41 protein-coding genes (1 of these 41 cut by a window edge) are annotated in these 41,505 nt (G+C 52.2%); 14 read left to right on the top strand and 27 right to left on the bottom strand.

Annotated elements, in window-relative coordinates; genetic code table 11:
- The 3 genes from HUU59_05610 to HUU59_05620 form a co-directional block, all read right to left on the bottom strand.
- Positions 1-1,123, bottom strand: partial view of an endonuclease MutS2 gene (locus HUU59_05610; GenBank protein NUO18907.1) — the beginning only. 1,268 nt of this gene lie to the left of the window's left edge; the window shows 1,123 of its 2,391 coding nt (coding positions 1-1,123); it begins with the start codon at positions 1,121-1,123; the stop codon falls past the left edge of the window.
- Positions 1,120-1,617, bottom strand: coding sequence for a CvpA family protein (locus tag HUU59_05615; protein NUO18908.1), 498 nt, complete (start codon positions 1,615-1,617; stop codon positions 1,120-1,122). Before HUU59_05615 ends, HUU59_05610 begins: the two co-directional genes overlap by 4 nt.
- Positions 1,618-1,731: 114 nt before the next feature.
- Positions 1,732-1,932: a 30S ribosomal protein S21 gene (locus HUU59_05620; protein NUO18909.1), complete on the bottom strand. Its 201-nt coding sequence runs from the start codon at positions 1,930-1,932 to the stop codon at positions 1,732-1,734.
- Between the two features lie 317 nt (positions 1,933-2,249).
- On the opposite strand from HUU59_05620, the gene HUU59_05625 reads away from it, so the two are divergent.
- From HUU59_05625 to HUU59_05635, 3 genes are all read left to right on the top strand, one after another.
- The gene (locus HUU59_05625; GenBank protein ID NUO18910.1) at positions 2,250-3,557 is read left to right on the top strand and encodes an ammonia-forming cytochrome c nitrite reductase subunit c552; all 1,308 of its coding nucleotides are present in this window, start codon (positions 2,250-2,252) and stop codon (positions 3,555-3,557) included.
- Between the two features lie 14 nt (positions 3,558-3,571).
- A complete protein-coding gene (gene nrfH, locus HUU59_05630) occupies positions 3,572-4,030 on the top strand; it encodes a cytochrome c nitrite reductase small subunit (protein NUO18911.1) in 459 nt (152 codons plus the stop codon).
- A gap of 715 nt (positions 4,031-4,745) precedes the next feature.
- Positions 4,746-6,302 carry a T9SS type A sorting domain-containing protein gene (locus HUU59_05635; protein ID NUO18912.1) on the top strand — a complete coding sequence of 519 codons (1,557 nt, stop codon included), beginning with the start codon at positions 4,746-4,748 and terminating at the stop codon, positions 6,300-6,302.
- A gap of 79 nt (positions 6,303-6,381) precedes the next feature.
- Here HUU59_05635 and HUU59_05640 read toward each other — a convergent pair whose 3' ends face one another.
- The 4 genes from HUU59_05640 to HUU59_05655 form a co-directional block, all read right to left on the bottom strand.
- Positions 6,382-7,308 (bottom strand): hypothetical protein, encoded by a 927-nt coding sequence (locus tag HUU59_05640; GenBank protein ID NUO18913.1) that lies wholly within the window; start codon positions 7,306-7,308, stop codon positions 6,382-6,384.
- 8 nt (positions 7,309-7,316) lie between these two features.
- Positions 7,317-7,745 (bottom strand): large conductance mechanosensitive channel protein MscL, encoded by a 429-nt coding sequence (gene mscL, locus HUU59_05645; GenBank protein ID NUO18914.1) that lies wholly within the window; start codon positions 7,743-7,745, stop codon positions 7,317-7,319.
- 131 nt (positions 7,746-7,876) lie between these two features.
- Positions 7,877-8,971, bottom strand: a complete 1,095-nt coding sequence (locus tag HUU59_05650; protein NUO18915.1) for a hypothetical protein — start codon at positions 8,969-8,971, stop codon at positions 7,877-7,879.
- Positions 8,972-9,060: 89 nt separating this feature from the next.
- Positions 9,061-9,888, bottom strand: coding sequence for a hypothetical protein (locus HUU59_05655; GenBank protein ID NUO18916.1), 828 nt, complete (start codon positions 9,886-9,888; stop codon positions 9,061-9,063).
- A 387-nt stretch (positions 9,889-10,275) separates the two neighbouring features.
- On the opposite strand from HUU59_05655, the gene HUU59_05660 reads away from it, so the two are divergent.
- Both HUU59_05660 and HUU59_05665 read left to right on the top strand, forming a co-directional pair.
- Positions 10,276-11,916 carry a hypothetical protein gene (locus HUU59_05660; GenBank protein ID NUO18917.1) on the top strand — a complete coding sequence of 547 codons (1,641 nt, stop codon included), beginning with the start codon at positions 10,276-10,278 and terminating at the stop codon, positions 11,914-11,916.
- A 9-nt stretch (positions 11,917-11,925) separates the two neighbouring features.
- Positions 11,926-12,360 (top strand): response regulator, encoded by a 435-nt coding sequence (locus HUU59_05665; protein ID NUO18918.1) that lies wholly within the window; start codon positions 11,926-11,928, stop codon positions 12,358-12,360.
- 122 nt (positions 12,361-12,482) lie between these two features.
- Here the strand turns inward: HUU59_05665 and HUU59_05670 are convergent, their stop codons facing one another.
- From HUU59_05670 to HUU59_05735, 14 genes are all read right to left on the bottom strand, one after another.
- A complete protein-coding gene (locus HUU59_05670) occupies positions 12,483-13,121 on the bottom strand; it encodes a hypothetical protein (protein ID NUO18919.1) in 639 nt (212 codons plus the stop codon).
- Positions 13,122-13,312: 191 nt separating this feature from the next.
- Complete coding sequence (gene rfbB, locus HUU59_05675; protein ID NUO18920.1) at positions 13,313-14,329, bottom strand: dTDP-glucose 4,6-dehydratase; 1,017 nt, start codon at positions 14,327-14,329, stop codon at positions 13,313-13,315.
- Positions 14,330-14,341: 12 nt separating this feature from the next.
- A complete protein-coding gene (locus HUU59_05680) occupies positions 14,342-14,995 on the bottom strand; it encodes an HNH endonuclease (protein NUO18921.1) in 654 nt (217 codons plus the stop codon).
- Between the two features lie 44 nt (positions 14,996-15,039).
- Positions 15,040-15,693, bottom strand: a complete 654-nt coding sequence (locus HUU59_05685) for a class I SAM-dependent methyltransferase (GenBank protein NUO18922.1) — start codon at positions 15,691-15,693, stop codon at positions 15,040-15,042.
- A complete protein-coding gene (locus HUU59_05690) occupies positions 15,693-16,148 on the bottom strand; it encodes a dTDP-4-dehydrorhamnose 3,5-epimerase family protein (protein ID NUO18923.1) in 456 nt (151 codons plus the stop codon). Before HUU59_05690 ends, HUU59_05685 begins: the two co-directional genes overlap by 1 nt.
- On the bottom strand, positions 16,145-16,915 hold the full coding sequence (locus HUU59_05695; GenBank protein NUO18924.1) for a hypothetical protein: 771 nt from the start codon (positions 16,913-16,915) through the stop codon (positions 16,145-16,147). Before HUU59_05695 ends, HUU59_05690 begins: the two co-directional genes overlap by 4 nt.
- 12 nt (positions 16,916-16,927) lie before the next feature.
- Complete coding sequence (gene rfbD / locus HUU59_05700; GenBank protein NUO18925.1) at positions 16,928-17,764, bottom strand: dTDP-4-dehydrorhamnose reductase; 837 nt, start codon at positions 17,762-17,764, stop codon at positions 16,928-16,930.
- A gap of 3 nt (positions 17,765-17,767) precedes the next feature.
- Entirely contained in the window at positions 17,768-18,907 is a 1,140-nt protein-coding gene (locus HUU59_05705) for a hypothetical protein (protein NUO18926.1), read from the bottom strand.
- Positions 18,908-18,913: 6 nt separating this feature from the next.
- Positions 18,914-19,645 carry an SIMPL domain-containing protein gene (locus tag HUU59_05710; protein NUO18927.1) on the bottom strand — a complete coding sequence of 244 codons (732 nt, stop codon included), beginning with the start codon at positions 19,643-19,645 and terminating at the stop codon, positions 18,914-18,916.
- 2 nt (positions 19,646-19,647) lie between these two features.
- On the bottom strand, positions 19,648-19,962 hold the full coding sequence (locus HUU59_05715) for a type II toxin-antitoxin system HicB family antitoxin (protein ID NUO18928.1): 315 nt from the start codon (positions 19,960-19,962) through the stop codon (positions 19,648-19,650).
- Positions 19,959-20,156, bottom strand: a complete 198-nt coding sequence (locus HUU59_05720) for a type II toxin-antitoxin system HicA family toxin (GenBank protein NUO18929.1) — start codon at positions 20,154-20,156, stop codon at positions 19,959-19,961. Before HUU59_05720 ends, HUU59_05715 begins: the two co-directional genes overlap by 4 nt.
- A gap of 218 nt (positions 20,157-20,374) precedes the next feature.
- Positions 20,375-21,121, bottom strand: a complete 747-nt coding sequence (locus tag HUU59_05725; protein NUO18930.1) for an NTP transferase domain-containing protein — start codon at positions 21,119-21,121, stop codon at positions 20,375-20,377.
- A gap of 115 nt (positions 21,122-21,236) precedes the next feature.
- Positions 21,237-21,671, bottom strand: coding sequence for a hypothetical protein (locus tag HUU59_05730; protein NUO18931.1), 435 nt, complete (start codon positions 21,669-21,671; stop codon positions 21,237-21,239).
- Between the two features lie 67 nt (positions 21,672-21,738).
- The gene (locus HUU59_05735; GenBank protein ID NUO18932.1) at positions 21,739-22,110 is read right to left on the bottom strand and encodes a hypothetical protein; all 372 of its coding nucleotides are present in this window, start codon (positions 22,108-22,110) and stop codon (positions 21,739-21,741) included.
- A gap of 171 nt (positions 22,111-22,281) precedes the next feature.
- On the opposite strand from HUU59_05735, the gene HUU59_05740 reads away from it, so the two are divergent.
- The 7 genes from HUU59_05740 to HUU59_05770 all read left to right on the top strand — a co-directional run bounded on the left by HUU59_05740 (position 22,282) and on the right by HUU59_05770 (position 29,933).
- Positions 22,282-23,124, top strand: coding sequence for a DUF2520 domain-containing protein (locus HUU59_05740; GenBank protein NUO18933.1), 843 nt, complete (start codon positions 22,282-22,284; stop codon positions 23,122-23,124).
- Between the two features lie 19 nt (positions 23,125-23,143).
- The gene (locus HUU59_05745) at positions 23,144-24,043 is read left to right on the top strand and encodes a CPBP family intramembrane metalloprotease (GenBank protein ID NUO18934.1); all 900 of its coding nucleotides are present in this window, start codon (positions 23,144-23,146) and stop codon (positions 24,041-24,043) included.
- 87 nt (positions 24,044-24,130) lie between these two features.
- Entirely contained in the window at positions 24,131-24,607 is a 477-nt protein-coding gene (locus HUU59_05750) for a DUF2975 domain-containing protein (protein ID NUO18935.1), read from the top strand.
- 153 nt (positions 24,608-24,760) lie between these two features.
- Positions 24,761-25,651 carry a hypothetical protein gene (locus tag HUU59_05755; GenBank protein NUO18936.1) on the top strand — a complete coding sequence of 297 codons (891 nt, stop codon included), beginning with the start codon at positions 24,761-24,763 and terminating at the stop codon, positions 25,649-25,651.
- A gap of 369 nt (positions 25,652-26,020) precedes the next feature.
- Entirely contained in the window at positions 26,021-27,589 is a 1,569-nt protein-coding gene (locus tag HUU59_05760) for a response regulator (GenBank protein ID NUO18937.1), read from the top strand.
- Positions 27,590-27,606: 17 nt separating this feature from the next.
- The gene (locus HUU59_05765; protein ID NUO18938.1) at positions 27,607-28,779 is read left to right on the top strand and encodes a metallophosphoesterase; all 1,173 of its coding nucleotides are present in this window, start codon (positions 27,607-27,609) and stop codon (positions 28,777-28,779) included.
- Complete coding sequence (locus HUU59_05770; GenBank protein ID NUO18939.1) at positions 28,776-29,933, top strand: hypothetical protein; 1,158 nt, start codon at positions 28,776-28,778, stop codon at positions 29,931-29,933. Before HUU59_05765 ends, HUU59_05770 begins: the two co-directional genes overlap by 4 nt.
- Before the next feature lie 74 nt (positions 29,934-30,007).
- On the opposite strand, the gene HUU59_05775 is transcribed toward HUU59_05770, so the two are convergent.
- From HUU59_05775 to HUU59_05795, 5 genes are all read right to left on the bottom strand, one after another.
- Positions 30,008-32,410, bottom strand: a complete 2,403-nt coding sequence (locus HUU59_05775) for a S8 family serine peptidase (protein NUO18940.1) — start codon at positions 32,408-32,410, stop codon at positions 30,008-30,010.
- Positions 32,411-32,524: 114 nt separating this feature from the next.
- The gene (locus HUU59_05780) at positions 32,525-34,219 is read right to left on the bottom strand and encodes a GAF domain-containing protein (GenBank protein NUO18941.1); all 1,695 of its coding nucleotides are present in this window, start codon (positions 34,217-34,219) and stop codon (positions 32,525-32,527) included.
- A gap of 2 nt (positions 34,220-34,221) precedes the next feature.
- Complete coding sequence (locus HUU59_05785; protein ID NUO18942.1) at positions 34,222-37,740, bottom strand: tetratricopeptide repeat protein; 3,519 nt, start codon at positions 37,738-37,740, stop codon at positions 34,222-34,224.
- 88 nt (positions 37,741-37,828) lie between these two features.
- Positions 37,829-38,404 carry a hypothetical protein gene (locus tag HUU59_05790; protein ID NUO18943.1) on the bottom strand — a complete coding sequence of 192 codons (576 nt, stop codon included), beginning with the start codon at positions 38,402-38,404 and terminating at the stop codon, positions 37,829-37,831.
- A gap of 494 nt (positions 38,405-38,898) precedes the next feature.
- Complete coding sequence (locus HUU59_05795; protein NUO18944.1) at positions 38,899-39,549, bottom strand: hypothetical protein; 651 nt, start codon at positions 39,547-39,549, stop codon at positions 38,899-38,901.
- Between the two features lie 297 nt (positions 39,550-39,846).
- Between HUU59_05795 and HUU59_05800 the strand changes: the two genes are divergently transcribed.
- Together HUU59_05800 and HUU59_05805 are read left to right on the top strand one after the other, a co-directional pair.
- Entirely contained in the window at positions 39,847-40,617 is a 771-nt protein-coding gene (locus HUU59_05800) for a hypothetical protein (protein ID NUO18945.1), read from the top strand.
- A gap of 39 nt (positions 40,618-40,656) precedes the next feature.
- Entirely contained in the window at positions 40,657-40,944 is a 288-nt protein-coding gene (locus HUU59_05805) for a hypothetical protein (protein ID NUO18946.1), read from the top strand.
- 74 nt (positions 40,945-41,018) lie between these two features.
- On the opposite strand, the gene HUU59_05810 is transcribed toward HUU59_05805, so the two are convergent.
- Positions 41,019-41,492, bottom strand: coding sequence for a T9SS type A sorting domain-containing protein (locus HUU59_05810; GenBank protein NUO18947.1), 474 nt, complete (start codon positions 41,490-41,492; stop codon positions 41,019-41,021).
- Positions 41,493-41,505: the final 13 nt, after the last annotated feature.

Here is a 41,505-nt window from a genome sequence, read left to right on the forward strand (position 1 = left end):
GACTTCCGGAGGAAGCGGGAATAAAGAAGCCCGCGCCAGCCATCAGGCTCAAGAGACCGACGGTTTTCAGCGCCACCGTTTTGCCGCCGGCGTTGGGGCCGGAAACAACGACGGTGCGAATCGGGGGGATGATTTCTAAAGTGAGCGGAACAACGGACTGTAATTTTTTTTCGCGCATGCGCTCAATCAAGAGCGGATGCCTGGCGCGCCACAGCCGGATGACACCGATATCATTGAGTTCCGGCGCAGTGCCTTCCCAACGCAGCGCGAGTCTTGCGCGCGCATAAAGCTCATCGAACTCGGCCATGATTTCAAGCGAGAGAATAATCTCTTCGAGGTGCTCGTGGACAAGCGCTGTGAGTTTCAAAAGAATGCGATGAATTTCGCGCTTTTCTTCGAGTTCGAGTTGCCGAAGCTTGTTGGAAATAGGAAGTGTTTCGACGGGTTCAAGAAAGACGGTGGCGCCGGAGGCGCTGGTGTCCACCATCACTCCCTGCACTTTGTGCTTGGCATCATCGCGCACAGGGAGAACGAGTTTGCCGTCGCGGAAACTGACGACGCTGTCCTGCAGATAGCCTTGGTCCGCCCATTTCTGCATGATGGATCCGAGCCGGTCCTCGAGGTGCTTGTTTTCCTTGCGGCGTTCGTGACGGAGCCGTTTCAAGTCGGGAGACGCATCATCAAAGAGCTCGCCGTTGAGATCAATGGCGGATTCGATTTGTTTGGCGATACGGCCGTGGTCCCAGAGACGGCCGGCAAGTCCTGCCAGTTCGGGGAGTGATTCACCTCGCGTGTGAAGCTGCACGCGGACACGATTATAGCAGGCGATGGATTCGGCAATCTTGCGTAAGTCAAGCGGGTCGAGGCTTGCTCCCTCAATAGCGGCACGCGAGAGTGGTTCGCGAACGTCGGCAAGACCATCCATGGGTAATCCGCCGTCCGTCTCCGTGAGCACACGAACCATTTCCTGTGTGCGAATAAGCAGAAGTTCAGCGCGGTTCTTTGAGACGGGAACATCGAGTGCTAAAAGCCGCTCCGCCCCGAGGGGTGAAGCGGCCAAGCCGGCGGCAATAGAGATAACCCGCTCCCATTCGAGAGCGAGGAGGGTTTCTTCACCAATCATACCCACCTGCGCTTTTCCCAGCTCTCCCAGTGGGTGATGCTGAAGGCGACTTTCTTTCCTTCGCGAATAAGTTTTGACTTATTCATGAAGGTGCTCATATTTCCGCTTGCATCAGCCCATTGAATGACCATGACCAAAGCGGCAAGCAGGAAGATTCCTTTTGCCGTTCCGCCGAGCAGGCCGAGAATTCGGTCGGGCCATTTCAGTTTCGTGCCGTCTATCCACGTGTGCATACGGTGTCCGAAATAGGCAAAGACAAGGTAGATAAGCAGGAAGAAAAGCAGGAAGACCAGACCCGATGCCCAGCGCAATTCCCAACCGGGGTCGGCGAAGCGTCCGGCGATATCCTGTAATTGGTCCCGGAAGAGCAGCGTCAGGAGCAAGCTTGCCGCAAGACCGATGGTGATCATCAGTTCGAAGAGGAAGCCGCGCCGGATTCCGCCGATGCCGAAGCCGATGAGTAGGAAGATGATGAGGATATCAAGGATATGCATGAGTGACTTACAATTTATTCAAGCGGAAGCACAGGCGCAACGCGGATACATATAATGAAAGCGAAATCGCCCGGACAGAAAGCTGTTCGGGCGACTTGGAAAGGCAATCAGAGTTTAGCGGTTGCGGAGGATTCGGTTGATTTTGCGAATCTTACGCTCAGCTTGGCTGCGTTCCCGCTTGGCCGTTTCACAGGGTTTTTCGTAGAATTGACGGCGGCGGACTTCGGACAGGATTCCGGACTTTTCACAGGCCTTCTGAAAGCGGCGCACAAGGCGCTCCATAGGTTCACCCTCTCGGGCTTTGACAAATGGCATGGCTAAAAGTTCACCTCCTTCCGAACAGCGGTTAGTTTACGGATTTTATAGACACGTAAGATACGGCTGTTTGAGCAGAAAATCAACCGTTTGAGAAGATAGGTGCAATGGCGTATAATAAACAATATTTTAGTGCCTCTCGATTTTGGACAAATTTATCTTAAATATAGAGTTTACTGTAATTAGGACACCGGTGGTCAATATTATGGGGTGGTTGATTTAAGTTCCTGACCGCCGTACCTTAAGGGCATCCCGAACAAGGAGAACCTCTCATGAAAAAGTTATTATCTTCGCGCGGCGCAGCCGCACCCATACTTTTGTTTTTCATCAGCGCAGTGGCCGTTCTTTTTCTGGTGTGGCTGCTGACGGACATTTTTGAGAAGAAGCAGGAAGCCCGCTATTCCTATATCAAGACTCAGGAGATTTCGTGGGGCGAGCCGGATCCCGAGAAGTGGAAGGCGAATTTCCCGCGCGAATATGCGGCTTATATGAAGACGATGAAGACGTCGGAGCTTGCGAAGATCAGTCCGTATGCAAGATATGGCGGATCAGAATCGTTTTCGAAGCTTGAAAAGGACCCGCGAATGGTTCGGTTGTTCGCGGGCTACTCGTTCAGCGTTGACTATAACGAAGAGCGCGGGCATATGAATGCCCTTCCGGACATGCTCGAGATAAAACGACTTGGCGACAAGAAGCCGGGGTCGTGTATGACGTGCAAGAGTCCGCAAGTTCCGCTTTTTATCGAAGAGAACGGAGCTGAAGCATTTTACAAGACACCGGTTAAGGAACTTGTGGAAAAGCACGGATTCAAGCATTCGATATCGTGCGGCGACTGCCACAACTCGGAGACGATGGAGTTGCTCGTGCGGCGGCCTGCATACATAGAAGCGCAGACGCGGAGGGGGATAGACATCAAAGCGCACGATCAGAATTTGAAGCGGACGGACGCCTGCGCACAGTGTCATGTGGAGTATTACTGGCAGAAGGAGACAAATTATGTAACCTTCCCGTGGGACAAGGGGCTTTCGATTGACTCGATAGAAGCTTATTACGATTCCATCGGATTCTATGACTGGGTTCACGCGGAGACGGGCGCGAAGATGGTGAAGATGCAGCATCCGGAGTACGAAATGTGGAGCAGCGGTATTCACTCGCGGAGCGGCGTGGGCTGCGCGGATTGCCACATGCCTTACACGAGGGACGGATCCATCAAGATAACAGACCATTGGATACGCTCGCCGTATATGAATTTGACGAACGCGTGTTTGACATGCCATCGCGAGAGCGAGGACGAAATGGCGATGCGGATTCGGGAGATTCAAGACCGGACCTATAATTTGATGGACAGGTCGGAAGTTGCCATCATCGCGGCGATTGACGCAATCAAGGCAGCAATTGCGGCGGGAGCGACGGATGCGGAACTTGAAGAGTGCAGGAAGCTGCATCGCAAGGCACACATCCGTTGGGATTTTGTATCGGCGGAGAATTCGATGGGATTCCACAGTCCTCAGGAAGCGACACGCATGTTGGGTGACGCAATAGACTTTGCGCGGCAGGCGGAGCTTTCAGCGACGAAACTTCTGGCAAAACACGGCAAGCTTGATGTCGCATCGTTGACCAAATAGCCGGGGTTTAGAGCATGAAGAAACCCTCATTTCTGGTCTCGTTGACGGCGATATTGCTTGGCGCATTCGTGGCGCTTGGGCTGTACACGGCCTATTACAGTAAGGCGTATTCGTACCTTCAGGACGATCCGCTGGCATGCGTGAATTGCCATGTGATGAAGGACGCTTACGACGGCTGGAAGGTGTCGAGTCACCGTCACATCACGTGCAACGAGTGTCACACGCCGAATGATTTCGTCGGGAAGTATGCGACGAAAATGGAGCATGGTGCGCGGCACTCGTATGTGTTCACATTTGGCGATCCGCAACTGATGCGGCTGAAGGAATCCGGTGAAGACATCGTCACGAATAATTGCGTGGCATGTCATCAAACGCTCGTCAACTCAACCTTACCGGATCACATGAACGAGCGACGATGCTTAATCTGTCACGAAGGCGTTGCGCACGGGAAAATGGCGAATCGAAGAAGATAGTTGTACGGTTTCTAACAGGAATTTTCACAGCGGGCGGCAGCAATGTCGTCCGTTTTTATCGTGTTGAGAAGTTTTCACTTAAACGGCTTGAAATGACATATTAACGTGGAATTGGTGAACTCTCTTGACAAAGTCAGCTTTTTTTTGATATAATGACAGCAACCCCGCCTCGGCTGGGGGCGGGGCGCCAAACAATAGGAGGTTGCGATGAAGAGACATGTTTTGTGGGTCATATTGCAACTGCTGTACTGCACGACGGTATTTGGGCAGACGGATGATCCGGGGTGTAATAAACTTGTTATCGGATCGGATAGGGAGTGCTCAGCAGCGCCAAACTGTAACTCCTTAATTGGTTGTACATCTTACACTTTCCACGTGGACTGCGGGGGAACCTACAAGTTAAAGGCTATTGTGGATTGCGGTGAAAACAATTGCGGTCACTGCGCATCTTGTGTAAGTATCTATACTGATCCACCTGGAGTCGCACCTGTTGCAACTGTTAACACATTAAGCGTCTGCGGCAACAACTTATGCGCGGATAGCACAAATGTTACGAGCATGACGTCGGGCAACTATATTATGTATGTGTGCTTGATTCCATGTACTGATGAAGAAGAAGACATTGACGCATGTTGCGAAGAGTTCATTGACATTTGTAAAGCTTACGGGTGTCTGGAATGGGGAACATCTGGCGCGGGATGCCTGTAATTGATCCGTGGGAATTTGCCTACTCATCATATGTCTTTTCGAATCGCTGTTTGCCCGAATCGTCCATATTCCGGCCGAATTCGATAGCATTCAAGAAGGACTCGACTCTCTTTCTGAAAATGACACGCTCATGGTCGCGTTGGGGACATATGAAGAGGCGCTGATTGCTCCTGCAATTTCTTTTACGATGCTTGGAGAAGTTGATTCAATGTTAGGCGAGAGAGTCCAGCCTGTCATTGACATAGCGAATCTAGAGCTTCCAGATTCAACTCCGTTGCTTGTTCTACAACGCTCATCGTCAGCAATAATCAGAGATTTTTATTTCCGGAACGGAGGTCGTGACTGTATTCGAAGTTGGGCAGATGGAACAGTGATTAGCAACTGTATTATTGATTCTGCATATTACGGCTTTAATCAGAAACAGGACAGCATTGGCGCCATTGTTAGACTTGAAGCATGTGACTTCAGATCGGTTTTGTTTACAGGCGTCATCGTTAGATATGGCAACACACTTTTGGCAAGGCTTTGCAAATTTTCAAGCTTTGAGAGCGGAATGCGAAGCCTTGTAAACGTCAGTTCATCCATACTCGATTCATGCGAGTTTTCCTGTGACGGCGGGATGCGATTGCTCTCGGCTAGCCGTGGACCTCACACTGTAAAGAATTGCACGTTCGGCCCGGCTATCATGTCACCTTTTGAAAGCGCGGTATCAATAGGTGACACAATGCCAATATTCATTAACAATACAATCCTTGATTGTGTATATGGAAACCACGCCGTCAGGATCGGCGCGGTGCTGCCTGATTCGGCGAGAATAGCAGGCAATACCTTCATTCGCTGTACGGGACTAAATGTTGGACAAATGGCGGCGGGCGCGTTGGGGATACTTTACACGACTACACCAACTGGGCGAGGCGCGCTCATTTTTGGCAATAGCTTCGTTGAGTGCGCGGGCTATGTGACGGCTGACGACATTTGGCCGTACGTAGGATATCCGGCTTTGATCGAGAACAACCGCTTCGTTCACGACAGCCTGAACGGCCTGCCTTCAATTGGCGGAAGCGGGGGTCCGTGGCAGGGGATGCCGCACACAATGAGGAATAACGTTTTTGTTGATTGCGGTTATGCGCTTGACGGTTCAGCGCAAACTGACGCTCGTTTCAACTATTGGGGCGACGCAAGTGGACCGTATCACGAGACGGACAACCCGCTTGGCTTGGGAGACACGATCACCGGGCCTGTTCAATTTATTCCGTGGTTGACGGATACGATTACTTCCGTGGATAATGAAGTTGAACTCCCACAGAGCATAGAGTTGGTTGTTTTCCCGAATCCATTTAACGCATCCACGACGCTGTCGTTTGAGCTGAAGCACGGGGCACACAGCGTGATTACCATATTTGATGTTTTAGGACGGGAGGTTTGGAGGTCTGCCGAGGAGTTTCGAACGATCGGCGCGCACAGCGTGCAGTTTGACGCAAGCGGCTTCGCGAGCGGTATCTACTTTGCCAAGCTGGTCACACAATTCGAATCCGTTGCCGCGAAGATTGTCCTATTAAAATAGATAAATACTTTCAGTCTAAAGTTATAAAAAAGGCCCGCTCGAAATGAGCGGGCTTTTTACATTTGCAAATTTGCAGTTCTTATTTCTTTTCAGCTTCCTTGTCGTAATTGGCCCAGTTATAGACCAGTCCGACACTCAACGCCTGCTTCAGTCGGCCACCGAGGTCAATTTCCTTGTCATACAAGAGTTGCCAGGCCAATCCGACGTTGATCAGTGAAGACACTTTGACTCTGAGGATGTTGTCCCAGTTGAGGTCGGCGGTTTTCCAATAATCGTTGACAGCTTCATCAGATTTTGAATTGAATAACGCTTGGAAGACGGTTAGTTTTGAGTCGAAACTGTACTTGCTGGTGGCTGAACCAAGTTTCAAGTCAGTGACCCATTCGACACCGCCGTCCATGGTAGATTCGGACTTTGTACCCGGAGACGTATCGGTGGAATCAGAAAAGTCATCATAGCGAGTGAATCGCTGACGCAAACCAAGGCCCAGCCGCGACGTCAAGAGTGTCTTGTCGGGAATGTTTACAATGGTACGCGCGAGACCAGAGGATTCGGTCAATTCAAGCGGATTTACGTAGCGCGTGTTGTACGGACTTGACGCATCGAGAAACTGCGATTCGACCGTCAACGCGAAATAGGGATCTGCGAACCAGCCTTTTGTCAGGCGCAGGATTGCGTCGCCGCGAATTTTGTCTTCAGACTTCGTGGGCTTCTGCCAGTCCTTGGATTCCTTGTCTTGAATATGCGTTTGACCGAATGAAAGTTTCCAATCGTACTGATTGTACCAATTGCGTGTGATTTGACGCTTCGTGGTGCTGTTATAAAAAGCAATCCAATTGATGGATCCTGCTTCGCCGCCGGTCCAATTGTCGGAATAGGCGGATTGTGTGGTAAGGATTCCGGTTGAGAATTCGGCTTTCCACGGGGTCGGTTCAGGCTGCTCCGCGGCAATCGCGGCAGCGGTAAGAACGAAGAGGGCGAGAAAAATTTTAGTCAGATTGTTCATCGTATATCTTATTTCTTTTTCAACAGGTCACGGATCTCTTCAAGCAGGACTTCGGATTTCGGAGGAGCCGGTGGTGCAGCGGGAGCGGCCTCCTGTTTGCGGCGCGCGGCATTTGCCGCTTTGACGACAAGGAAAATCGCAAAGGCCGTAATCAAGAATGTAATGATGGTGTTGAACCAGATGCCCCATGCCATCACAACAGCGCCGGCGCCTTTTGCGGCTTCAAAGGAATTGTACGGACCGGCGGGAGTACCATCTTTCAGAACAAGAAAGATATTGGAGAAGTCAACATTTCCAAGAACAAGACCAAGCGGCGGCATTAGAATCCCATCGACGAGCTTACCGACAATGGGTCCAAAGGCCGCGCCCATGATAATACCGACAGCCATGTCGAGCACATTCCCGCGCATGATGAACTCTTTGAATTCCTTAACCATTCGATACTCCTTTGTGGGTTAGAAAAGCATCAATAATATAGTACTATCCTCAAACTATATCAAACGCAGTCAAACTGCGGTGTTCAACGCTGCGCAATCATCAGCAATTGCAGTCATTCAATACAGGCGGATTACATGCCTGCTTGAACCTGTTCAGCAAGCCAGATAACGCTGTCGAGCAAATCCTGTTCGTGACCCTTACCATGAACCAATGCGTGGACATATCCGTCCGCGCCCACGACGAAAACGCAGGGCTTCTTGGGTGAATCAAGTCGCAAATCCAGCGCATCAGCACTCTGAATGAAATTGACATTCCAGCGAGTGCCGTTGCGGTCAGTTTCGGAGATCAACGAACTTGCATCAGCCTGATTACCTCCGAGATGGACAGCATAAACCGGCCATTTGATTTTTTCTTCATTGATGGCCTTGTTCATTTCGGCAAGAGTGTGATTGATACATATCTCGGAGCCCATCGACCAATAGACCAGCAGAGAGACTTTGCCGCGCAGGTCATCGGGCTTTACCTTCTTCTCAGGTGCGCCGATCGTGCCCAACTCAACGTCCAGCGGACTCTCGGGCACGAGATTATTGATCAGAGCGAAATAGGCTTGAGCATCACGCTGCCCCAGACAAATATCCAGCAATCTTGAACGCATGTGTTCGTCCTGCGGGTCACAGACCAGACCGGACTCATAGGCCTCGCGCGCAGACTTCAAGTCGTTTCTTTCGTCATAAAGCATTCCCAAAAAGCTGTAGCCTTCGGGTCGGGACGGATTCAATTGTATCGCCTGTTCAACGCGCTCTTCAACAATATTAAGATCGGGAGTCTCTTTGTGCCACTCGGCAGCCATATGACAGAGCCGGAGCCAGAAATTATCGGGCTCACGCTCGATCCAGGATTCGATTTCACTTTCCTCCAACGTGAAGTTCGTCGCGCGTGCATACAGATAGAATGTGGCCGATGTGTTCAGCCTTTCGTACCGAGTGCGAAAATAAGCTCGTGAGTCCGGAAGCAATTTGCCGATTGCCTTTTGCACTTCGCGTCCTGCAGGCACATCATCAGGGAATTGTTCGAGCAGCGCAATTCCGCGTTCAATGCGAGCCGCGGAATCGAGTGCGGCGAGGTTTGCTTCCTGTACGGCAATCTCTCCGAGTGAACGCGAGACCGGTGCAGGGCCAATCGCCCACGCGGGCAGTGCTGCAAGGAGCATGAAAAGCAGGGCCATTATTTCCTCAGAACAATATAAGTGAGTTTATCACAAGAAAACAAGCACAGAGATAATGAAGCCCGCTACCTTGAGCGGGCTCCTAAATCTTAGTAGTCGTCGTCACCACCACCGTCGTCAGGACCGCCGTATCCTGAATAGTCTTCATCCTTCTTGCGCTGCGCGACGCGCTTTTTCAGGCAATTAAAGCAGACCTTCTCGATGGACAGCCAGCCAAATTGCTGACCACAATCGGCGCACGTCAGCATTCTGGGAGCAAGTCTTTTTGGCCGTGGCGGGAGCTGTGCAGGCGGAGCAGGCGGAGGTCCCGCCAGTTCGGGATCGAGAATCAGCGCGCTTGAAAACGGATCGAGATCATCAAGAATCTCGACGTCATCAACTTCTTCGACTTCCTCCATGTCCTCTTCGAGGAACTCTTCCGTGGCGCTGCGCCGGCGGCCGCGCACACCTTTCTTTCCGCTCTCTTTCTTCTTACCGCGAGCAGGCCGGACCTCGTCATCATCATCTTCTTCATCGTCATCGAAGTCGTCATCATCTTCTTCGAGATCATCGTCATCAGATTCCACGACAGGTTTCTTTCGTCCTCGTCCAGCCGGTTTCTCGTCCAGCTCGATATCATCATCACTTTCATCGCCGAGCGGATTCTTTGGTTTGCGTCCACGCTTAGCCGGCTTCTTTTCTTCGATCTCAGACGGTGAAGCAGGCTTGGCGACTTTCACCTTAGCGGCAGACACTTGTTCAACAACAACGGGCTTGATGTCATCTAAAGTGGCATCAGCTGCAACCGGTGGTGCTGTCTTTTTGCTTTTCGCGGCTTTATTCAATGGTGCGGTAGTTTTTTTTGCTGCAGAAGAGGCGGATGGTGACTTGGCCGGTTTGGCTCGCACAGCAGCCTTACTGTCCGGTGTGGACTTCACAGCGGCAGTTTTCTTGCTCTTTACCGGTTTCGAGGGGGGTGTTTTTGCCCGCGTGGCCATGGTCAGCTTGCCTCGTTTGTCGAAGTGGAAGGCACGAATTGGGGAATGTTAGTCCAAAAACCCCAATGCACCTTGTGAGGTTCCCGGCAGGACTGGAGCAAATTGAGTCCTCCTGCCAAAGGCGATGCAATATAGGTGACCAATAAACCGCAGTCAATAGTCAAGCCTCGGGCTTTTCTTGGTTTAGGATATGAGATTTTTGTTGTAACATATTGTTATATATACAACTATGGGAAAAGTGGTTCTTCTCAAGTGCCTGATGAAGAGGCACTGTCGTGGAATTTAGCCCACAGGTGCTGGCACCCTCCTTGCTTCAGCAGAGTCGAAATGGGCACACCCGGCGATTCGTCCCCTGGCAGTTCGGCACTTCTGCCGACTGATATAAGCGTGACGTCCGGACCTTCATGGGGGTCGGGCGGGCGGATCTTGTGGCTATCCAACGAATGGGAAAAGCCGCATCCGCTGCCTGAGAGTTTGCGCGGTCTGGGAATGGAAGTAAAGTGCGTTCACAGTAGTCTTGTGGCGCTCGGGCTGGTATCCGACTTCAATGCGGACGTGTTCTGGCTTGAGAGTTCGGACGGCGAGCTTTCCCTGGAAGAGATCCTCGATGCCCTGCGGGGGCCGCGGCGAATCAATCCACTTGGAGTGGTTATCTCACCAGGCTGGTCGAGCGCATTGCCGGGAAACGAGCTTGGCCCTTCGGACGAAATCATTGATTCAGACGATTGCCTGACCAATCCATGGCAGTTGTTGCAGTTGATCAAAGTCACGCGGCTTGAGCGACAGATCATTCAGCGTGAAAACGAGATTCTTAATTCTCTTCCGCACGCGTTGCTGGTGGTTGACGGCGATCTTGTTCTGTGGAAAGTCAACGTGCAAGTTGAGAAACTTCTCGAAATTCATGACCCTGACTACCGCAAAAAGGCACTTGGACGTCATTTCGGCTTGGGACTCTCGCACGCGGGAATTGCAGCGGAAGGCACGACCACTTATTCGCAGCTCGTCCGCGAGCTTGAACAAGCCGTCAAGGGCAAGCGTGGGCGAATTCGTGTGAAGGAAACTATCGGAGGCACGGAGAAACTGCTGAGCGCGGAAATCACACAGCTCGTGCATAGTCCCGCGCATTTTCTGATTGACATACGCGATATAACCGCCGACGAAAAGGCAGTGCTGGTCGAAGCACGCCGCGAGCGGCTGGCGACGATAGGTAATCTGTCCGTCGGCGTCGCGCATGAAATTCAGAATCCGAACACGTTCAGCCGGGTAAACGCTGCGAATTTGAAGATGATGATATCTGCCTTGACTCCAGTGATTCAGCACGCCACGCTGGCAAGCGGCGGAAAACTCGGAAACATGCAGGCAGAAACATTCCTGCAGAAGATGAATGAAGCTGTTGCCGCAGTGGATATGGCAAGCCGCAGAATCGAGTCGGTGCTGAACACTCTCAAGTCGTTTGGCAGGCAGGACAACGGGCAACTTGAAGCGGTGAGCATTCGCAGGGTTGTGGATGAATCGGTCATGCTGGTTCGCCACGAAGCTCGCGGAAAATGTGACATTGAAATTGACGTTGCGGAAAGTGTTCCGCCGGTTACAGCTTCCGCGACGGGATTGAGTCAGGTCATTGTTAACCTGCTGCAGAACTCCGTACACGCCTTAGCGAGCCACATTCCGCACACGGGTGCGAACGGCGCGAAGATTGTTATCAAGACCGAAGTGATCACAGACGAAGAAGTGATACTGTCTGTTTCAGATAACGGCCCCGGAATACCGGAGAACTTGCAGGACAAGATTTTTCGCCCCTATTTCACCACGAAGGCGCAGGGCCAAGGGACGGGCCTCGGGCTTTCGATTTCGTCTGACATGATGCACCGGTTCGGCGGGGACTTGACCTTACGCAGCAGGACGGGTGAAGGGGCAACATTCTACATAAAGCTCAGGCGGCATGAAGAGCCGCCGGCACAATCATAAGGAGCAGGTATGGCGTACAAGGTAATGATAGTGGACGACGAAGATCTGATCTTGTCGTCGCTGGAGACATTTTTGACAATGCGCGGATACGAAGTGCACACGTCCAACAATCCCGTCGAGGCACTCGAGCGAATTGAGTTCGAGAAGTTTCACGTCGTGCTGATGGACATCAACATGCCGCAGATGACGGGGCTTGAACTTTTGAAGCGCGTGAAGACGGCTCGACCGACGGTTCAGGTGATCATGATGACGGCATACACGACGATTCAGAAGTGTATCGAGTGTGTCGAACGCGGCGCCAGTGACTATCTGCTTAAGCCGTTTGAGGACATGGAGCAGCTAGCCAATCTGCTCGAAGAGACATGCCGACGCGTGTCTCGCTGGGAGTCCATTGCCAAGGAAAGCTTGCGCCATCCGCGCGACGTGACGGCGCACCAGTTATAGTGTTTTAGGAGCGGAAGGCATTCCGCCCGCGGGCGTCCTCGCGGTAATAGAGTACCGCGAAAAATAAGAAAACCGCAAGCACGGGATGTGTTTGCGGCTTCTTGTTTTCGGGACCGGGGCCATCAAAAATAGATTTGCGCTCCGAGCTGATACGTAAGGTACGAGATGCTGAACTCAATGTTCAAATCCTCATGCTCAAACGAAGCCTCGTAGCGATGGTATTGAACACCGCCGTTCAGGACGATGGGAGCTTCGGGTATTCTGAATGCGGCGCCGCCTTCCACGAACCACCCCCAGGTCATGTCGGAAGTCAACTCGGCGATGATCATATCTCCGGGGCCGGGCTGTTTGAAAATTCCTTCTGTTTTGCCTGCGCTCACTCCCGCCCCCAGTATTGGTGTTATTGGTGCCTCAAGTGAATTTATGACGTGCCAGCGCAGACCGGCGAGCCAGCGGCTGTTGTTTCTCCACTCCACACTTCCGTCAGCGTCCTTCTCATCAAAATTCACCAGACGGTATCCGAAATACAGTTGGCCGTTGTCGGAAATCACTCCGGCATCAAATTGTCCACCCATCACTCCGGCCGCGTTGCCGTCCCACACCGCTCCTTCCACTTCATCGGCTGCCTCGCCAAAATCTCCGGTAGGATCATTCCATTGCGCGTTCGCGCCGATGAAGAAGTGCGGAACAGCGGCCTCGCTATAATGTGCGCCGCAATACAGCATCGCCATCACCGCTGTTAAGGTAATAATTGTCTTCATGATTTGCTCCTCCTGGTCATCAATTTTTCTACCTGTCCATCCATGACAACTTGTATCCATCCTAAGACTTTGAACTTTCGCTCCTCGCAAAAGGTTTCAACAAGCGTTCACGAAAAGGCAAAAGGCCGTGATTCTTTTGAATTTCACGGCCTTCTTTTGAACGAACAGGAAGGTGGAGTTTCTACTGGCCGCTATGCTTTTGCCAGTGGCGTGTAGTGCTTTTCCATCCAAGCCTTATAGTCCGATTGCTTCAATTTAATGTCGCGCCACCACTGTTCATTTTCGACGTACCACTTGACAGTTTTTTCGAGACCTTGCTTGAAGTTGTGCTTCTTCACCCAGCCAAGCTTTTGAATTTTTTCCGTGTCCACGGCGTAACGGCGGTCGTGGCCGGGGCGATCCTGCACGTAGGTAATCAGGTCCGTGCCCTTGCCCAGAAGTTTCAGAATCGCGTGTGTGACGTCAATGTTGAACTCTTCGTTGTGCGAGCCGCAATTATAGATTTCGCCGACTTCGCCCTTTTGCAAAACGAGATCGAGTCCGTCACATTGATCTTCGACAAACAGCCAATCGCGCACCTGCTTGCCGTCGCCATAAACGGGAACGGGCTTGTTCTCAATCAGATTGGTCGTGAACAGCGGCACCAATTTCTCGGGATACTGAAAGGGACCAAAGTTATTCGACGAGCGCGTAATCAGCACAGGCAGACCATAGGTCACGAAGTATGAGCGCGCCAATAGTTCACCGCCGGCCTTTGCCGCGGAATAGGGCGATGACGGCGACAGCGGATCGGTCTCTTTGAAATAGCCTTCGAGGCGCGAGCCATAGACTTCATCCGTCGAGATATGCAGGAAGCGCTGCACCTTGCGGCGGCGTGCCTCTTCGCACAGCACATAGACGCCTTTGACGTTGGTCATCACGAACAGATCGCCCGCATGAATCGAGCGGTCTACATGCGTCTCGGCGGCAAAGTTGATGACGGCGTCGCAGCCGTCCATCGCTTCAGCGACCTTCTTCTCATCGCAAATATCGCCCTGCACGAAGCGGTAGCGCGAATCGCCCGCGACATCCTTCAGGTTATCGAGATTCCCCGCGTAGGTAAGGGCGTCAAGATTTGTCATTTTAAGGTGCGGATACTTTTTGAGCATATACCGCACAAAATTGGAGCCGATAAACCCGGCCCCTCCGGTGACAAGGAGGTGGTTCATGAACTGTTTATGCTATTCTATCTTATTGCTCTTTTCAAGATTATGGCGTGCGCAGAGAAGCTGGACATTTTCGGCTAACAAGGATGTGCCACCTTTGGAAAAAGGCAAATTGTGATCAAAATGCAAGTTGTCCGTTTTGCCACAAATTACGCATTGTCCACGATCTCTCTTGAATACTTCCGCCTTAACTGATGCTGGTATCAATCGAGAGTGCGATAGCTCCTGATCAGTAAGCGCGCGCAATTCCTCATCAACAAGTTCCAATCGGAACTTAAAGACTCTCCGAATGTCATCACTTTCACGCCATGAATCCACAAGTAAGTAGGTTCCATTGAATGCCCAAACGCCTGGGTGCAACTTTTGATAGACGCGAATTGGCTCAGGCGGTGACTTGCCTGCCTTGAATGATTGTGCTGCAAGATAAAACTTTCCATTCTCAGTCAAGGTGCCGCTAACAAGGGTTTCAGGTTGGTCAACTTCTTTGGGATGCTTTGATGTTGCATTTCGAGCAACATCGTGTCCTTCGTAAATTAAGACCCTTCCATTCTCATCGATCAAATCATTATAAGGTGCGTTACTGCGAACACTCATCAAGAAAATACTCTGTCGTCCGCCCAATCTGTAATTCATGCCACGCTGCAGAGATGACCCTTCAATCATGCACATTTCGTTATACGTTAGAATGTCATTTCGTTTCGGAGAAGCCCCCTTCACCTCTTTTCCCCCACTACAGCAATGGTCTTGCACAGATATTTTGGAGAAATTTTCGCGAGCCACTCGGGCGACGCGTCCACACCGCCGGGGTGAATGACCTCCATGCCCGCATTGTCGAAAAGCTTGGCGACAAACTTGTGTGTGAAGATGCTCATGTGCCGCGTGTCGGCAGCAGGACCGGGCAGCTTTCCTCTCACAAGCTGACCGAGATATTCGACATGCTGAATGTTCGGCACCGTGAGCGCGACCTTACCCTTCGGCTTGAGCACGCGCGAGATCTCATTCAGCGCGTGTTCAGGGAACACCAGATGCTCCAGCACTTCAAGGCAGGTTACGAAATCAAAACTCGCATTGGGAAACGGCAGTCCGTCCTTGTCAATGTCGTTATGAACCTTCTCGTCCAGCCCCTGCGCATGTGCCAGTGCGTTTTCAGCGAAATCCGTTCCTGTGATGTGCACATCGGGCAGTTTTGGCCGTGTGATCTGCGGCAAAAACCCGTTGCCCGTGCCGATATCAAGCCATCTCTTCGGCCGATGCTTCACAACATGATGATGAGCAAACGCAAAGCGCCCGCGCAACTGATAGGTATGCGCGCGCGCTTCGAGACGGTCGTCCCACGATTGCGAATTTAGTGTTTTGAGATCGGGCACTATTTGTAGACGATATCCCAGCTATACGGAATTTTCGGATCGTTGTACGCGGCGCGATGCTCGTCGGGATTGTCGTAGTTGTAGAGTTGATCCGGACAATTCACGACGACGCTTTCACTTTCACTGATGCACTTCCAGCCGTGATAAACGCCCGGCGGAATCACAATCAGCATCGGATTATATTCGCCCACGAAAAATTCATTCACTTCGCCTTTGGTTGACGAATCTTCACGCGCATCATAAAGCACAACCTTGACCATGCCCTTCACGCACGTCATTTGATCGGACTGCTTCTTGTGAAAGTGCCAAGCCTTAACCACGCCCGGATAGTTGGTGGTCATATACACCTGCGCAATCGGCAAATAATCCGGATCGTCCTTGCGCAAAATTTCCAGCAAGCGGCCCCGCTCATCGGGCATCAACCGCAATTTCTTTGTTACAACGCCTTGAATCATGTTGATTTGATGTTATGCTTTTTCAACGATCTCGTAATATCTATTCCGCAACACTTTATGTCACGTGACCAAAGTTGACAGTTAAGTCCTTCAGTTTGCCAAAATTCGACAAATAGCTCTTGTATATATAGGAATCTATTCAGCATACCGAGAAAAGATTGAATAAATAAGTCATCGTCATTATTATATTGAAAATAGTCAAATCTAATATCACTGCGATCTTTTCTGATTGTTTGACCGCCGAAGCGACCATTCATGATAGCAATAAAATCTGCGTGCGATCCATGTTGACTACATAGTTCATGCATTCTAACCAAATCACTAAGCATAAGGTTTGGTGATGACTGAGCCTTTAGATATTCCTCAATGCTTTGTTTCGCATACTTAAATTCGCGATGACGCTTTGTATACCCTTCGATTTCTCCGATTCTCTTTATCATCAAGAATGCAACAAAACTTGCGTCTATCGCGTGCCTAAGGGCTGAGTATGCGTCTTGTTGATGCGATCTTAAGTAATGAGCAATGAAAAGTAAATAGCGTTCATGAATTGTGTTCCATAAAAAAGCGATCAAAGTTGACTCCGTGTTATTATGGATTACTCCCACACGGATGGGCACCAAGAAAAGATCACTTATTCGATCAATGAATGCTCCATTTGCACCTAACCGTTCCTGGTTTTTTCGCTCATGCAAGTTCTCGCATTCTAAGAAAGTGCGAAAATTTGTAAACTCATAGGTATTACCCCATTCACAGTTTTCATTTTCCATGATTTTGGTTAGTTATCTCAAATAATCCTTTAATCCCTCTTCCCACGTCGGCATTTCGTTACCCAGCGCGAGTTCATAAAGCTTGGGAGAGAGCCGCGAGTTCCTTGGCCGAGGCGCAGGGCGCGGAAAGTCTTTCGTGGCGCACGGCATCACCGGCGTGGAAATTCCTTTCAGCTCGAGCGCCTTCTTGGCAAAATCGTACCACGTCGTGTAACCTTTATTGGTGACGTGATAGGTTCCGAACGCTCCACTTTCGCTGATGCGCAAGAGCTCCGGCACAAGGTCGGCCACAAACGTCGGCGAGCCGTGTTGATCATTAACCACTTTAAGCTCATCGCGTTCGCGCGCGAGTTTCAAAATCGTCTCAATGAAATTCGGTCCTGCTTTGCCGATCAGCCACGACACGCGCACAATGTAATGCCAATTCGTCAATTGCCGCACGTAACACTCGCCCGCATACTTCGATTTCCCGTACACGCTTTGCGGATTGGCCGCGTCCCATTCATCGTACGGCGCGTCCTTCGTGCCGTCAAAAATATAGTCTGTTGAAATGTAAAGCATCGGCACGCCAAGCGACTCCGCTGCGAGGGCGACGTTTTGTGTACCGATGGCGTTGACGCGCATCGCCGTTTCAACTTCGGTCTCGCATTGATCGACTTTTGTAAATGCCGCGCAATGAAATATGAACTCAGGGTCGGCTTCGCCCGCAAGATGCAAAACGCGGTCGCGATTCGTGATGTCTACATCAGGCAAATCAAAGCCGGTGACTTCATCGCCCTGATCTTCGCATGCCAGCGCAAGCTCGCTGCCGAGCATGCCGAGATGTCCTGTAATAAGAATTCGTCGCATAAGTTAGCTAGTAGTGCGCGGCGAACCACTCGCCACGGCAAGATAAACCGCCATCGGAATCAGCGGCCCGAAATAGTTCGCGCCTTCCCAAAGCGCAAAATCATAACCGCGCATGTGCAAATCACCGAGCGCAGACCAAAACATCGTGATTAAGAGCGACAGCAGTGCACCGCGAATCCAGCCGTTCTCGCTCAGCTCCGTTTTCAGCGCAAGATAGAGCAGCGCAGCGCCGGATGTAATCAGCGACACGGCTTCAAGCGACGACGGGAGCATGCCCTTCGCCCAGAAGAATCGCGTCAACGGGAAATAGCGTTCGGGATTCCAAAGATAGAAGGGCAATTGCATCAGCACGAATAAACCCATCGTCGCCGCACCATACGCAATCGCCATCTTGAAACTCCGGCGCAACAGAAACCCCGCAAGGAGCAGCTGCAAATAGCCGAACACGATACGCGAGGTCGTGACGCTTGCCGTGAAAATGGCACTCAGGAATTTTGCAAGGAAGTTGCCGCCTGTCCACGCCCGAAAACTCCACAAGACCAGCAGCAAAAACGCACAGCCCATCGCCACCATGTCCGAGCCCGTCACCGAGAGCTCCCACACGACCGGCGAACTGAAACACAAAATCAGAAAGAGCAGCGCCGCTCGTCTCGACCGCAAACGTTCGATGATGAACGCCGTCAGCGCAATCCAAAACGGTGTGAACAGCGCGAAGAATCCCGTCAGCGTAAACGGCAGCGCGAACACAATCCATGCGGGTCCGGCGCTCACCCATTCCTTCTTGAACGTTTCCCCTTCGTAAGGATTCAGGCCCTGCACCAGCCGTTCGCCGCCGACAATCAACGCATCGTCCTGCGGACTGCCTCGTCCCTGATACTTCAGTGCGTCCGCTTGCGGATAGATAAACAGATTCAGCGCGAGGTGCAGCGCGATTAAGCCGATGAACAGCGCGCGCGAGTCAAAGAGCTTGGCAAACATGTTTGTGCGCAGCAGCCACGCGTATCCGGCAAATGCAGCAACGAAATAGAGCGGAATGAGAAGGTGCAGCGATTCAGGCAGGTACTTAACCAACGCGCGCAATGACGGAACTTGCAGTACGTACAGCAACAGCCACGGCCGCCAGTCAAAAAGTGCGCGTGTCACGAAACCTTAGTCGAGTGAGTAGCTTGCCTTCACAACGGCCGTGATGTCTTTTTCTTTCGATGACGTATCGTAATAGCCGTAATCCGAAACATCGGTCGAGTTGCGCGGGGTCACTTGGAACACTCCCATGCGCGCGTCACGCAGTTCGCCAAGCTTGGAGCCGGACGATTCGGCCATGACCTTGGCGCGTTCACTTGCGTCCTTCATCGCTTCGCCGAGCATTTCAATCCGCAAATCGGCGAGCTTGGTGTAAAGATATTGCGCGCCCCATCCCGAGAACGGCACGCCTTCGCTGATGAGTTGATCCGATTTCTTGATGAGCTCTTCAATCGCGTCCACGCGCGGCGAGCGAATCTCAAAATTCTGATTCACTCGATAGCCGAGTATCCGGCCTGTCTGATAGCCGTTCTGATTGAATTCCTGAATCTGCTCGCTCGACACGGGCTTCATAGTGACTTCCGCATCGGGCACGCCGTTCTCTTTGAAAAACTTCTGCATTCTCTGCGCATGAGCTTGCACGGACTTGTAGGCATCTTGCTGTGTGCCCTCTTGTGACGACACGTTGCCCGACCACACTATCAAATCCGATACGATAGGCCGCTTGGCCGATCCCGTCACGGAGATCATGTCGCCCGCCTTGCGCATCTCGACCAGTTGATGGCCGAGAATAAATGACGCGGCCACCAACGCAATCGCGATGAAGAACAGGCCGCCGTTGTTGTCTTTTGTGTCTGCCATGATTAGCGGGAGGTTAGTGCGCGGGAAGAAAGTTTAGGCCAGGAGTTTGGCTTAACTTTATCTTTCTCCAAGCGCTTTTTGGCTTCGGTTTTGGTAGGCACTTCTACCATCATTGTCAATGCGCTTGATTCCGGTCTTGGAATTTTATCTCCATCCGCTTTCATGCCATCAACATGTAGCTGCAAAGCTTCAAGCATATTGCGCTCAGTTTCTTCACGTGTTTTTCCAGTCGTAAAAACGCCCGGGAGGTCAGGGCTGTAGGCACAAAAGTTCTTCGGCCCCTTCTCAATCACGACCAAGAATTTTTCATATTTCATTTCAACCCCGCTTTTTTCAGGATTTTATTCAACACACTTGGGAAAACAATGTCATTTTCGTGTCCCGGAACGGTAACTTTTCCAGGCTTTGTCGGGTGCTCAAACTGGTGATGACTACCACGCGAATACATATATACCCAACCGTCTTTCTTGAGCATCTTGAAAACTTCTCTGACTGTGTAGCGCGGTGGCATTAGAAGTTACGTATGCATTTTGCACAAACTGATGCTGATTTCAGAGCTCGTGTTTTGCAATGTGGGCATGTCTCGTATCTCGACATTCTTTCAACTACCCACACGATGAAAACTACTGGGGAATTCCGAGGGCAAGTGAGGGACGCGCTGCAATAAACGCAAATCCATCACGAATTCCATAGAGAATAGTCTCCATTTGTTGATACTCCTATACTATCCTAAAACCAAAACTCCTTCAACTCCGGCTTAACCTGTTCAGCCACAAGTCGTGATGCACGATACAGCGACGGAAACGTCCCCGCATCCGTCCACCAGCCATCGATGGTCGAAGAGGTGAGCGTGCCCTGTGCAAGGTACGCGTTGTTCACGTCGGTAATTTCGAGTTCACCGCGCGCCGAAGGCTTCAGAGTCGAGATAATTTCGTAAACGTGCGAATCGTACATGTAAACACCGATAACCGCGAGATTGGACTTCGGCTCTTTCGGTTTTTCGACAATCGACAGCACGTTGCCGCTCTTATCCACTTCGGCCACACCGAATCTCTGCGGATCGTGAACTTCCTTCAGGAGAATCTTCGCGCCCTTGCCTTGCCCCTTGAATTGATCCACGTGCGCCTTGATGGAGTTCTCAAGAATGTTATCCCCAAGAATCACACAAATCGAATCGTCGCCCGTAAATTCGCGCGCGAGCCGGAGTGCGTCGGCGATACCGCCTTCGCCTTCCTGATAGGCGTAGTTAATCCGCTTCAGCCCGAACGCTTTGCCGTTGCCGAGCAGATTCAAAAAGTCACCCGCGTAATGTCCGCCGGTGACGACGACGATTTCAGTGATACCCGCGTCCACGAGCGTCTGAATCGGGAAATAGATCATCGGCCGGTCATAGACGGGCAAGAGATGTTTATTGGTAATCTTGGTCAACGGCAGCATACGCGTACCGAGACCGCCTGCGAGAATAACGCCTTTCATGAAAAATCCGAAATGTGAAATGAGAAATGAGAAAGTGGAACAATTGAGGAAAATAGCAATTAGCTGGAGGTGCTTGGCACGACCTCTTTCTAATTTCTAATTTCGTATTTCCAATTTAAGTCTTCGCCTTTATCTCCTGCCCGCGCACAATGACGAACGCGACAAGCGATACGAGGAAGAACACGAGCAGCGCCCACGCGATACCTTGAATCGTGCCGACAATGGAGCGGTAGATTTCCAGCGTCCACGTTTCGTCGTTCAGGACCGGCGGCTGCCACTCCTGGTCTTCGTGCTTGTTTTCAACACCGGGTCTGTCCACCCAGCGGCCTTGTGCGCCTTCCGTGTACTGCTCGAGCTTGTAAAGATTGACACCGGAACTTAAACCGACTACGATGACGGCAAACATGATGTACCGCTGCCACGCTGTGGAAATCTCGTCCCGCAGCACCCGCGAGAGAATTCCGCCAATGGACTTGCGGAACAAAACCGCTACGATTGCGCTCGTAGCCAGTGAAGTCAGAAGAGTTGCGAAAAGAAGTGAGAAAAACATGGGTTTCAATTCAGAGGATTTGAAGGGTCTGCGTCAGCGCAATGGGCCCTGCGTTCACGCTGGCTAGTTAGAAATGTAAATCCCCGCCGACCAATGCTCCCGGTTCGACGTGCGGCCCGCTCAGAATTTGCCTGCGGGTCGTATCATCGATATCATCAAGAAAGAAATTCCACTCGCGGTGGTCTTCCGGTTTTAGTCCTTGCTCGACTATCCGCACTCGCTTCACCAGGTCGAGATCTTCCTTGGGAACCTTGTGACGCGGCATGATGATTCCGAGCACGTGAATAGTTTTGCTGCCCGATTCCTGAATGATGAGGCACTTGCGGTCAGACACCTGTCCGTACCCCCAGCCGTCCGCCGCAAAGGAGCGAATGGACGCTTCCGGTCGCGACAGATAGATGTTCAGACGGCAGGTATTCTCGGAAATTGTGCCGAGCACGGCTCCTCCAGTGAGTCTGCATTCGAATTGGCGTACTTCACCAATTTAGGAACTATAGCAAGTCAAAAAGGTACGGATTCCTCGCCGGAGAGTCAAGCTAACTCTCTCGCTTTTCTAAGCTTGGCACCTGTTTCGCTTGCATTTGCGAAGTCAGAAAGCTACCTTGTTCGCATGGCAAAATCTCAGTTTTACCTTATTGGGCCGGGCGCGGTCGGCAAAGTGCTCGCCCGGAGGCTGCAGAAATCCGGCTGGACCTGTGTTGGAGTTTGCGGGCGGGGGTCCGCAGCCGGGCGCAGAGTAGCAAAAGAGCTGGATGCGCCTTACGTTACCTCGCTGAAGGAAGTCCGGTTGTCTCAGGGCATACTTCTGCTCTCCGTTGGTACGGGTCAGATAAGTTCAGTAGCCCGGGAGCTTGCAGCTATTCCCTTGAACTGGCCAAGAATCTCGGTTCTCCATAACAGCGGTACCCTCGATACTAAGCCCTTGGCACCACTCGAGATGCTCGGAGCCGCAGTCGGAGCCTGCCACCCGTTCATGACTTTCCCCCGTTTTGGCAGCACCGTTCGGTCTGGCTCCAAGGAAGACGATTACGACCCAGCTTTTCCGTTAGTATTTGGAATTGATGGAAATGTAAAGGGACTTGCTGCTTGTCGGAAGGTAACCAAGGCCTGCAATGGAGTGGCCGTTGAAGTTCGGGGCAAAGACCGGATTGCCTACCATGCTGCTGCCGTTTTGGCTTGCACGCTGCTCGGTGCTAATATCGCCATGGCCTTGGACATTCTTCGGAAAATCGGAATTTCGGAAAAACAGGCCAAGACAGCCGTCATGGCCATCGCCCAAGAAACCCTCGCGAACTTTTCGGAGTATGGAATAGACCGGTCCTGGACCGGCCCAGCAGTCCGGGGAGACACCCGGACCATCAAGGCTCATGCAGCGGCAATCCGCAAACTCAATCCTGGGACAGCCAAAGTGTACAAACTTCTGTCCGATTGGGTTATGAAACAAAAGGGGTAAGCCGCTCAGTCAGATGAGCATGGCCATTCCAAATCTATTTCTCCGGATTCTGCGGAATCCCATCAGCCGAATCCTGCTCGGCTCAATCGCGATCTCTGCCCCCATTGCCGGGATTCAGGTTCTTCTCCGAGGCTATGGAGAACCCACCGGTCTTTCCGAATTCGACTGGTTCAAGCTCCTGTCCAATGGCTCAGCCATCCTTGGCGAATTCATAGGCTACATTATATATGTGCGGCTGGTGGAGTGGCGGTGGCCTACTGAGATTTCGCCGCGCGGCTTTCTGCTCGAGTTCGGCAAGGGTCTGGGTCTGGGAGCTCTGCTCTTTACTTCGACCATGCTGCTCCTCTGGCTGTATGGCTACTTTGAAATTGATGCGTTTAACTCACTCGCGGTAACCACCACGGCTCTTGGAGTCTCGCTGTCCGGGTTCTTTGAAGAATTGCTCGTGCGCGGCGTGATTTACAGAATCATGGAAGAGTCGCTCGGCACATGGATCGCGTTAGTGTTGTCTGCAGTTTTGTTCGGGCTGATGCATATGGCGAATCCGAATGCGACTCTTGGCGCAGGCATCGCGCTCGCGCTTGAAGCGGGTCTGCTGCTCGCCGCCGCCTACACGCTTACGCACAGATTGTGGTTCGCCACGGGTTTGCATTTCGCGTGGAATTATACGCAGGGTGGCATCTTCGGTCTTCCTATTTCCGGCAACGACATGACCGGCATGATTCAAGGCAAAGTCACCGGCCCGGATTGGATAAGCGGCGGCGCCTTTGGAGTTGAAGCATCCGTCATCGCCGTCGCCGTGTGTTTGGCCGCCACGGCTGTGATTATGAGGAAGGTTGTGAAGCGGGGGTTGATTACGGAACCGTTTTGGAAACGCAAAACCTTTGTAGGGGCGGATGGCAATCCGCCCGCTGTGTAGAAAGCGCCTTTGTCCGCCGAGCGGGGATTTCGCGTAGCGGTTCCCCGCCGGAATCTGGTACTGATTGTAACTTGGGGAAATGCATCAATGGCGAGAATCTCAACTATCTTTCTTCAAATCGTCGTCGTGTGTATTGGCCTTGGCGCTTTGGCGTTTCTGCTTTGGGAGCCTCACCTCGAGGGCGTGAACACGAACGCCACGGTGTTTGAAATCTACACCGATCCCTTCATCTTGCTTGTTTATGCGGGGTCGATACCTTTCTTCTTTGCGCTCTATCAGGTCTTCAAGCTGCTCGGAAGTATCGGACAAAACAAAATCTACTCACAAGATTCGGTCAGAGCTCTAAAGACCATCAAGTATTGCGCGCTCGCCATCATCGGCTTTGTCATCGTAGAGGAAGTCATCATTATGTTAAACCATGGCAATGATGATGCTGCGGGCGCGATGATGGTGGGCATCCTCATCACTTTCGGTTCGATCGTAGTGGCCGCCGCCGCAGGCATGTTTGAAAGACTGCTGCAAAATGCCATCGCTATAAAATCTGCTCCCCCGAGTAGTTTGTAGTGCCGCACCGCGTGCGCTCCGAATGTAGCGCCCAGCTTGCTGGGTAAAATCCCCCGAAGCAAATTCACAATGTCAAAAGCATTGTCATCCTGAACGAAGTGAAGGATCTTGTCAAAGTGGGTTTCCATCCAAGTGTAAACTCAAAGTGTATTCATGCGGATAGTTCTTTTCTTTATCGCAACACTCCTCTTTTCCTGTGGTCAGAGCCTGCCTGATGATCCAAACACACCGGTAATTGTGCTGTCGCGACATGGCTGTTACGGCAGATGCGCTGTCTATACCGTGAACATCTTTTCAGACGGCCGGGTAGTCTATAACCTCAATGACCGATTTATGGGCGTATCTCGCAGATGGGAAAACAAAGTTACAGGCGACGAGGTAAACAACTTGATTGACACCATCGTCGATTCTGGCTTTCGCGACATGGATGAATCCCGCAACCGTGGTCCCATTGACGCCGCAGAAAGCACGATTGCCTTCAATTGGGGTGACAAGCACAAGTCAATCAGATATTGGCATGGTATAAAGAAGCTAGAGAGCATTGCAAAACAAATTGATGAAGTTGCCGGAACAAAGCGCGCACACGAATTCTTAGCGGCTGAAGTCGACAAGGTTAAGCAGAGCCGCATGGATAGGAAAGTCGATCCCCACGCTGAGTATTCAAATGGTGCGATCTTTTTAGACCGCTTGGAATGTGGCGCCGGCTGCCCGTCTTACACAATCTCAGTGCAAACTAACGGAATGGTTGTATTTGAGGGCAAAATGAATGTCGCGTCCACAGGGCGGCGCATTGGTTGGATCAGCATGGAAAGTGCAAAATCTCTCATTGACGTTACCGTCGCATCGGGATTTATGAGTACTGAGGATACCTTGCAAATAGCTGACTCTGATTCAGCAAGCACTTCTAAAACCCGAATTACACTTGTATTGGATCAAGAGGTTCTGTCATCTTACATAAAACCAAATTCGCCACATGTCATTGCCACACTCGACTCTTCCATTGACATCATCGTAAGAACTGCAAAATGGATCAACGGCGATTGATCCAAGAAGAATGATAGATTACAGATGAAGCAAATTATTCTCGCAGTAATCCTTCTAAGGATACCTCGACACTGAAACTTCCCCTAACTCCTTGTTTTCCCTACGGGAACAAAACACCTTGTCCAAATGTTCAATAATATTGCTCCCGTTCTTTGTCCCACTCCAAATCCTTGTGAAACTTCCCGCGAACCCAAAAGTCAAGCGGCTGTTTTCCCGAGACTCCCGTTCCGCCAATTGTTAGGATTAAACGCGAAAACAAAGGTTTAGCGGTACAGATTCCGGCGGGGAACCGCTTCGCTAAATCCCCGCTCGGCGGACGTTGGTTCCGCTTTCCTATTTCAAATTTCATATTTCCAATTTTAGGTATTCATGGCCGAAATCATCAAGAAAATTCTCTGGGCGGATGACGAGATAGACCTGCTCGAAGCGCATGTCCTGTTTTTAGGACAGCACGGCTATCAGGTCACCGGCGTCACGAACGGAGACGACGCGCTCGCGAAAGTGGACAGAGAATCGTTCGACTGCGTGCTGCTCGACGAGCATATGCCCGGACTCGACGGACTCGAAACAGCCGACCGCATCAAAACCAAGCGGCCCGATTTGCCGGTCATCATGATTACCAAGTCGGAAGAAGAGACGCTGATGGACGACGCGCTGGGGGCGAAAATCGCGGACTATCTGACGAAGCCCGTGAATCCGACACAGATTTTAGTCGCGTTGAAGAAAGTCATTGACAAATCTTCCATTGAGCAGCGCATCGCCACGCGCGATTACCTGGTCGAGTTCCGCGAAATCACGATGAAGCTCAACGAGAATCCCGGCTGGCGCGAGTGGGCTGACATTCACGCGCGCTTGTCGTGGTGGGACATCGAGCTCGACAGCTTGCCCGACGGCGGCTTAAAGCAATCGCTCGAAGGACAGCGCAGCGAATGCAACGTCGAGTTCGGCAAGTTCATCGAGAAGAACTACGAAGATTGGCTCTGGAAGCAGAAGGAACGCCCGCCGCTTTCGGTCGACGTCGTCGAGAAATTCGTCGCGCCGCGTTTGAAAGCCGGAGAGAAAGTGCTCTATCTGGTGATGGACTGCATGCGCTATGACCAGTGGATGGCCATTGAGCCGTTGCTCTATGACAGCTTCAGAGTCACGCGCGATTTCCACTACTCGATTTTGCCGACCGCAACACCTTACAGCCGTAACGCGCTCTTCGCGGGCATGTTTCCCTCGGAAATTGACAAAGAGGTTCCGGGTTTGTGGCAAACGCAGGATGAGGATGAAGGCAGCTCGAACAGATTTGAGCGGCAACTGCTCGACATGCAGCTGCAGCGCATGAAAATCACGATTGATCCCGAGCCGCGCTATGTCAAAGTGCTCGACCCCGAAGAAGCCGCGAACACGGCCAAGAAAGTCTCGCAGTTCTGGGACCGCAAATTGGTTTCGATGGTGTTCAACTTCGTGGACATGCTGGGACACGGCAGAAGTCACTCGGACATTCTGCGCGAAATGCTTCCGCATGAAGCGGGTTACCGCTCGGTCATCAAAGCATGGTTTGAACACTCAAGTCTCAGACAGATTCTGCAGTCGTTCGCCAAGCAAGGCTGGACGGTGATTGTCACGAGTGACCACGGCTCGATTCGCGGACAGAAGGGCGCAAAAGTCGTTTCCGATCGTGAAGCGTCTTCGTCATTGAGATATAAGTATGGCCGCAATCTGCGGGTTGATAAACGGCAGGCCATCGTCGTACCGCAGCCGGAAAATTTCAAACTGCCCAAGCGCGGGATGAACACGGGTTACATCATCGCGAAGGAAAACTACTATTTCGTTTACCCGACCAACTACAACAAGTATCTCGCGCTGTACAAGGACAGTTTTCAACACGGCGGCGTCTCGCTCGAAGAGATGATTCTGCCTGTAGCCGTTCTTGAAGGCAAGGGAGCTTAACACCTCACAATTTACACTTGCTGATTTTCATATCTGTCGTCGTCACCATACTCGGGCTGCTGCACTGGTTTCTCTATTCGCGGCTCGTTTCTGCGCTTGAAATAACTTCGTCCGCTGTTCTTTGGCCGCTCAGAATTCTGGCAGCGTTTCTCGCGGTATCCTACATCATTGGCAGGATATTAGAGCAGAAGTTCCCGGGTTTCATCGCCCACGCCGTGGATTGGATTGCCTCCATCTGGATGGGAATGATGTGGCAGTTCCTGTGGGTAACCTTTCTGTTCTTCCTTGTCAAGGTCGTGCTCGTCGTGTCCGGACAATGGGGCGAGTTCACGCTCGAGACTCATCAGATGCTCGGGCGCTACAGCTTCTACTTTGTCACGTCACTCGTTCTTTTGATCACCGGCTACGGAATTTATAAAGCAACCGGACCCGCGCGAGTGGTCGAAGTGGATGTCCCCGTAAAGAATTTCCGCGATGAATGGCGCGACTTCACAATCGCGATGGTCGCGGATTTTCATGCCAGCAATACGAACGGCGAGAGTCGCATCGCGATGTGGTGCGATCAGATAACAGGACTGAAACCGGATGTCATCCTTGCGCCCGGCGACATCGTTGATACTCCGGCCAATCAGATTCCCGAAGTCGCCAACGGCTTCCGAAAGCTTGCCGCACCGCTCGGAGTATTCTCAACAACGGGAAATCACGAGTACTACGTCGGCTTGCAGGGTGCGGTGGAGTTGATGAAGCGCGGAGGCTTTCGAGTTCTGATGAATGAGAACTTGACGCTGCCGAACGGCATTTTGATCGCGGGAATGGAGGATCGCACAGCGCGTTCCATGGGCAGACCTTTGCCGGCGTTTCAAAGCTTCATTCCTGACGGCGACACATCGGACGTGCAAATTCTTTTGATGCATACTCCCGCCACAGCCGATGTGCAGAAGGCGATTGACGCGGGATTTGATTTGGTTGTGAGCGGGCATACTCACGGCGGTCAGATGTTTCCGTTCTCGCTGTTTACGAAAATGGCTTTCCCATATCATCACGGTCTATACAAAGTCAAGGACGGCTACCAACTCACAACATGCGGTGTCGGCTATTGGGGACCGCCGATGCGGATTGGCAAACCGCCGGAAATCATGTTAATCCGTTTTGTGCCGTCAACTGAACCCTCCCGGTGTGAATGGAAATGACTAAACTGATTCTGCTGACAATACTTCTGTGCGCGATTCTGTCCTGCAAAAAGGAAGAGGATACGCAGCCTACCGGGCCGGGGGAGAATCCGACCGAAAATGTCATCGGCACGGTAACGGATTTGAGCGGCACCCCTCTTGCGAATGTGCAGATGCATCTCGTCTACCGGGTTGACGACATCTCAACAAGCCCGCTTGATGATTCACAGAATCCTACGCTGGCAGTCTTTTACACTGAGCAAATGCTGACCACCGAGTGCGACGGTGACATACCGCTTGCGGACGGAACTCCTGTTTACGTGATGTGGGATGCCGACAATGACGGTCAACCGTCCGCCGGAGATCGTTTGCCAACCGTATGTGCCAATCCGCCTGACGACTGCGGTTTTCAAACGGTGAACTACAACCAGTTCTCGATAAACGGTGTCGAAATGGAATTGGGTCCCGGCCGTTTTGTCACGGATCCGGCATTCTCCACATACGGAGAACATCTGGAGCCCAGCCGCTTCTATTTGGAAGTTCGCTGCAGTGACGGAAATGTCTTGTGGAGAAGTGAAATGGTGGAAGTGCCCGACGGTCTTTCCGACCAGCCTCTGACGGAATTTGCATGCACCCAATGCGAAGGCGCGCCAATAGGCGAAACAACAATGGGACACATTTATCCGAATCCAATACCAAGTTCGGATGACGCGACTCTGCCGTTTACTCTTCGAGACCACGGGACGGTAACAATTCAGACACGCTCGCTTTCAACCGGAATCGTCACAACGCATTTTCAGGACACTCTTGCTCCCGGCGCCCACGAGCAATTCGTCGACCACTTCTCTCTTCCCAATGGAATGTACGTTTACACGATGAGCGCCAGCGCCTTCTTCGGACAGGACACATTGCTGAAGAATATCTCATCCGCTGAAACTTTGCGCGGCACTTCAGCGCTCACAACCACGGACGGGGAAGGCAACTTCGCGTTGAATGCGCCATTTGGCATGACAATCACCGGACGAACTTTGTCTAACAATCCCATCGGTGAGAGTCTGCCATTGGACAGCGTGCGAGTAGTGGCCATTCTGAACGGATACCTTCCTGCAGACACAATGATTTCGCTTGCTTCCGCTTCGCAGCACACATTGTCTTTGCGGCTGCGACCCGAGTAGATTGCGGGATCTGTAACTTGAATCAAAAAGCCCGTCACACTGGACGGGCTTTTTTTGACAAACATTTTCTGCACCTATTTTACGGCCGTGACCTGAAAGTAGAACTGGTCGTACGGAATCTGGTCATAAGGCACATACAGGAATGTGTCCTTAACCGTGGTGAAGTAATTTTCGGGCGCAAACACATGTCCAGCTTGTCCGGACAAATAGAGTTTGTAAGAACTCGCGCCTTCCGATTTATTCCAAGTCAGATTCACGCCGTTTTCCGCAGGAGTGAGCGAAAGATTTTTCGGTGGTTCAGGCGCGTCCGGTTTTCCGTCGATGAAGATATCGTCCACAGCCGCTTCAACCAGAGACGGAGGAGCATTATCTTCTGCGACAAACTGAATGACCATCTGCTCGGTCGGTGTGACAAAGTCCTCAATAACGAAAGAGGCTTCGCGCCAGCCGTCCGAGCTCATTGAAGTCTGAATGAGATTCACCCATGTTTCACCACCGTCATTGGAGATTTGAACACGGAAGAAGTCACCGCCTTTCTGCTGACCACGATCATTCGAATAGGCATACTTGAAGCGCAGCTTGGAATCCGCGAGATTGTCCAGCCGGAAAATGGGAGAACGCAACGTTGTCTTGCCGCCGTCCACGTCATTGGCCGCCGCAGGTTCCGCGACCGAGCCTCCATTTCCCGTCACGAAGCAGAAGCTCCCGTACGCGGTGGCGTCTTCGCTCACCTGCACTTGATTTCCGTTTTCGGATGAACCGACAGGCACAGCGCGTGTCCAAATGCCGCCGGTCGCGTTGTCTTCAGGAACGCCAAAGACGAATCCGCGATCCACTTCAGCATCATCGGCAATTCCCCGTTCGAGGTCTACACCGACAGAGAACTCCTTTTGCTTGGACGTTTTGACGGAATCCGGCGCGGCGAAGTCCTTGTAACCGAATCGTGCGACATACAACGCGAACTCACGCTCGGCCGGAATCTGTGTGAAACGGAATTGGCCTTCGCTGTTCGACGGTACGGTGTAGCTTCCGCTCGCACCGACCAAATAGACTCGCGCACCGCCAATTCGTTCGCCGCCGTACTTCACCGTGCCGCTGATTGTTCCGGTTTCGCTTGACGATGCAGCGAGTTCAACCGCAGCATTGATATCAAGCAAACCGAATCCGAAGTCGTTGTCTTCTCCTTCGACCCCCAAATCTTTGGCGGACAACTTAAGGGCGTTCTTTGCTTCGAACGGAGAAATCGTGGGATTGACCTGTCTCATCAGCGCGAGCGCTCCGGCGACATATCCGGTTGCAAGAAGTGAACCTTGTGTGGTGACAAATCCGCTTTCACCTGCACTTCGTCCTTCGCCGATTGCCGTCAATTCGGGCTTTATGCTGCGGCGGTCACAGGGCGACGGTCCCCTGCTGCTGGTTTGCCGAATGCTGCGTCCGTCAGCCGAGACTGCACCGACAGAAAAGAAAGTCTGTTTGTCTTCAACATTCGCCGCCGGCAGTGGAACTGTGTTTCTCCCGAGTAATCCATTGTCACCCGCCGACCAGATCAGAATGCTTCCCAGCTCTTCGAGATTCCTGAATGCGCTCCAAGACTTCGCAGGCAAACCAACGGAACAGGAGTCACCTGCGCTCCAAGCCTGCACAATTACATCCGGCACGGACAGGTAGTCTCCAACTTGCGAAAGCTGAACCGCTCGCAAAATATCAGAGACCTTATGCGTTTGTCCGCATGCGAGTGGCAACAGTCGCCACCTGGCATCCGGTGCCACGCCTACGGTATCACCCTTTTGGCGATCGCAGCCAACTGCCGCACCAAGAAGAATAGCGGTGCTCTGTCCGCAAAAGGAGGAAGCGAGCAGTCCTTCCGCGCCTGTCATTCGGTCAGCAAACGCGGAATGCGAGGACGGGAACGGCGTTCCGACCACAGCCACAGTTGTTCCCGTGCCTGTAACCCCTGCCACCCAAATTTCACGTGCGTTCATCAATTGCAGCGCGTGCTCGGACGAAACCATTTTTGCTTCAGAGGGAACACTTTCTTCAGGCTCAAGAAGGTTGATTTCCTCATCCAGCCCGACTTCTTCCACCGCTTCAAAATTGGCAATTAGCTCCGCACCGGCACGCGAAACGTTGGCCTTCAGAAGATTTGCGATCCAAAAGAACTCAAGATCTTCCACCATGCCGTTTCGCTGTAGGATTTGCATTGAGTTGTTAATCTCATCTTGAGACTGCCGGGAAACGGATTGCAGTGCCTCAAGCAACGCCGCATGACGGAGACCGTCCTGTTCACTCACGCTGGAAAGAAACTGTGATCGGACGGCATCCAGGTTCGCCTGGCGGGTCAGCGAAATCAGGACGGGGAGCTTCGCCTGTTCATCCGCTGCGCGATAGGCAGCCTCCAGGCCGGGTGTCAGGGTTCCAGCCAGCGCGCCTGCCACCATGAATGGAAATATCGCGGCCAAGCAGAGTAAGCATCGCATTCGCAAACGATTATGGAACATTATGCAAGATTGTCGGGATTTCATAATGATGTAATATACAAAAACCCGCGGCGTCTTGCAACCACGGGTCTATGCGTTAGAAACCTGTAAATGTCAGGCGAGGGCACCGCTGGCCGCATAGGCCGGAAAGGCCATCGTGATGGTGGTTCCGACTCCGACGGTGGATTCAAGTGTCAGTTCCGCACCATGGATATCCGCAATATTCCGGACGATGGGCAAACCGAGTCCGGTTCCGCGCTCACCTTTCGTCGAGTAGTAGGGTTCAAAAATACTTGACAATTGGTCCTTGGGAATTCCGATTCCGCTGTCTGCCACGGACACGACGACTCGATCGCCCTTGCGGTGCGCTGACAGCGTCAGCGTTCCGCGAGGCACACTTTCCATTGCGTGCACCGAGTTGATTATCATATTGATGAACGCAGATTCCAATCCATGCGGATCGCCGAATATTTCAAGGCCGTCGTCCAAATCGAGAACAAGATTCATTCGTGCTGAGTCATCGTTTTTCGCGAATCCTCGCAAGCTGCCGGTTGACGTCTCCAGCAGTTCGACCACGGAAATCATCAGTTGCTTCATGTCCACAACTTTGAATGCAGGGTCCGTCGGTTTCGTCAGGTGGCGAAGGTTCATTGCGATTTTCTCGATACGCTCGGTCAACGCCGCGATTGTATTGAGGTCCTTGCGGATCGGTTCGCTGAGCTCGATTCCTTCTCGATCAAGGCGCATTGCGAGCAACTCAACTCTTCCCTTCACCGGCTGCAGACTGTTGTTGATCTCATGAGCAATACCGCCGGCAAGCTGGTTCACCGTTGACTTTTTCTCCGACTCGACAATTTGCTGTTCGAGCTGCTTCTGCATTGAAACATCTTCGAGAATCAATCCTGCTCGTTCTCGGCCGTCGTGAGTCCGCGCGAGCTTAAAGAACGAATATGCGATCGTGCGGCCTTCCAGCATCAACGTCCTTCGGCTGACTTCACCCGTTTGAGTGAACTCCGAATGCGCCTGCGAAAGTTTCTCCACTGCTTGAATACTGCACGTCGAACTGGAGATGGCCGACCCGATTCGCAGACCGCCTCCGAGAAATGTCACGGCCTGCGGATTCGCATAGTCAACACAGCCGTTCTTGTCCAGAATGATTAAACCATGAGGCTGGCTCTGCAGGATTACGGATAAATACTCTTGCAGCTCCTTGTAACGAATTTTGGATTCCTTCTCCGCTTCATAGAGGCGCGCGTTCTCGAGCGCCACGGCGGCAAGATACACAAACGTCTCAAAAAGCATCAAGCTTGTCTGGTCAAACACACCGGCGAGCTTTGTCGTGTCGACGTAAGCGACGCCAAGCAGTTTGTTCTTCGACACTAGTGGCGCTCCCATGATGGAACGGACCTGCATCTTGGCTATGGACTGCTGGTGCGAAAGATCGGATCCTCCGATAACGTCATTGATAAGGATCGGCTGTCGTCCGTCAATGACGCGGCGGATAATCGTCTGGGAGGCGACCGCTTCCGCGTTTGCAATGTCACTATCCATGTTTCGCGCAACGGAGAACCGCCAATCACCGTTTGGGCCGATGAGCACGAGAAATCCGCGCTCCGCGCCGGTCAGTTCGATGGCCGCACTCATGGCTCGATCAAGTATTGCGTCGGGTGTCATATCCCGATTGATGTCTTCAATCAATGCCGCGAGCTTGGACAATCCGGATGCGATTCCTCCGGTCGGATCGAGTTCCATTCCGCTCGTATTCACCGGTGTGATGTCATTCAGGTCATCAAAATAATCCAGTGCCACGGTTACTCCTGCGTTTGCATTGATTTGCGAAGCTCTACAGCTTCCTGTTTGAATCTTACTATTCCCGGCGACTGAAGATAGAGAGTCTGCGTTTCTTCCGGTAGACGTGTCGCAATCGCTTTCAGGACCGCCACGCCGCGGCCGAACTCTTCAAGCGCCTTCTTCGGCTGTCCGCTGCGGGCAAGTTGTCTCCCTGTCGCCCAATGAAATTTCCAGAGCAAGTCGGGATAGGACGACAATTTCCGCAATGCAACCTGCCACTTGGACGGTTCCAGCGCCACTCCCGCGTAGAGAGTCTCAATCAGTTGCGTGCGCGCCGCCGTAAATGGATCCCACTTCGTGTCCCCGACCTTTCGCGCCTGAATCAACTCTTCGTGAACCGTTTCCTTCTCTCCGTTTTCAGCGGCAATTTGGCAGCACGTCAGATGCAAGTGCAGCAGCGCAAGCGGATCAGATTCATCCGAAAGCAGCTCCTTTGCCCGATCCGCCGCTTCGTGAGCACGAGTAAAATCTCCTCGCCGTGCAAACAGTGACGCCAGCCCTTCAAGCGCCTGTCCCTCCGCCTTGCGTGTTCCGATCGAGGCCGCAATATCACGTGCGTGCCCAAGAGTGCGTTCGGACTTTTCAATGTCCTCAAGGGTCAGCAGCAGCTTGCCCAGGTATATCATCGGTTCGAGTTGCGATTCGGAATCACCAATGGCAGACGCTTGTGCAACTGCTTCCTGCAAATAGGCAAGTGCGCGCGGATAATCGGCGCGTTGAAAGGCGAGTTCACCCAGATTGCTGAGGATTTCAGTCTGTTCCCGCGGACTTTCCAACTTTCGAAAGAGCGCCAAAGCCTTCAGGTAGTAGTCTTCAGCTTCACGCAAGTCACCGGACTCAAGCGAGTCGATGCCAAGATTGTTGTAGATTCCCGCCAATCGCTGAATGTCGTCGATATGCTTCGAGATGGTCGCGCAGCGTTCCCACAAGTTTCGCGCGCGCAAGCGGTCGCCGGATTGAGACGCGAGAACACCAAGGTTATTGTACATGTTGGCGATTCCCTTTCTATCGGCAATCGCCTCATAGACCTCAAGGCAGCGCTGCCAATAGACGCGCGCAACATCCGTGTCACCGCGATAGAAAGCGAGTGTCGCCATGGTATTGAGCAGCAGGGCGAAGCCCGCGTCTGTCGCATCAGACGGCACCATCGTCAGACCGCGCTCTGCGAGCATGCGTGCCCGCTCGCCTTCGCCGCGCTTGAATGAAATCCAGGCCAGAGTTCCGTAGACGGAGCCGGCGGCCTGTGACGTGTGCTCGTCCAGCAACGGCATGCAGCGATTCAGAATCTCTTCCGCTTCGTCCGGATAACCAAGCTTTTCGCGAAGATTCGCATATCTGGCGACATGGAGCAGATTCTCTTTCGTAATCGCGACCTTACCGTTGTTTGTCACCTGTCCGAGCAGTGCCGCGGCGCGATGAAAGTCTCCCTCAATGTACTCGATTCGCGCAAGCTGCATTTGCAGAAACGCCTTGTGACTTTTGGGGACATCACCCAGACTATACTCAAGCAGCTTGCGCGCCCAACTGAGTTTGCCCATTCGCACGGCGTCTTCTATCGTTTTCTCAGCTTCTACTGCCGGCGTGCGATAGGCTCCGGACATGAAGTCGTGGAACAGCAGCTCTTGTGTGCGCGTCAACTCATCGATGTCTTCGGCGTGCATCCAGAAGTTGTACAGGCTCGCATGTGCAACTATCCGCTCCTGTTCCGACAGTTTGCCGTTGACATACTCCACAACGGCATGGTGCGTAATCGCCGTACCGAAGTCGTTTGTCCTGATCCACCCTGTTGCAGCGAGTTCGTCACACACGGATTGTGGAGTAACTCCGGATTCGAATCCAATGGCTTGTGACACGACCTCAAACGAAAGCGGAGTAGGCGAGCAGGCAAGACATTTCAAGACGGACTTGGAACTGAAAGAGAGATGCTCAAGTCTACTCTGGATTGCTCGCGCGATATCGTCGTGAATCGGAAGTTTCCACCTTCCGGGCATCAATTCCCACCCGGACAGCCCGATGCGCAGTATGTCCGTGGATACAAGCTGCTCAAGCGCGGCTTCAAGTGCGGACGGATAGCCCAGCGTTTGTCCCATCAGCTGGCTGCTGAAATCAAATGGAAAGATATTGTCAGGAAAAGTCGCCTTGACAAATTTTCCGATTCCCTCTTCATTCAGCGGGGCCAACTCCACTTGTTTGAATCCGGTCGCAAAGTCGGGAAGTTCACCGACAGTGTGACTTCCGATGAGCCACCAGCAGGATTCGAGAATCGGATTTCGATAGGTCTCTCGTAATTTATCGGACGGCAAGGCGGAAATATCCGGCACGACGAGCGCCTGCGGCTTCTGGTTGTGCAATGGCAAGTCCCTGACCGTATTCACAACTCTGGTTGAGAATCCCGACAAGGTCAACTCTACAGCCAAGTCTTTCAACAGCCTTGTGCAGCCTAAACCGTGCTCACCCGTTACGACGAGATTTTCCGGCCTGTCACCGCTGGAAAGAATCTCCTTATGCCTCGAGAACTCTTGACGCGCATTCGCGTTCGTGACAATTCCGGACGAGGAAATGTATGCCTTTCGGGTCTCTGTCGTCTCGTAGTCAAATGACGAACCGTCGCGCTCATTGAGCATCGCAATGACATGCCGCGCACTTTTGGGCCGGTCAGCCGGATTTATCTCAATCAGGGCCGCAATCACATCGGCTAAACCGATCGGCAATTCCGCTCGGTAGCGGAGCGGATGCGGCGCATCGTGCTTGGTTCGCAATTGTGCCAGCGCAACTGCGTCTTTTCCTTCAAACGGCAGTTTACCGGTTGCGAGCCGGTACATCAGCATGCCGAGAGCATATAGGTCCGATGCCACCGACGACTGTCCCGACTGAATAACTTCAGGCGCCATGTAGTCAAGCGTGCCGCCTGCCTCTTCCGTTACTTCGGAGTGGTTGCCGGCAAGACCGAAGTCCACAAGCTTCAGTGTGGCAAACTCCCCGGATTTGGTGAGCTTGCCGAGCACGTTGTCGGGTTTGATATCGCGATGCAGCAGTCCCCTGCTGTGCAGGAATGCGAGTGCGCGGCAAAGACTGACAAGAACCGTTCGCAGTTGGTCGTGCTTCCAGTCAGCCGCGAGTTGGTCCAGCGGCTTGCCGTCCACAAACTCGGTCGTGAAGTAGTACCCTCCCTCGCTTGCCGGCAGCCTGCCGAAATCGAACACTTCCGGAATGTGCGGATGTACGACACCACGGATGTTGCGGAACTCTGCACGGAAACTCTCAATCGCCGCTTCATCTTGAACGGACTTGAGGGTCTTCAGCGCCATGAGTTGATTGCTTCGGCGTGTGTCCACGACCAAATATACCACACCCATTCCGCCGACGCCGATCGTGCGTAGAACTTGGTACCGCGAGTCTATTGAAGAGGTGTCGTGCATCAGCAACTGTTGACTTACTAAACTCAGTATTTCATCATATAAGTCGAGGGAGCGCAACATTTTATGTCGCGTTCCTTTCTATCCGTAAGTCATAAAAACAAAAACCCGGCCAGACAGTGACCGGGTTTTCCGTGTGGGTTAGGTGAGTTTATGAGCCGACGCGACTTGTGATGATGTATCGGCTGAAATGGTTAGTTGTGACCGTAATGAATCTGTTCTCTGATCGAACAAACGAGACTTCTTCAATCGTGCCGTCGTCATGAACATATAGCGGGACAATCTCGTCAAACTCAATGCCTTCCGGCAATACAAAGTCCCTCGTATCCCATCGAATTTCGACGTTTCCGGCAAACTGAGTCGGATGCGGGTAGAAGTCACACACACCCGCACATGATGCCGGCGCCACGACCGTGACAACCATGTCGTATGGCAGCGAACTACCCGGTATTGTGAGCTTGCAGATTCCCGCTACATTGATGTTAACGGTCTGACCAGTAACGGCGTTTCTACTGCTTGATACTGTGTCACATTCGTTGTCATCCAAGGTTGGTCGCGCAAAGTCAATCACGGTGTAACCGGCTGCCTCTGCCGCCGCCAGCGCCTCGTCCAGTGGCGGGTATTGGTATGAGATAGCTTCATCTGTAGTGACCGATGCGGTCGGTGCATTAAATTCCGAGCATCCTACCGCGAAGACGATCAACGCCGATATTAGCAGCGTTTTCATTGGTGGGATTAGGATCTTCATAAGTTTCTCTCTATTCGGACGTTTGTGATTCTCATTCTCGTGTTGACATAGAGCAACCATGATGCCAACTATATTAAGTGTTGTTTGGACAGAAGAAACAAGCGTTTGGATTAGTGACACTCTTTGATTCCGGTGGATTTCAACCACCGGTGGTTGGGATACACGACTCATGATACGCAATCATCTTACTAAGTTTAGTGCAATTAACCGTGCGACGCTTCGCAAGAACCGGCGGCCTCGGCGAAACCGATTCCCTGAAAACAATTTCTCCCGCCCGGCTTGCTCAAGGTCGAACGGGAGAAATCAAGGTGCACATGCAGCGTGCGGAGTTTTGTTAGGAGGCAAAAAACAAAATGTACTTATCAGATAGACGCACCATTTTACGAACCCTTGCTTTACTGAATATATGGTCACAAACTCTCCCACCGGGCGGCAGACCGCATGAAACTGCCGCCCGGGGAGACCACGGAGGATTAGGCGATGATGTAGCGGCTGAAGTGATCCACTTCAACCGAGATAGTCTTTGCTCCGGCATCGAGCACTCGTCCGATGTCCTGTTGCACAGGCTCACTGCCGTCATTCGGCACATAAAAGATCTGCAGATCCGAGGGATCCAGCGGCTCGATGCCCGCACGTTCGCAATAGTCGGCATCATATTGAGTTCCGGCAAAGGAAAGTGTCAGCCGAACTGACGTTCCGTCATTGAAGGACAATGGACTCGGACCACAGTCTACTCCAATTCCAGTTCCCGATGCAAGGGACATGGTAAAGTTCACGATGCCACCGACTGCACCTGGTGGTACCACAAAACTGTGAGACCCGCACCTGACTGTGCCGCCGACATTGCCGTCAATTGGATATGCCGAGAAGCTGCCGATTCCGCGTAATGCTGGATTGACCATGCCGGGCGTTTCCCAGTACATTTCATCCAGAATAATAGGAATCTGTCTTCCCTCGACAAGCTCGTCACCGAGTTGCGGAGACCACAAGTCAAGGGACTCGCCCGCATCATTGGACAGGGTGGGCGACTCCAAATTGCTGCATCCGATGGAGAGCAGCAAAACGCTAATGAGTCCTACAAAAAGTTGTGAGATTCGGCTCAGGTTCTTAGTCAGATTCTTCATGCACTCCTCCTCAGGAGAATTCGTTGGCTTCATGTTGATGAATGGCAACCCATATGCCAACTATACTAGGTGTAGTAAGCCTGAGTCCTAAGCCCTGTTTCTAATACTCTTATGATTTACAATTCCTGCAGAATATCACCCAATTCACTCCAAAGTCTGCGACAAATCACCATTTGCACCGCGATTTTCGGTTCATATGAGCAAAACGGTTTATTTCACGTGCATCCTATTTAGACCTTTCCAATCGCGGCTAAAATTAGTAACTTCTGGAGATCACACTATTAGAAAGGAGTTTGTGTGAAAAAAGTGGTTCTCATCTTATGTCTGATGCTGACCGGATCGTTGTGGGCGACCGAACCCCAGCGAATGGTCAAGAGCGCAGGCCAACTGGCTTGGGAGGCGGTGCCGGACACCCTCCCGGATGCCGAGCAAGTCCGGATTGCGCGGGAATTTCTGGATCAATACCCCAATGATATCCCATTGTTGCGCAGTGTCCAGAACGTGCTGAACCGGAAGTCCGACTTGACCGTTGACTTCTGGAAAGAGCGCATGGACAAGTCTCCCACGACGGCCAATCGTTATCTTTATGCCCGTAAGGCGAATGATCCTGCTATATCGAAAGAGCAGGCTGAGTGGATGATGAAGAATGATGCCGGCAATTTCTGGGGCTACTATCTCGCCGCGGTCACGGAGTGGAGCAAGGAAACGCCGGACATGAAAGTGGTCATTGACTACTTCGATCAGGCCATTGCCAAGGATCCGTCACGGCCTGAGGGCTGGTATTATTGCGGCGATGCAAATGAGCAGGCGGGCAATCTCGACCGTGCTCTGCAATGCTATCAGGCCGCGAAAGTCGTGGAGCCCGACGACTCCTCGCTGAACATGTCCATTCTGAGCATTTACGCGCAGAAGAGAGACGCGGACAACTACTTCGCACTGGCTGCGCAACTTCTTCCCAAGGAGCCGCCGCTGCAAGTGGAATTGGGAATGCACAACAGCGGGCACAAGATGACTGCCTCTGATTTTTCAGGGCAGTACACGGTGCTTGAGCTGTTCACATATTGGTGAAGGGGCTGTGTGCAGCGGTCGCTGCCGGAAATGAACGCCTTGAAGACTGAAAACAAACTCCCTTTCCCCGTTTATGCAGTTCATGCCGAAGGTGCGCATGAAAAAGCTCTGGCCATCATGGATTCGACGGATGTCAACGGAAAACCGTGGAAGCTCGACTTCGTTTATGGTGACCAGGCTTTGAAGGACAGACTTGCCGTGGCCGGTTATCCGTCCTACTATGTGATTGACGATCAGGCGCGGCCTGTCGCAGTCGTACTTGGACATCCGGAAAACACCATTGACCTGCTTGAATGGCTCATCATCGAGGCCAGAAAACGCAGTTAATAGTTTTGACTCTGCATAACGCAAAAGCCCGCTCCAGTGAGCGGGCTTTTCTCATTTTAATTTAGTGCTTCGAGCTATTTCACCAGCACAAGTCTGGTCGTCGCAGAGAATGCTTCTGATTGCACTCTGGCAAAGTAAATGCCGCTGGAAAAGTTGCTCGCGTCAATGGTAACCTGATGCGTACCGGCTACAAATCTCTGGTCGGCGACTTCCTTCACTGCCCGGCCAAGCAAATCAAACACCGCTATCCTTATCTCAGAAGTAACCGGAAGCGTGAACCTGAGTCGAGTCGAAGAATTGAACGGATTTGGTATAGCCGAAACACTAAACTCATGTGGAAGCACTCCGCGTGCTGACTCCGCGCCTTCCGTTGTGTCCGTCAGCCACGGAATAAATTGAACTCCGCCCGTTATCGTATCTCCCAATCCCGATGGGTTGTCCGTCTCGTGATAAGGCCCGCTTGCATCACCCCAATAGTTGAACCGGGCGTCAGTTTGCGCTGAGCCGTCAAGCGCATACCCGCAATCAACAAAAACGTTATTCCTCATCGTGTGAGGCATC

The sequence above is a fragment of the bacterium genome (assembly GCA_013360195.1).
GTDB lineage: Bacteria > Electryoneota > RPQS01 > RPQS01 > RPQS01 > JABWCQ01.

Bases quoted from the DNA above. Each gene is read 5' to 3' on its own strand.
- HUU59_05710 (NUO18927.1), bottom strand. From the start codon at position 19,645: ATGGCAGACACAAAAGACAACAACGGCGGCCTGTTCTTCATCGCGATT.
- HUU59_05715 (NUO18928.1), bottom strand. From the start codon at position 19,962: ATGAAATATGAAAAATTCTTGGTCGTGATTGAGAAGGGGCCGAAGAAC.
- HUU59_05750 (NUO18935.1), top strand. From the start codon at position 24,131: ATGGCGAGAATCTCAACTATCTTTCTTCAAATCGTCGTCGTGTGTATT.
- HUU59_05620 (NUO18909.1), bottom strand. From the start codon at position 1,932: ATGCCATTTGTCAAAGCCCGAGAGGGTGAACCTATGGAGCGCCTTGTG.
- HUU59_05615 (NUO18908.1), bottom strand. From the start codon at position 1,617: ATGCATATCCTTGATATCCTCATCATCTTCCTACTCATCGGCTTCGGC.
- HUU59_05730 (NUO18931.1), bottom strand. From the start codon at position 21,671: ATGTTTTTCTCACTTCTTTTCGCAACTCTTCTGACTTCACTGGCTACG.
- HUU59_05665 (NUO18918.1), top strand. From the start codon at position 11,926: ATGGCGTACAAGGTAATGATAGTGGACGACGAAGATCTGATCTTGTCG.
- HUU59_05695 (NUO18924.1), bottom strand. From the start codon at position 16,915: ATGGAAAATGAAAACTGTGAATGGGGTAATACCTATGAGTTTACAAAT.
- nrfH (NUO18911.1), top strand. From the start codon at position 3,572: ATGAAGAAACCCTCATTTCTGGTCTCGTTGACGGCGATATTGCTTGGC.
- HUU59_05760 (NUO18937.1), top strand. From the start codon at position 26,021: ATGGCCGAAATCATCAAGAAAATTCTCTGGGCGGATGACGAGATAGAC.
- HUU59_05650 (NUO18915.1), bottom strand. From the start codon at position 8,971: ATGGCCCTGCTTTTCATGCTCCTTGCAGCACTGCCCGCGTGGGCGATT.
- HUU59_05775 (NUO18940.1), bottom strand. From the start codon at position 32,410: ATGCGATGCTTACTCTGCTTGGCCGCGATATTTCCATTCATGGTGGCA.
- HUU59_05755 (NUO18936.1), top strand. From the start codon at position 24,761: ATGCGGATAGTTCTTTTCTTTATCGCAACACTCCTCTTTTCCTGTGGT.
- rfbB (NUO18920.1), bottom strand. From the start codon at position 14,329: ATGAACCACCTCCTTGTCACCGGAGGGGCCGGGTTTATCGGCTCCAAT.
- HUU59_05790 (NUO18943.1), bottom strand. From the start codon at position 38,404: ATGAAAACGCTGCTAATATCGGCGTTGATCGTCTTCGCGGTAGGATGC.
- HUU59_05810 (NUO18947.1), bottom strand. From the start codon at position 41,492: ATGAGGAATAACGTTTTTGTTGATTGCGGGTATGCGCTTGACGGCTCA.
- HUU59_05725 (NUO18930.1), bottom strand. From the start codon at position 21,121: ATGAAAGGCGTTATTCTCGCAGGCGGTCTCGGTACGCGTATGCTGCCG.
- HUU59_05670 (NUO18919.1), bottom strand. From the start codon at position 13,121: ATGAAGACAATTATTACCTTAACAGCGGTGATGGCGATGCTGTATTGC.
- HUU59_05770 (NUO18939.1), top strand. From the start codon at position 28,776: ATGACTAAACTGATTCTGCTGACAATACTTCTGTGCGCGATTCTGTCC.
- HUU59_05640 (NUO18913.1), bottom strand. From the start codon at position 7,308: ATGAACAATCTGACTAAAATTTTTCTCGCCCTCTTCGTTCTTACCGCT.
- HUU59_05680 (NUO18921.1), bottom strand. From the start codon at position 14,995: ATGTGCATGATTGAAGGGTCATCTCTGCAGCGTGGCATGAATTACAGA.
- HUU59_05720 (NUO18929.1), bottom strand. From the start codon at position 20,156: ATGCCACCGCGCTACACAGTCAGAGAAGTTTTCAAGATGCTCAAGAAA.
- mscL (NUO18914.1), bottom strand. From the start codon at position 7,745: ATGGTTAAGGAATTCAAAGAGTTCATCATGCGCGGGAATGTGCTCGAC.
- HUU59_05660 (NUO18917.1), top strand. From the start codon at position 10,276: ATGGGCACACCCGGCGATTCGTCCCCTGGCAGTTCGGCACTTCTGCCG.
- HUU59_05740 (NUO18933.1), top strand. From the start codon at position 22,282: ATGGCAAAATCTCAGTTTTACCTTATTGGGCCGGGCGCGGTCGGCAAA.
- rfbD (NUO18925.1), bottom strand. From the start codon at position 17,764: ATGCGACGAATTCTTATTACAGGACATCTCGGCATGCTCGGCAGCGAG.
- HUU59_05795 (NUO18944.1), bottom strand. From the start codon at position 39,549: ATGAAGAATCTGACTAAGAACCTGAGCCGAATCTCACAACTTTTTGTA.
- HUU59_05745 (NUO18934.1), top strand. From the start codon at position 23,144: ATGGCCATTCCAAATCTATTTCTCCGGATTCTGCGGAATCCCATCAGC.
- HUU59_05690 (NUO18923.1), bottom strand. From the start codon at position 16,148: ATGATTCAAGGCGTTGTAACAAAGAAATTGCGGTTGATGCCCGATGAG.
- HUU59_05785 (NUO18942.1), bottom strand. From the start codon at position 37,740: ATGTTGCGCTCCCTCGACTTATATGATGAAATACTGAGTTTAGTAAGT.